The organism is Wolbachia endosymbiont (group A) of Aleiodes leptofemur (genome assembly GCF_964028465.1).
Classification (GTDB): domain Bacteria; phylum Pseudomonadota; class Alphaproteobacteria; order Rickettsiales; family Anaplasmataceae; genus Wolbachia; species Wolbachia pipientis.
On record NZ_OZ034782.1, the window covers coordinates 285,466 to 343,136 of the forward strand.

Below are 57,671 nucleotides of genomic sequence, written 5' to 3' on the forward strand. Positions count from 1 at the left end.
GTGATTGAGGGGGTGAATTCTTACCTTGCAAGTTTAAAAGCGCAAGGAGCAATTATCAGTGGAAAATGTTATGCAACTCCCGAACTCAATACACCGGCAAATATTGCAAGCGGAAAAGTGTCTTTTGATTTTGAGTTTACACCGCCATATCCAGCTGAGCAAATAATATTCAGATCCCATCTTGTAAATAATAGTGTAATAAGTTAGGAGAAAGCGAAGTGTTACCCAAAATACTGAGAAATTTTAACGTATTTGTAGATGGTCGTGGTTATGCAGGAAAAATAGATGAAATAACCTTGCCGAAGCTTACCATAAAAACCGAAGAGTACAGAGCTGGTGGTATGGATATTCCAATAAATATTGACATGGGCATGGAAAAGCTTGAAGCAGACTTTACTTTTGCTGAGTATGATTCAGAACTATTTAGACTTTTTGGCTTGATAGATGGAAACTCAGTATCTTTAACGCTCCGTGGAGGAATGCAAGGTAATGATATTGAAGCAGTAATAATCAATTTAAGAGGCATTTTTAAAGAGTTTGACTTTGGCAACTGGAAACCTGCTGAGAAAGCAACGCTGAAGTGTACTGTAGCTGCCCATTATTATAAACTTACTATAGGTGGTAATGAATTAATAGAGATCGATGCTGAAAATATGATTAGAAAGATAAATGGCGTTGATCAAATGGCCTTGCTACAAACGATTCTAGGGATCTAATATGGTTGACAAAATTACATAAAAATGTTAAAATATAAGAAGTTGTAGGTATATAGTTAATATGGATTCTAAAGCTCATACAAATTCCATAGAGCAGCTAACTGGTTTACTTGTTAGTGTAGCACAATCTCAAGACAAGTCCGTTTTAAAGTTATTAACTGAATTAATGGAAGAAGAAATTGAAGATATGGAATTATCTAAGATTGCTGACGAACGCTATAAAGAAAAGAGGGTTAAACATCAAGATGCCTTCTGGGATTAAGCCTTACAATATAGACTATTCAGAATCTGTTATAAAGAAAGACATTCCGGCTCTTCCAGCAAAAGTAAAGTTAATGATTAAGAAGGCAATAATGGAGCGTCTAACAGTTGATCCAATTGGACTTGGAAAGCCATTAAAGCATAACTTAAGTGGACAACGTAGTCTACGGGTGAGTACCTATCGTATACTTTATTATATAGATGTACCAGAACATACAGTAGTTATTACTTCAATTGAACACAGAAAAGATTCTTATCAAAGCTAATCCTATTTATAGCACCATACAAAGAAATTAGTTATGTAAAAGCCGATATAGACTTTTATTTAATTAACTTTTTAAGGAGGAACATGCAAGCTATAACACTTAATAACCCAATAACAGTTGATGGAATTTCTGTCTCAGAACTTACTGTTAGACGTCCAAAAGTTAGAGACTATCTTGCAATTGAACGCTTAAATGGTAGTGACCTTAGTAAAGAAGTAACTTTGACTGCCAATTTGACATCAGTTGCAAAAGAAGCAATTGAAGAGTTAGATATTGCTGATTATGTGAAAATTCAAGAGGTATTAAAGGATTTTTTTTCACCGATTATCCAAAAAACTTGAGATTAGAAGTATTAATGTTCAGCTCTGTTGTAGGAGGCGGGGTTGAACAAATACTTGATATGGAGATTAATGAATTTATCTTATGGCATAAAGCAGCGAGGAAGGTACAATGTCAACATTATCTATAAAAATCGGAGCAGTTTTAGATGGCAGTTTCAGTACTGTAATAAAAGGAAGTAGCAGTCAACTTACTCATCTTGGTGAGAATATAAGAAAGCTTGACTCATCTTTAAAATCAGTATCAAAGTTTAAGCAGTTAGGTCATGATGTTTTGACTAGCAAGAGGTCATGGAAAGGCTTTGAAGATCAAGTAAAATCTTTAGCTAAACAAATGAAGGCAATAGAGAAACCGAGCAAAACTTTAAAAGCAGAATTTGACAAGGCCAAAACCTCTGCAATAAAAGCAAAAGAAGCATATTTGAAAAAGAGAGATGCTTTGCATTCATTTAATGAAGAAGTAAGAAAAAGTGGAAGAAATATTAAGTACTTAGTAAGTGACCAACATAAACTTGGCTCTTCTATTGAAGTATTAAAAGGTAAGTATGGTAAGCTTGGATCTGCAATACGTAGTCACCAAAGTTTTTTAGCAAGCAAAGCACATTTTAAGTCACAAATTATAGAGACTATTGGGCTAGGGCTAACGCTTGCAGCTCCAGTTAAAGTTGCAATTGACTTTGAAAGTGCTATGGCTGATGTTACAAAAGTGGTAGATTTTAAAAAAGGAACGGATGAAGCAACTATAGCCTTTCTTATAATAGTCCGAATGCGATAAGATATGTGTTTATGGCTATAGCAGGCCAGTAGCATATTACGGTCTGTTCGGATTATTGTAAAAAGAGCTATAAATTTGCAAAGAAGTTAAAAGAGATGTCACGTACTATACCATTATCAGCCGCAGAACTGGCACAAATAGCTGCAAGTGGTGGTCAACTTGGTATCAAGAAAGAAGATCTTTTTATGTTTACAGAAACAGTGGCAAAAATGTCTACAGCATTTGATATGTCTGCAGAGCAAGCAGGTGATTCTATAGCTAAACTCTCTAACGTTTATGGAATTGATGTTAGTAAAATGGAATACGTTGGTAATGTAATCAATCACTTATCAGATAACACTGCTGCCAAAGCAAAAGATATGGTTGAAGCTCTAGCAATAGTTGGTGGTACTGCAAAACAATTTGGTCTTGACATCAAGGAAACAAGTAGTTTAGTAAATGCCTTCGTTAGTTTAGGTAAACAACCAGCAAAAGCTGCAACTGCTATAAATGCTCTACTTAGTAAACTTCAGACTGCTGAAGAACAAGGAGGGGATTTTAAAGCAGCATTAGAGCAAATGGGCATAACTGCAGAAGAAATAGTACAAAGAATAAGCGAAAACGGCGAAGAAGCATTACTCTACTTTTTTCAAGCTCTAAAGAAAATGGATAACCAGGAACGTTCTACAATCCTTATGAAACTTTTCGGTCAGGAATATCAAGATGATATTGCATTATTAGCTGGAAGTTTTAACAAATACGAAGATGCTATAAGGTTACTATCTGACACAGAAGAGTACAAGAGCTCGTTGCAGAAAGAATTTCAAAACCGTGTAGACACCACAGCCAGTAAATTACGACTTCTTCGCAACGCAATAGCTGAAGTTGGTATGAACCTGGGTTCAGTGATGCTGCCTACTTTAAAATCTATAGCTGAATTTTTACAAGAAAAAACTAGAAGCATAGCGTTATTTGCAGAAAAATATCCAACTTTAACCAAAGCAATCATGGGTACTGTAGCAGCCTTGATAAGTTTAAAAGTTGTAGCAGTGGGACTAGGATACGGATTTACATTGCTAGGAAGTACGATTTTTAGTCTGAAAGCAAACCTACTTGGAGTATTTTCATTTTTATCAGCTACAGTTTTTCCTGCAGTAGTAACAGGACTAAGAGCAGTAACACTCGCTATAATGAGTAACCCTATAGGACTTTTAATTACTGGACTTGTCACTGGCGCAGCACTTGTTATAACTAACTGGCAAAAGGTAAAAGACTTTTTCTCTAGCTTTTGGAAATCGATAATAAAACCCATAGAAGAAGCTTTTTCATGGATAGGTGAAAGTATATTTGGAAAAGTATTGGGAAATAGCCCACTGAAAGAGTTTGAAAAAAGAAAAACTGAAGTAAAAGCAGTGCACACTCCCCTAAAAAGTAATATTCTCAACAGTGGAAATCCTGTGCTAGGTAACAGTATAATTAAAGAATTTTCAAAGAGAAATAAAAATAGCTTCAGAGTCAAAAGCCTTATTGAGGAGAAAAAGTTTACAGAGAGCGATAAGATATTTGCAAGGAGTAAGTTTGAAAATAAAGAACAAAATAAAACTCAGAACATCACTAATAATTACACTATCAGCATTAAAGCAGAACCTAACCAAGATGTTCGTAGTCTTGCAGATGAAGTAATAAAAAGGATAAGAGAAAAGTCACGTGATGTTTTATTTGATACGGTAGAGACATTTTATTGATGCTATCTCTTGGTCCGTATAAGTTTGCTCCCACAAGTTTAAAGTATAGCAGAGAAAATCGTTGGAGCACGATTGAGTGTATTGAAAATATGCCACTATTACAAAATATCGGTCAAGGTGTAGAAAATATAGATTTAGAAGGAATGATTTATCTGCATAATCTCAACGTGCTAAATCAATTAAAGAGTGTGAAAGAAACTGAAAAACCACATATTTTAGTAGATAGTTTAGGTAATATTTTAGGACAATTCGTAATTACTAGGTTAGAAGAAAAGCAGATGTATTTTTTACCTAATGGACTACCGAGAAAAATTGAATTTAGTTTGAGTTTAAAAAGCTATAGATGACTATATACTATGTGAGTAAAGAAAATGAGATGTTAGATCTGATTTGCTGGAAACATTACGGATTTACTGATGGAGTAGTGGAATTAGTATAGCCTTTCTTATAATAGTCCGAATGCGATAAGATATGTGTTTATGGCTATAGCAGGCCAGTAGCATATTACGGTCTGTTCGGATTATTGTAAAAAGAGCTATACTAGCAGAGAACTTGGGTTTGGCAGAATACGGAAGCTTTTTGCCCGCAGGATTAAAGATAAAGCTTCCTACTATTAAGAAAATAGTACAAAAGTCAAAATTAAAGGTCTGGGAATAAATGCAGCCAGATTTTATAATAGATAAATGTGAATCAATTAAAGATAGAGTTATATCATTGCACCTTACAGATGAATCAGGAATAATAGATGATGTAGTTGAAGTGTGTGTTGATTACAGGGATGAAGACATAGATATTCCGAATGAATTGAACATAGCACTAGGTTATAAGGAATTTGGAATCTTTCCAATGGGTATATATACAGTCAACGAAGTGACTATACAGGGTCCACCTAAGACTCTACTAATCAAAGCTCATGCAACAAATTTAAGAATATCTTTGAAGGCAAAAGTATCAAAAGAATGGCGCCAAATTACCATAGAAAACTTAGTAAAAGAAATAGCCCAAAAACATGGATATGGATACAAAGTCGCTGAGGAATTTAAGGATGTATTGATACCCCATATTAATCAGGCAGATGAAAGTGATATAAGTCTGTTAACAAAGATCGCAACAGAGCGTGAAGCAATGGCAAAATTAGCTGGTGGGTATATATTATTTATTTCAAAAAACATGGCAAAATCAGCCACAGGAAAAGCTTTAGGAACAACGACTATTAGACCTCAAGATACAATTAACTGGAAAGTGCATTTTACCGTACGTGATAAGTATAATTCAGTAGTGGCAAAGTGGCATAGCTATGAAAAGGGCGAAACTATTAAAGAAACAGTTGGTAGCGGTGAGCCAAGTTATATTATGCTGGAACTTTACTCAAATGCAGAGTCAGCACTAAGTGCAGCAAATGCCAAGTTGAAACAATTGAAGCGTAACAATGAAACTTTAGATGTAACTATGCCTGGTAATCCTCAAATTTTTGCAGAAGCTAAACTTAATCTTCTAGGTTTTAATCAAGCGTTAGATGGTGAATGGATAATTAATAGAGCGGAGCATACTTTAAATAGCTCGGGTTACCTTACTATGTTGTCAGCATCTTTGAGTAAGTAATGTTAAGAAAAAAATGAGTAATGATCTATTTAATATTAAGAAACTGTGTGCCAAATATGAAAAAAATAAAGTATAATGAAAGAGATAAACTACATTTCGTATGGTTCATACTATTAATAGTATGCGTTGTTATTACTTATTGCTATCAAAAATCTAAAGCTACAGATAATTATAACAAAACATTACAAGTGGCTACTAGTAATTGCAACTTAGGAATAGTAAAACTTTTAGTAAAGGATATGGCTCCAAACTTGAGTGGAACAACGTTACATTGTGCAGCAAGAAAAGGATGTTTAGACATTATCAGATTTTTAATAGAAGAGGAAAAAGTAAATATAAACGCACTTGATAGAAATGCATTTAAAAGAATAGCTTTACATCACGCTGCAGGTGAAGGACACCTAGAAGTTATTAAGTTTTTATTGGAGAAAGGCGCAAATCCTAATATTAGAGATATAGATGGAAAAAACCCAAGAGATGTAGCTGTGCTAAGATCACGGCACAATAAAGATAAACCATACGATGAAATTATACACTTGCTCTATAATGCTGAAAAAGAACATGAATCTGAGCAGTAATATTTCGTAACCGGAAACAAGAAGTAGTTGAAAGATTACACAGTTAGGAGAAACATGCAAAATCAAAAAATCCCAATTACAGTAATTATCACGTTATTAATACAAACAGTAGCATTTATATGGTGGTTATCCAAGCTAGACTCAAGGGTACAATTTCACGATAAACTTATTGAATATGGTTTAAGAGGTTGTCCGGAAACTAGTAAATTCAAGCATATTCCCTCTTTAACATAACCCTACTCATAGCTAGGTATATGAAATTCTCAGTGGATGTTGTGAGTAAATCATACTCCTTCGATAGCCTTCTATTCCTATTAACCCAAGCAAAAGTCCTTTCTACAACCCATCTTCTTGGCTGTACTTTAAACCCTTGTTCTCTTGTTGGTAGTAGCTCAGGTGGAGTATCTTTGTGCACCCAAAATCTACATGGAGGCCTTTTAACAATTTCAATATCTATGTCATATTCTTCCTTTATGTGATTCTTTAAATTTCTTCCTTGGTATCCCATTTCAGCCCACATTTTTTTAACTTTAGTATATTTTGTTCTCATATTGTTTAATGCTATTTTAATACCATCTCTATCATTTTCGTTAGCAGCGCCTACGTAACAACCTAGTATAAAACCCTGAGTGTCTGTAATTATATGCCTTTTTCTACCCTTTACTTTTTTACTTCCATCATAGCCTTTGATCCCCCCTTTTCTGTAGTCTTTACAGATTGACTATCTACTATACAGGCACTCGGCTGCTCATTCATTCCTATTTTTCTTCTACTATATTTTGTAATTTCATAATTCATTTTCTCAAAAATTCCCTGCTTCTTCCATTGCCTGAACTGCTCATACACAGTCTTCCATAGCGGAAAATCATTTGGTAAATACCGCCATTGACACCCTGTACGCAATACATAGAAAATTGCTTCTAATATTTCTTTTTTGCTATACTTTGGCGGCCTTCCTCCTTTCTTGTATGATACTCTGAAGTGTTTTTCTATTCTTGCCCATTCCCTTTCGCTTAGATCTGTTGGATACTTTTTTCTCATCTTTACCCCGTACTAAAATTTCAGATATTATAGCCTTTTACTTGTTTCCGGACAACCTCTTATGGCTCTTTCGAAATTTCTTGATGCACGCAATGATTATGCTTTTAAAAGAATATTTGGCACTGAAAAGAATAAAGATATCCTCATTCATTTCTTGAACGATATTTTAGGCTTTACTGGTTTAGCTGCTATTCACGATGTTGAATTCTTAGCTACCATTTTGGACCCTGAAATTGCCGCTAAAAAGCAGAGTATTGTTGATGTTCTTTGTAAAGACTCTCAAGGTTCAAGATACATCATAGAAATGGTGCGACCTGAAAGTCTTCGGTCATATTGTTTAAAAGGAGAGGAATTCATTCAGAAAGAAACTGAAAGGATTCTAAAACTTATTAAACCAGATGTTTTGCCGTCTGAGTCTACGCATCAGTGCGAATCGGGCAACCGGTTGGTGCCAAGCGATGCGGACAATGAACCTCCTCTTGAAAAAGAAGATGCTCAATCGTGAGAGGGGCATAAACTGCAAGCATCATGTGGTTGGAGGGCTAGGCTAGTGGTATGGTGAACGTAAGTGAAGCTTTATAAGTACCGATACGATGAAAGAGCTAAAGATGCTGATAAGCTCTGACCAAAAGGTAATGTGGATAAGTTACATTTTTCATTTCTAGATGTACGCAAATAATAACTCCACCGGTATAGAGAAGCCACCTAACCCACTATTGTATGAATGGAGAAACAGGGTAAGCCTGTATTTTCGCCTACATGGCAAGCAAACCGCAAGGAATGCTGATGGAAGTGCAGGTAAAGGAGAATGGAGAAAGCGAATGCCATTTTGTAACGAAATGGATAGAATTTGTAACATTAATTCGCGTGAAAACGAGCAGACTTCCGTTTGGTCCCTCGTGACAAGAAACTTTGTTAACCACTTAAGGTAGGAAAGCAGATGATTACAAGTAAACCTGTAAGTGCATCTACCAAAAGCTTTGAAGCATGGAAGCAGTTGCCATGGAAGAAATGCCAGAAAGTTATTGTGAGGCTACAAAGATGTATTGTTAAGGCTGTCCAAGAAGGAAGATGGGGTAAGGTAAAAACTTTACAACATCTTCTCACACGCTCTTTTAGCGGAAAAGCTTTGGCTGTTAAGAGAGTAACTGAAAACCAAGGAAAAAACACAGCGGGTGTAGATCGTCAACTATGGTCAACTTGCAATGCTAAATTTCAAGGAATAAAGCAGTTAAAGCAAAGAGGATATAAACCTTCTCCGCTAAAACGGATTTATATCAGTAAATCTAATGGCAAAAGAAGACCTCTTGGAATACCCACGATAAAAGATAGAGCCATGCAAGCATTATATCTGTTTGCTCTGGAACCGATAGCTGAAACGATCAGTGATCGTCACTCCTATGGCTTTAGACCTAAAAGATCCTGTGCAGATGCTACAGTAGCTTGTCATTTGTTACTGGCAAGTCGTAATCAACTACAATGGATACTTGAAGGTGATATCAAAGGATGCTTTGACAACATTAATCATGAATGGCTTATGAAGCATATTCCTATGGAGAAAAAAATTCTGCATAGTTGGTTAAAAGCTGGCTTCCTAGAATCAAAAACTCTGTATCCCACAACTGCAGGTACCCCGCAAGGTGGTATAATTTCTCCAATACTAGACAATTTAGCCTTAAACGGACTTGAAAAGTTATTGGAAAGTCGATTTGGTAAACTCGGCAGTAGAAAAAGAAACAAAATCAGAAGTGGAGTGAATGTAATCAGATACGCAGACGACTTTATTATTTCAGGTTTCACACATGAAGTACTGGAAAAGGAAGTTAAGCCTTTAGTATCATCTTTTCTTCATGAGCGAGGTTTAATTCTGTCAGAAGAGAAGACAAAGATTACATCTATCACAACAGGGTTTGACTTTCTTGGTTGTAATGTACGTAGATATAATAAGAAGTTAATTATTAAACCTTCGAAAGAAAGTATTAAAAGACTTCTTAATAAAGCACGTACATTGATAAAAGCAAATATAGCGAACACTCAGGCTATAGTAATTAAGTCACTCAACTCTCTACTGAGAGGATGGGGAAATTACTATCACCATGTGTGTGCTAAAAAAGCGTTTAGAAAGATCGACAATGAAATTTGGCATAGTTTATGGAAATGGGCAAAGAAAGGACATCCTCGTAAAGGATTACGTTGGATAAAGAATCGTTACTTCAAAGTAATGGGTCAACGCCAATGGGTTTTTGCTGCACCCCTATGCAAGAACAAACCAAAAGAGATACGGTATTTAAGACTGCTTAAGCTGATTGATATACCTATCAGACGACATGTTAAAATCAGAGCGGATGCAAATCCCCTTGACTTAAAATGGAAAAAGTATTTTGATGAGAGAGTGAAACGAACAAGAATGTTAGCAAGCTCTTTCTCAAGAGAAGGTTCTCTACTGTTGGTGTCACCATTAAGAATGATGTTTCCTGAGGAATCATGAAGGACAAGCCGGTTCTAGAAAAGAAGAACTTAGATAAGGGGCTCAAGCGTAGTGTTGGGAAACCTGCATGCTGCGTTTCTAAGGGAGGGGGTAGTAGTAATACTGCTTCCTTACCTGACCAGCTCGCTAGAGACAAGGGCTTCGAAAAACGCGCTCAATTATATGCCGCTAAAGCCTACTCAAGACAATTAGATAAATCTGGCAACTACATTGATTTAAAGAAAGTCTTCTTTATTGCTATATCAAATTGTAACTTACTTCCTGAAGAAGTTGATTATATTTCTACTCACAATATACGTGATATAAAAACTAACGGCCATTACTTAAAAGATTTTCAGTTTGTCTTTATTGAGTTGCCTAAATTCGCAAAAAATAAAGTAGAGCAGTTAGAAAGTATAGTAGAAAGGTGGTGTTTCTTTTTTAAATACGCAGAAGAAACAACAGAAGAGGACTTAAAAGAGATAGCAGAAAAAGCGCCAATAATAAAGCTAGCATATGATGAATTAGACAAGTTTCGTTGGAACGAAAAAGATTTAGTAGCTTACGAAGAAAGGATAATGGATCTACGGAAAGAAGAAGCCATTCTTGAATACAGACTTGATCTTGCTACTGAAAAAGGCAAAAAAATTGGTAAAGAGGAAGGGAAAATTGAAGTCGCAAAAGCAATGCTGGCTAATAATGTTGATGTCAACACTATTGTCAAGTTTACTGGCCTTTCTATTAGTGAGATTGAAGAATTAAGTGTGAACGGTTACGTTTATTTTTTATCCTTATCATCAAGTGTAAATAAGGTTATTGTAGAGATTAAGCCTATTATAACTATTATTAACGAAAATGGGGCAGCTTCTCTATAGCGCTCATCGCTTACAAGTTCATATATTCTAGTTGATATAGTTTCAAAATTAAATGGTCTTATAATAAGTGTTGCTGTGAGCTCTTTGATAGTATCCATAAATACGAGCAAAAATCCCGATAATATACTCTTCTTGATGAGAGGGATATGAACATTCAAACATGTGGAAATAGGTCCATGACCCATAGTATATGCAGTCCACTCAATTTCATTTGGTGTTTTTTTGAGCCCTGACTCTACCGCCTTGAAAGATATAGCAAAAAAACGAAATAAATATGAGTAAACTAATGCGCCAATAGTTCCTACCAAGCTAATTTCCACAATATATTGAGTAATGAAAGAGGATATTCTGCTTAAAAATATTATTATGCTAATTGCGATAATTGCATTTGGAATTGCGTAGCCTAAAGAAATGAGACGTGCTACATTATTGATTACCTTATTTTTACGCGCCGTATATCCAATCATTATTGCAATGCTAATTGAGATTAGTGCGGTAATAACTGATAAACTAATGCTATTTGCTATTATGTTATAGAATCTTGCTTCGTATATGAACAACCCCTTCTCTATGCTCCAATATATAAGTGGGATCACTGGCAAAGCAAAACCTATCAATATTGGTAATGCACACATAATATAAGTGCAAATTAACGGTATAGCACCACTTACACCCCGTTTGTTGTGATAATCTGCATTAGTGTTGATTGAAGAGTAAGATATTCCTTTTTTTTGTAGTTTTTTTTCGATAGCTATTAGTGTTACAACGAAAATCAATTCTGCAACTGCTAAAACAGTAGTTGAATATTTGTCATGCAGTAAAAACCAGGTGCGATATATTCCTGTTGTGAAAGTATCGATAGCAAGAAACTGTGGTGTGCCGAAATCTGTAATTACTTCCATTAGTACCAAAGACAACCCAGCTATAATTGATGGGCGTATGGAGGGTATGATGACAGAAAACAGGCTCTTCAATGAGGAGAACCCAAGTGTTGACGCAATAGTGACTGAGTTACTAACATTCTTTAGACTTGAGCGGACTAACATATAAACGTATGGATATAGGCTGAATCCCATTACTAATATTCCACCACCTAGGGATTTTATTTCAGGAAACCAATAGTCACCTTTGCTCCAATCTAAAATGTCTCTTAATAAGCTCTGCACCGGACCTGAAAACTCTAGCGTATTTACATAGACGAACGCTACTATATATCCAGGAATCGATATCGGAAAGAACAAAGCAATCTCAAAAATTTTACTTCCAGGAAATGAAAAAAATGTGGTGAGCCAAGCCGGAATTACTCCAAATATGAAAGATATTCCCCCTACTCCTACCATCAAAATTAACGTACTCAGTATATATTCAGGGAAAAGTGTGCTGATTACCCATCCGGAATTTGCTGTATCTGTAAATAGAATTGATATTAATGATAATATTGGACAGACGAATAATATACTTACTAGAAATAAGAATATATTTTTAAATACTCTTAAAAACATTAATTTGAATCTATATTTTATATTAAAATGTTATATGTAAAAACTGAAGATATCCAGTAATTAACAGCCGTACTATTGAATATCTTTATAATTTTGTATATCATGTTTTTAGTTGATAAGTGAATAATCATGAGCTTCGTCATTGCAACTTTCTATCATTTTGTAGAACTTTCTAATTATTATGACATGAAAGACGAAATAAAAGCTACATGCAACAACGTTGAGTTAAAGGGCACTATACTCCTTGCAGAAGAGGGTGTTAATGCAACAATATCTGGTGAAAGAAACGCAATTGATAAAATATTCGATTTTCTACGTTCTGATTATAGGCTAAGGGACCTTACATGGAAAGAGAGTGCAGCAGAATATCAACCATTTAGCAAGATGAAGGTAAAATTAAAAAGAGAGATTGTGAATCTTGGTGTAAGCAATCTTGATATTTCCCTTAAGGGTAAATATGTTGATCCAGAGCATTGGGATGATTTTACTTCTCAACCTGACGTTTTAGTAATAGATGCACGAAATGAGTATGAAGTGAAATTAGGCAAGTTTAAAAATGCAATTAATCCACACACACAATGTTTTCGCGATTTTCCTGAGTGTGCAAAGTCTTTCTCAGAGAGTAAAGACCTGAAAGTGGCTATGTACTGCACTGGTGGGATTAGATGCGAAAAATCAACAGCGTACATGAAAAATCTTGGATTTAACGATGTGTACCACCTGAAAGGCGGCATTCTTTCTTACCTCGAAAAAACTCATAATAAAAATGATAATTGGGAGGGTGAGTGTTTTGTTTTTGATGATAGAATTGCTGTTGATAACTCACTTACTCCAAGCAACACAATAAAATGCATACTCTGCTCAAATCAAGTTTCAACTGATAAACTGAAATCAGTTCCACGTGGCCAAGTGGTTTGTTCTGATTGTAAACTTCAGTGTTATAGCTATAATAAATAAAACATCATACTGCTGCAGTTGTATGCACGTTGTGATTTGAGAGCAACCTCTACCAGAAAGGGTGTCATGCCAGTGCCCAGACACTGGCATCCAGGTTCTTTTTTTCTAGATTCCAGCGTCACACGCTGGAATGACAATAAAGAGCATATGGTTATGCAAGAAGTCTATTTCTTACCCTTAATCAACTCTAAAGCCTTCTCCAGATCTATACTCTCAATATCTGCACTCTTGCCCAAAGCAACGTTTGTTTTACCGCATTTTATATAGAATCCGTACCTACCGTTGCAGATAAAAACTTCTTTTCCCTTTTCATTAACCCCGAGAGATTTTAACTCTTTGCGTGGACTGTTTGCAATAATTTGTACAGCTTCGCTCAATTCTGTATTCAGCACCTCTTTGGAGCTTTTCTTAAGAGAAAAGTATTTACCATCATAGAAAATATAGTACCCAAATCGTCCAAGGCCTATTTTTACTTCCTTTCCGGTTTCAGGGTGTTCTCCGATTACTTTTGGCAAGGAAAGTAACTGAGTAGCGGTGCTCAGATCAATCTCATTAACATTTATATCTTTTGGTATGGAAACCGTTTTTTTCTTTTTTAACTCGTTATTAAACTCCAGATAAAGTCCAAAAGGACCCTTTTTGATCATCACTTCTTGGTTTGTTATATCATCTATACCTAAACTTTTTGGATATTCTGAATTGTCGTTACTGCCCGTAATTTCTTTTGTATGGTTGCATTCAGGATAGTTAGAACATCCAAGGAACACCCCGGCTTTTCCAAAGTTCAATTTCAATATGCCATCAGAGCAAGCAGGGCATTTTGTATTCACCTCTTTTTTTCCTTCTTCTGAACAAAACCAATCGATTACCAAATCGTGAATGCCGCTGAAAACTTCATCATGCGTCATTTGCTTGACAGAGTTTACATGACCAAAAAATGGCACCCAAAAGTGGCCTAATTCTTTTTTCCAATCTGCATGTCCATTTGAAATTAAATCAAGCTTCTCTTCCATTTGTGCTGTGAAATCATACTCTACACAACGCTGAAAAAAAGTTTCTAAAAATATAGTAACGATTTTACCGCGGCTGCTTGGAATAAACCTTTTGCTATCCAATGAAACGTACTCACGATCTTGTAATACCGAAATAATTGTTGCATAAGTTGATGGTCGACCTATACCGATTTCTTCCATTTTTTTTACGATACTTGCTTCACTATAACGAGGTGGCGGTTGAGTGAAATGTTGTTTTGGCTCAACTGAAATCAGCTTACACGCTTCCCCTTCCTTCATGGCAGGTAGCAGGCCTTCATTTTCGGCTTCTATGTTATCTTGGTAGACTCTATAAAAACCATCAAAGAATATACTTGATCCACTTGCTCGCAGAATTACTTTCTGGTCAGTAGAACTAATTTCGACTACCACTTGATCAAGAATCGCCGACTCCATTTGACTTGCAATGGTCCTTTTCCAGATTAAATCATACAATTTAAATTGCTCTGGCGTTAAGTAATCCTTAATACTACCCGGCGTTCTATTGATATCAGTTGGACGAATTGCTTCATGTGCTTCTTGAGCATTTTTGACCTTTTTTACATATTTACGAGGAGACTGCGGTAAATATTTATCACCATATAATGACTTAATTGACCCTCTAATTGAGTTTATAGCCTCATCTGCAATATGAAACCCATCTGTACGCATGTAAGTTATCAACCCTACAGTTTCACCACCAATATCGATACCTTCATATAAATTTTGCGCTATGCGCATAACACTTTTCACATTAAAATACAGTTTATTCACTGCATCTTGCTGAAGACTTGAAGTAATAAACGGAGGAAGCGGGTTTCTCTTAACTTGCTTGCGTTCTACTGTGCTTACAGCATATTGCCTTGATTCAATCTCCCTGACTAAGTTCTTTGCTTCTTCTTCATTCTTAATATCAAATTTTTCTAGCTTTTTATTGTCATAGTGGCTTAGCATAGCAAAAAAAGCCTCATCTTTGCTATTTTGCATTTCTGCTTTTATGCTCCAATACTCCTGTGTTATAAATTTACTAATTTCATCTTCTCGTTCGCATATAATCTTTAATGCAACAGACTGCACTCGCCCTGCAGACTTGCTTCCCGACAATTTTGTCCACAGCAGTGGTGACAAACTAAATCCAACTAGATAATCCAAAGCTCTACGTGCTTGTTGTGCACGCACTAAATCCATATTAATTTCACGTGGATTTTTTATTGCTTCTTGTACTGCTCTTTTTGTTATCTCATTAAAGACTACTCTATAAATGTTGTTTTCATTACTGATTGCTTTCTTTTCTTTTAATGTCTCTATCACATGCCAAGCCATTGCTTCCCCTTCTCTGTCTGGGTCTGTTGCAAGATATATATCTGATGTTTTGCTTGCGGCTTTTACTAACTCTTTTATATACTTTTCTGCTTTTTCAATGGTTTCATACTTTATAGCAAAATCATTATCCGGATCGACAGAACCGTTTTTTGCTGGAAGATCTCTCACATGTCCAAAGGATGCAGCTACTTTGAACTCTTTACTCAAATATTTACCTATTGTCTTTGCTTTCGCAGGTGATTCAACTATTAATAATGCCATATTGTTAATTATTTTAGTACTTAAAGATAATATGTTGAGAAATATACAATGAAAAGTAAAAAAATATTTTAATGGTTCTTGTGAATTTTACGAACCGGGTTGTGGGACCTTTTCAGAAAACCCTTGGACGTTGCTATTTTTAAGTGACTTTGAAGGCTCATTACAATAGTATATGATCGCAGCAGCAACGAGAAGCTAGATTCCAGTGTCAGCTACTTGCATGACAAAAAAAGGAGCGCTGGGATGACATCCTCCCTTGTGGAAATTGCTCTCAAATCACAATGCTCGTATAGCTGCAACCCTGGAGGTACTGTTTCTCACCCACTGGAGATATTGCACGGTACTATCTACTTGATCATCATGTCGAGTTTCAGGAAACATTAAAATCTCATACTCAAAATCGTTCAGCCATACTGCTTGATGTGGCAGAAAAACCTTGCCAGACTCTATAATCGGAACAATTTGATGAAATCGAGTGAGCTTGTCATCATGTGGCACTATTTCAATAATCGGTAAATCACTGTTTGTCTTTAGCTCTTGCACCAATTGTTGACCACTTGTTTTTGCTTCGATTAAAATTGCGTGTGGCGTCCATCTTGCAGCTAGTGACAAAACCTGTTCTTTAAGCTTTGGATACTCAAGCTTTGCGCGATATACATCAAGTAAATAGAATTTATTATCTATTTTTGCCCAGGTGGTGCAGACACTAAAGTTGCTCATGTCGCTTGTTGAAACCGCAGTATCCCAACTTTGTGTTACATGCGAGAGATTATCAGGAACATTTTTATAGCGCTTTAGCCACTCTCGTTTGACTATACCACTTGAAAGCGGCAGAGGGTTTTGTTGATATTGCGCAGCAAAAGCATAACTCCCAAGTTCAACTTTTATCGTCTCAACTTCTTCTTTTCCTCCATCGAGGGGATATAGCAACTGACCTTCTTCTCTTGAATATAATATCCTTACAGGTGACGCTGGTTTATTATATAATCGCCTGGTCGCACAGTGCTGAGCTACTCGGATGATAGGAACGGGAGGCATTGGCTTTTTGATTGAATAAATAACCTGCTTATTTTCAGAAATCATTGGCAAACAAATATGATGCCATATGTTTTTTGGCTTGGAGAGAAGGTGTCCAGTTAAGTCCTCCTGGTGTAGCCTGTGCATTACAAGAACGATGACTCCTTTTTTTCTATCGTTCAGCCTGGTTACTAAAGTCTGATCAAACCAGTTTGTGGCACGCTTTCTAAGCGTTTCACTCAAAGCTTGAGCAGAACTGAGCGGATCGTCCACAATGATAAAATCACCACCTTCACCAGTTAGTGTTCCACCAACTGATGTTGCGATTCTGTATCCTCTCTGCACTGTTTGAAATTTATATTTGGTATTCTGGTCTTTGGATAGTTCTATCTCTGGAAATAGCGCTCTATACCAACTAGACTGCATCACGCACCTGGTGTCGAGCGAGTGCTTTTCGCTGAGCCGCTGAGAATAACTTGCAACTATTATTCTCGCAGTTGGTTGGTTTCCCAGTATCCATGCGGGCCACGCAACGCTTATGCACATGGACTTCATCGAGCGCGGAGGCATATTGAATATTATTCGTTTCACTTCACCAGCGCTCGCTGCTTCCAGCCTGTCTGCTATGACTTTTATAGCTCTTTCCACAGAAGTCCGGATATGATAAGATTAAGGATAGATGGCGATAAGGAGGTTGGATGCCGGCAGCATATAGTTATGATTTAAGAAAAAAAGCAATGGAAGCACTAGACGAAGGGGAAAGCAGAGAAGCAGTGGCAGCAAGATTTAAAATTGGACGAACTACTTTGTGGGAGTGGAAGCAAAGAAAAAAAGAAACAGGCGACTTTCAGTCAAAAAACTCGGTAATGGAGGTTACAATCAGAAAATTATCGACTGGAATAAGTTTATCGAATTTGCTAAAAAACACGGTAGAAAAACTCTGTCGGAAATGGCTAAACTTTGGGGCAACGTTAGTATCGAAACGATCCACCGAGCTCTCAGAAAAATTGGATTTACGCGCAAAAAAAGACATATGGATACAAGGAAAGGAACGAAGAAAAACGTGCTGAATTCTTAAAAATTATAGCAACAAAAGAACCAGAAAACTTAGTGTATATAGATGAGTCTGGGATTGATAACACGGAGGACTATCCATATGGGTATTGCCAGAAAGGACAGCGATTTTATGCCCTAAAATCTGGAAAAAAAACTCAACGAATCAGCATGGTTGCAGCCTTAAGTAGAAGAAAGATAGTTGCTCCATTAACATTTGAAGGCCACTGTAATATGGATATTTTTAATGGATGGTTTGAGCAATTTTTGGCACCGATCTTAGAACCTGGACAAACTGTCATTCTTGATAATGCTACTTTTCATAAGTCTGATAAGCTTATCAAGCTCGCTAAAGGAGTCGGTGCAGAAATTTTGTATCTGCCGCCTTATTCTCCAGATTTTAACAAAATTGAGCATCATTGGTTTGCTATAAAAAACAGAGCCAGGAAAAACATTCCTCTATTCGAATCCTTTCGTCGTGCTGTTGATTCTGCCTTCCTATGACCTATTCGGACTATTATGAGAAATGCTATATTATTCATAAAAAAGTTGATTTACCAAAAATCAAGCCTTATGTAGTGGAATATCAATGGCTGTTGTCGGAGATGCGGAAAAAAAGAAGTAGCAAGTTACCAAAAGGTGTTATGCCAGATACATTTGGTCCAAGAGTTGTTTTGTGAAGTTGACAGAGTCAAGGAGAATGAAAGTTTTAAAAAATAGCATATTTTTTAATTATAAAAATTTGATATTAACTGTTGTTGGTTGATTGAGTAAAAACCAGTGAATGGTCACGTTAAAACATATTTTTAAATTTCTGCCAAAATCCTGGTTTATTATCATTAACCTTTGTAAATGTTATATTTAAACTGTATTTCGGATCATTTGGCACGTCGTATTTTATGCTAAATGTTGAAACTTTATCGTTATTGTAAATATGTACATCATCATATGATAGCTTTGTTGTGTAACACTTTACATACTTTTGCTTATCATGCACTAAATCACCTGACTCCCTTTCTAGTTCCACAAATTTCGTTTTTTTCTGACATTCCTTCATTTTTATTAAATCCTTATCTAGTGATATTGAAACTGGCAACGTATTTCCAGCATATTCTTTAGCTAAAAGTTCACTTTGAGGATACATTTTTATTTCCCTGCCAAAATGTGAGTCTATGAAATTATTACTCCAAAATTTATCGCCAGAATGCACGTACTCATCAGTAGCATACGGCACCCCACCATAATTGCATTGAACTTTGTAATCTCCAACACCGTTGTTTTGAAAAAAATCATGAATAGCAGTGTAGCTACCGGCAGCATCATTTATATAATCCATTACTTTATTCCTTAAATTTTTAGTTCATTATATCATAATCATTATGCCAATCAATCAAAAAAGCTCTCCCTTGCTGTTTTTAAAACTGATTTTGAGCAAGCGCTCTCGATTAGTTGGGAGCGTATTTGTAAGATTGTGACATTCGTGCCTCCCAGTTTTTCACATACTGCTGAATCAATTCAGGATAATCTGTAATAATTAATAAATTTTCAGCATTTCCTTTTTTAGCTGTCTTACTAAGGTTAAATGACCCTGTGATGACTTTTTGATTGTCAGCAATCATTATCTTATTATGAGCAATCTTTGGCTTATCATCGATCCAAATTGGTACTCCACCTGAAAATAATTCATTTATAACACTATATTTTGAGTAGAGTTGCGATTTATCTAAGATGACTTTAACATCAACACCGCGTTCTTTAGCATTAATCAAAGATTTTGCAACTGTTCCAAGAGTAAATGTATATTCTTGAACTAAGATAGATTTTTTAGACTGATCTATTACGTTGATTATCGGTACAGCACAATCTTCTCCAGGTGAAAAGCAAACCGTAGCTTTTGGGCAGGGCGAAAATATAAAACCCGCATAGTATAGCATTTCTCATAATAGTCCGAATAGGTCATAGGAAGGCAGAATCAACAGCACGACGAAAGGATTCGAATAGAGGAATGTTTTTCCTGGCTCTGTTTTTTATAGCAAACCAATGATGCTCAATTTTGTTAAAATCTGGAGAATAAGGCGGCAGATACAAAATTTCTGCACCGACTCCTTTAGCGAGCTTGATAAGCTTATCAGACTTATGAAAAGTAGCATTATCAAGAATGACAGTTTGTCCAGGTTCTAAGATCGGTGCCAAAAATTGCTCAAACCATCCATTAAAAATATCCATATTACAGTGGCCTTCAAATGTTAATGGAGCAACTATCTTTCTTCTACTTAAGGCTGCAACCATGCTGATTCGTTGAGTTTTTTTTCCAGATTTTAGGGCATAAAATCGCTGTCCTTTCTGGCAATACCCATATGGATAGTCCTCCGTGTTATCAATCCCAGACTCATCTATATACACTAAGTTTTCTGGTTCTTTTGTTGCTATAATTTTTAAGAATTCAGCACGTTTTTCTTCGTTCCTTTCCTTGTATCCATATGTCTTTTTTTGCGCGTAAATCCAATTTTTCTGAGAGCTCGGTGGATCGTTTCGATACTAACGTTGCCCCAAAGTTTAGCCATTTCCGACAGAGTTTTTCTACCGTGTTTTTTAGCAAATTCGATAAACTTATTCCAGTCGATAATTTTCTGATTGTAACCTCCATTACCGAGTTTTTTGACTGAAAGTCGCCTGTTTCTTTTTTTCTTTGCTTCCACTCCCACAAAGTAGTTCGTCCAATTTTAAATCTTGCTGCCACTGCTTCTCTGCTTTCCCCTTCGTCTAGTGCTTCCATTGCTTTTTTTCTTAAATCATAACTATATGCTGCCGGCATCCAACCTCCTTATCGCCATCTATCCTTAATCTTATCATATCCGGACTTCTGTGGAAAGAGCTATATAAAGAAAGCTGGATCCCAGTGTCAAGCACTGGGATGACAAGGTATAAACCTTATCGTCATGCCGCCGCGAACCGTCATACCGCGATTCATTCGCGGTATCTCAGCCGCTAACAAGAGATCCCGCTAACAAGCAGCGGGATGACGATTGTCGTTTAGCCATAAATATTAAGAAATTTACCAAATGAAAAAAAGGCAAAAGAAGCCCCGTGGTTATTATCCGCTTTAAAATATTGGCGTTTTTTATGTTTTAAACGCTTGACAAGCGAAATTCAGCTGCTTTTAATTGCAACTAACTTACGCTGCAAACGTTTAAGAAATTTACTAAGCAGAAAAAAAGACAAAGAATCCCCGAGTTAGCTAGTCTTTTACTATCTCTGTCGAGTATTGGCATTTTTTGATGTCTTGTAACGCTTTATAAGCGCGTTCAGCTTATTTAGATAAAAATCTAGATGTAGATGAAGTTTTGTAAAGACATACAGTATCTATATACTGCAAAAAATTGAACATAAGACGCCGATACATTAAGTAATCCTTACCTTTTAATCTGCAGATTGGCGAAAGCAAATACAATAGCTTCAGTTTCATGATAAGGGGGCTAGCGGAGTTTGTCAAGGAATTCTTATTAAAACTAAAGAGCTCAAATGAAAGGAGGTAAACTCTAAAGTATACATTTAGTAGCGCTTTCTATGAGAGAAATCGTATTACCTATTCCGTAAAGCTTTATGAAAGATCCCATTCTTGGACCGGTTTTTTGGCCAAGTAACGTTTCATATAATAGCTGAAACCAGTCACGTAAGTTGGTGTAATCATATTTTTTTCCAATAGAAAATACCTGAGATTGAATTTCTTCAGCAGTAGCAGTTGTAGATAGAGAATGTAAAGTGTCCTTCAAATCTAGTAACGCTGCTTTTTCTTTTTCATTTGGAGTTTTATATGATTTTGTTGGCTTGATAAAATCGTGATAATACTTTACTGCAAAGTCTGAAAGTCTATCAAGCATTTTATTATTTTCTGGTGTAACGTTTGGTGCATAAGAGGATATAAAACCCCATAGGATCTCTTTGTTTTTAGCATTACAAGCTGCTGCTAGGTTTAAAAGTAGTGAGAAATTTATGCCTGAAGTTTCTATACTGGGAACATTGCCCTGGTGAATGTGCCAAGCAGGATTATTTATATCCTTTTCTTTGTTCTCATGATAACGCTTTACAAATTCTAAATATTCATCAGTTGATTTTGGTATCACATCAAAATATAAACGTTTAGCTTTTTTAGGACTCTGAAAAATGTACAATGCTAAGCTCTCTGTTGGTGCGTAAGTTAGCCACTCTTCAATTGAAATGCCATTTCCTTTTGATTTTGATATTTTCTTTCCTTCTTTATCAAGAAAAAGCTCGTAGCAAAACAGAAGTGGTGGCTTTTCTCCAAGTATTTCACATATTTGACTTGAAAGCACAGCAGATGGAGTTAAATCTTTTCCGTGAGCTTCGTAATTTACTCCAAATGCGGCCCACCTCATTCCCCAATCAGGTTTCCATTGCAGTTTACATTTTCCTTTTGTCACTGGAACTTCTATTTTTTCCCCGTTTGGGTCTTCATATGTGATTGTTCCTTTCTCTGTATTTGTTTCAATTACTGGAACTTGTAAAACTTGAGAAGTTTTTGGGCATATTGGCAAGAATGGACTATAAGTCTGCTGTCTTTCTTCCCGAAATGATGGAAGCATTACGTCCATCACTTTATCATAATTTTTCAGTAAGAGTAAAAGTTTTTCATCGTAAACGCCAGATTTATAACACTCTGTTGCACTCCTGAACTCGTATTCAAATTCAAACATATCAAGAAATTTACACAACAATGAATTCATATGATGACCATAACTCTGACGAGTGCCAAATGGATCAGGTATCATAGTCAATGGTTTATTTAAGTGCTCTCTTAGCATCTCTTGATTTGGCACATTATCTGGTATTTTTCGCAAACCATCCATATCATCTGAAACTGCAATGATTTTGGTTTTTATACCAGGAGCTATTTTTTTTAATGCATTTACAATAACTGTAGTGCGGAAAACCTCTCCAAAGGTTCCTATGTGGGGTAAACCAGAGGGTCCATAACCAGTTTCAAATATTATTTCTTTTTTATTAGGAAACTCTTGCAATATTTTTTCTGCTTCTTGAAATGGCCAATTTGTCATTATCGGGATTAAATAATGTATCTTAACTTAAAGTGCTACTAGTTTCAATGGATTTTTAATATAATGATATAGTATTAGTGTTAGAGCTATTATTAGAAGGTTAAAGATATGTCCACAGGTAGTATACAAACAGATCAATTATTTAAAGGTCTTACAAGACCTGCAATGCTCTTTGGTGTGAGTTATATGTTTGCAATATTAAACGTCCTGATTTGCATGCTAATTTTCATTAATTCAAATGATTTAAGAGTGATTCTCTTAATGTTACCAGGTATACATGGACTTGGTTATATAGCTTCTGCAAAAGAACCGTTGTTTATTGAATTATTTATGGTAAAATTGGGAAAGTGCTCGAAATGTTTAAATCGTTTTTACCATGGAGCCAATTCTTATGATATTGCTTAACGTTGTGTGATGCTGAGGTTTAGGGCTATTCAATCAAAGAATAAATCTACTCTGAACAGGGAAGTTCACGCTGCTGAATTTATTCCTTATTCTTGCTATTGGAATAGCACAACCTTGATGACAAAAGAAAATTGGTTGGTTAAGGTTATAAAATTAAGTGGTTTTGCATTTGAAACTGCCGATGACGAGGATTTAGTCATACAGAACAACATCAGGAATCAGATGCTAAGAAGCATTTCATCTCCGGCATTTAGTTTGTATTTTCATACTATCAGACGTAAGAAAAATATTTTTTCTGATGAATTTGCAAGTCAAGGTTTGCCGAATTTTTTCGCTAATCACGTAAATCTAAAATGGAGAGAAAAACACGCAACAAGGCAATCATTTATTAATGACCTATACATTACGATTATCCGTAGAGCGGACACAAAAGGAGTAGAATTTTTGTCACATCTACTAAAAAAATTCGGACATGTAACTTCAAAACATGCTTGGGAAAGTGATATACGTGCCACGTATGAAGATTTAGAGGAAACGACAAATCGTGTAGTGACAAGCCTTAGAAATTATTCGCCTAAAATTCTTGGAGTAAAAGAAACTCCAGATGGTTTGTTCTGCGAAATAATGGAGTTTCTATCTAGAATCGTAAATTGTGGCTTCGTTACAAATACGCTTTTTCCGCTAAGAACTGAAATATCAAGGTACTTACCAGTACATAGGTTATTCTTTGGCCGTAAGATGATACAGGTTGTGACTCATAATGAGAGTAAATATGCTGGAATAATTAGTATCAAAGAATATGGAAATCATACTTCTGCAGGAATGCTTGATTCGTTTTTACAACTTCCTTACGAGTTTATAATTACGCAATCTTTTCAATTTATAAACAGGCAAATGGCGATTGGAAAAATGCAGATACAGCAAAATCGAATGATACAGTCTGCAGATAAAGCTATTTCTCAAATAGCAGAAATTTCTCAAGCGCTTGATGATGCAATGAGTGGTAAGATTGCGTTTGGTCAACATCACCTGACTATTTTATGTATAGAAAAAAGTCCTAAATCATTGGATAACGCTCTGTCGTTGGTAGAATCAGAGCTTTCTAATTGCGGTGTTTACCCTATACGTGAGAGAGTTAACCTTGAACCAGCATTTTGGGCGCAAATTCCTGGTAATTTCGATTATATAGTGAGACAAGCTACAATAAGTAGTCTTAATTTGGCTGGATTTGCATCTCAACATAATTATCCTACTGGTAATAAATTCAATAACCACTGGGGAGATGCCGTTACAGTTTTTGACACGACATCTGGTACTCCATTTTTTTTCAACTTTCATATAAGGGATGTTGGACACACTATGATAATTGGCCCAACTGGTGCTGGTAAAACTGTTTTAATGAATTTCCTGTGTGCCCAAGCGATGAAGTTTTCTCCAAGGATATTCTTTTTTGATAAAGATCGCGGTGCAGAGATTTTCTTAAGAGCACTTAGTGGTATCTATACTGTAATAGAACCAAGAACTAAAACAAATTTTAATCCTTTACAACTTGATGATACCTCTGATAATAGAACATTTTTAATGGAGTGGATAAAGTCTTTAATTTCGGTATATAATGATAAATTTACTTCAGAAGATATTGCACGAATTAATGATGCAATTGAAGGAAATTTTAAATTAAGAAAAGAAGACAGATTCTTGAGAAACCTCGTACCGTTTTTAGGGCTTGCAGGTCCTGATACTCTAGCTGGGGCAATATCTATGTGGCATGATAATGGTTCTCATGCTGCAATATTTGACAATAAAGAAGATTTGCTAGATTTTTCACGAGCAAGAGTATTTGGTTTTGAGATGGCTAGCTTGCTCAAAGATCCTGTTGCTCTTGGACCGGTCTTGATTTATTTATTTCATAGGATTAGTATATCTCTTGATGGCACTCCATCTATTATCGTTCTTGATGAGGCATGGGCGTTAATAGATAATCCAGTTTTTGCACCCAAGATAAAAGACTGGTTGAAGGTACTGAGAAAACTAAATGCTTTTGTGATTTTTGCTACTCAGAGTGTTGAGGATGCAAGTAAAAGTACTATTAGCGATACGCTTGTACAACAAACAGCGACACAGATTTTTTTACCAAATCTGAAAGCTACTAGTGTCTATCGGGATGTTTTTATGTTAACTGAACGTGAATATATATTAATTAAGCACACAGATCCGAGTACTAGATTCTTTTTGGTGAAACAAGGAGTCAATTCTGTAGTAGCTAGAATAGACTTAAAAGGCCTGGATGATATAATCAACGTATTATCCGGACGTGCAGAAAGTGTTCTATTGTTACACGATATATTAAATGAAGTTGGGGACAACCCAAAAGTATGGTTGCCTATATTTTATCAGAAGGTAAAAAATGTTTAAGACTAAGCTGTCATTGCTATTAATTGCGATATTTTTACTAAATATAGACTTTTTACTCTCATATCCAGTGCTTGCAGATGGAGTAAGTGGTACTGACAAGACAGAATTTGTTAGCAGATTTAATTCCACTGGCAGTTTTAGTCGTGCCTCTAATCCTGATTGTGGAGCGTTTAAAACAGCTGCAGCACTTGCTGGAATAGCGATTGCTGTTGGCGCAATATTTACTGGCATTGTTTTGATCGTTTCTTCTGCTGGTTTGTTTACCGCTCTTGTTATTGTTGGAATGATAGCTGCAATTGTTGGAGTCTGGAAAGCGATAGGAGGGCTTGTTGTTTGTGAACATAGTTTTGTTAAACACCCAGTTGCACGTGATCATGATGGAAAATACAAAAATTTTAAATTAGAAGACACAGGTTATAGTGGCTGCACCAATGAAAATTACCAAACAGAAGAGGAATATTTTTCTTGTTTGCAAAATAAAGCTCGGGAAGACGTGAACAAAAAAGATTATGACGGGAAAAGAGCAGAAAAAGAAGCCTTAAATTCTAACGTTCAGGAGAGTACAGAGAGTTATTACTGGCCAAAAAATGGTGTGCAATACAGTGAATATATAGAAGTATGTCATCGAAACCCTTTAACTTTTGGTAATCTTTTTAATAAGGTAGACTTTAATTCCAGAGGAAAACCTGGATACATAGACTTTGATGTCAGGGAGAAAGACACTGGATACGTAGATGGGTCATGGTCCTCGAAGGTTGATGGTGGTCTGGAATGTAGAGTTCTCAAAGCAGGACAGAGCGAACCCATACATGGAGCTACATTCAAAGCAGTGAGAAAAACGGGCAGATTATGTGTGGAGTTAGCCAGTGTTAGCATGCTTGGTATCGAAATGACTCCTTGGCCGCAAGGGGTTGATATGGGGTGCACGGAATTGCCACCTGACCCACTTGCTCCTATGTGTGAAAAATCTGTGATGATATTCAAAAATAAAGATGGTACAGGAGAGGAAAAAGTTCCTATTGGTAATAATGATGACTATAAAACTATTATCAGATCTAAAGAAAAAAGACTCAACGGACAAGGGGGGAAAATTTTTGTAGGTTATGATAATGCTGGCTGTTTTAGCTCGTATGTTTCTGAAGCTTGTTATAACCAGGCAGGGAGTAAATCATTAGCTCCTATTCCCGTAACTTCTATGATAGTGCAATGCATTAAGGAATCGTTAGATAATTTAGTTGCAGGTAAAGGTGCACCAAATGGTGAGAGTTTTATATCTGTAGCACAGAAAAGGCTGAAAAACACTGTAACTGCTGTTTTAGTTTTAGCTTTAATACTGTTCTCTATAAAAGCCATGTCTGGTGGAGTTCAGAGGCCTCAAGAAATGTATATGTTGATCATAAAATTCGCTTTAGTGATTTACTTCACAACAGGCAGTACCATGTCTCATTATTATGGAGAATTAACTCGTCTCTCAAATGGTTTGTCAGAGATAGTGCTAAAAGCATCATCTGAAAGTAAAGGCATATGTAATTATAAAGCAGGTACAGATTATGAATATACTCGTGCAGGAAAGAGGGTATCTTACAGTTATCTTGCACCTTGGGATAGGCTTGATTGTAGAATTTTATTTTATTTAGGTGCCCCTTTAGATGGAATTGGTGGCAAAATTGGTACTGGAGGTGTTGCAACGTTAGCAGTCTTGCTTGGTGCTGCTCCTGTCTTATTAGTTGCAGGTTCGGTAATCGGTATTATTTTTGCTGGTGGACAAATTTTAGTAGCTCTTGTCTGTATATTTATGGCCGTTCTGATGATGATGGTTATTTTGTGGCTGTGCTATGTATTTATTTTATCTCTAGTTGCTTTAAGTGTAATCATCATTTTATCACCTTTGTTCATTCCTATGGTTTTATTCCAACACACCAAAGGATATTTTGAAGGCTGGGTGAAAGAGTTGATTACCTATAGCTTATACCCGGTTATCCTTTTTGCGTTTTTGTCCTTTATGTTCATAGCATGTGATAAAATCTATTTTAAAAATTTAAATTTTGAACTGGACGAGTCATATAAAAATGAACAACCGGACAAGTCATATGAAAAGAAACAAGCAGAAATCTCATATAGTAAGAAAAAACAGTGGTTTAAATTGAAAGATGGGGAATGTGATAAAAATGAAACTACTCTTGCATGTATGATGCAAAATTATAGCTTTAAAAAGAGCAGCATACTTGGTCTATTCGACTTTACATACATGGAGTTTGGCAGCTCTCTCATCGGAGAATTATTAAAATTGTGTTTAGTATTATTCCTCTTTTACCACTTTTTAAACATTCTTCCTGGCATGGCTGCTGAACTTGCTGGTAACCATAGAGCAGCACTTGGCTCAGGTCAGACACCTGGACAAATGGTGGGCAAAGCTTTATCTGCTGCCAAAGCTGCTGCTGGGGGTGTTGCTGGAGTTGCTGGTGCTGCTGCTAAGAAGTTGAGTGGTGGAGACAAGAGTAAATCTCGAGGTTCTGGTTCTAGTAGCTCCGAGAGTGTTAACAAAAGCACTGAATGAGTTGGATTTATGCTAAAATTTTTGCTGATAATACCGTTTTTTTTTCTGTCAGGCTGCGGGGAACATCACTGTATTAAGCCAGAAAATTTATCAGGTTTGCGTGAAAAACTAGATATAGTGTCAACAGAGCAGAAATGGGTTGATTCTGGTGTTAATATCTCAGATAGAATAAGAGTAACAGAGATTGATATAGTGCCTAGTAAGGTTAATTTTTGTCCTAAGCAGTATGCAGATTTTGCAATTGGGCCTGGGAGAAATGACGTTGCATTACCATTTGCACTTAAAAAAGGCGATACGATAAGCTTTAGTGTGATTGGAAGTAAAGTGTGTAAAGATAAAGAGAGTGAGACAAAAATCAGGTATTTGAAAATCGACGAAAAGTGTAGCGAGCAAGAAACGGAACATTTTGCACATGTTTTAAATCAAGAGAAATGCCAAGGTGGCAAGGATGGGATATGTCCTAATAAATATATAATAGGCGATGCGCAATGGTTGAGTGGAAGAGAGTACTGGTTTTCGAAGTTAGATCAAGATGAAAGAAAAAAGGAAATTGAAAATATTATTAACTCTATAAAACAAGGAGAGAATATAGATTGCAGTAAGCTTTCAGAGAGCAGTGCAAGTAAGATAGATACGCACATTTTAAATTCACTCTGTAGACGTATATGTAAATTTTCTTCTGGTCGTAGAGGCGAGGATTGCGTGTATATTGAATATAATAATATAGAAATTGAGCTATTCAATGCTTTAAATTCTAGTGGTGAATCTGTTGTTGCTGAAATTATTAGTAACGTATTAAAGGGAAAACAGGTAAAAACTGACATTACATTTCTAAAAGTTGGTATGGATAATGAAACTCTTGAACACATTCCAGGTGGTGGTTTATGTACTAGTTGTGATCATAAGATGGAGAATGACCATCAAATACCAAGTTTAACTTTTAGTCTATGTAGCAGAAATGACAAGAGCTGCTACAATACAAATGACAAAGGCGGGTTCAACATAAGAGTAACGAAGAACCATAGTCTGGAAAATAGCTTGTATATAAGTGTTTCCGATAAATTCCCTGAGCATAAGCCTGGTGAAAATCAAGCGGATATATCTGTAGATATCAGCAAAGTTCATGACATGGAAAACTTGAAAGGAAAATTAAAAGACAAAACAGGCACCATATATTACGGAATAAGAGACCATGGCTGCGATTACAAAAATGAAGGTCAATTTAGTATTAACCTAACAACTAAAGAGCCACCTACAAAAACTTTTAGTGCAATATATAATTTCTTTGATGAAAAAGTGAAAACTGCATTTTTCGGCTCTAATTATAAAGACCCTAACGCAATTCACTCTGATACTAGTCCTGTAAAGTCTCTTTACGAAAGTTTTATAAAATCAAGCAGAACAAATACCATTAGATCTACTATAATATCACTATTAGTACTATATATAATCTTATATACTCTTTATTACTTTTTTGGATTAACTCATATTTCTATATATGAGTTTTTAATTATATGCGTAAAGATAGGAATCATCGCCCAGCTATTGCAGGATAATAGCTGGGACTTTTTTTATAACAACGCATTCTCTATATTTATTAACACTCCAAAACAACTAATAGAAATAGCAAATTTTAGAGGCACTACTTCAAATGTTTTTGAGTTTCTTGATTTGCCGCTCAATAGGTTCTTGTCATCGCATTCAGTATTGTTAATAGTATCTCTTATATTTTCTGGCCCTTTGGGCATTGTATCTTTTTGCTTGGTGATTTGGGGTTTAATCACAGTGAGCTTATCTATTTTTAATGCCTTATTTTCTTTTATTACATCTATAGCAATAGTTGCGTTATTGCTTTCTTTAGCACCTATTTTTATTCTTTGTCTTTTATTTGCGTATACTAGGCAGATGTTTCACAACTGGGTTAAAAATTTAGCAAGATTTGCGATTCATCCAGTAGTGCTTTTAATTTTTATATCACTGATAAGCCAGGTTATGGATTATATTGTGTATTCAGTATTTGATTTTGAGGTCTGCTCTACATGTATACTTAATATTAACTTAAAGATTTTTAACCCTTGTATTTTTTATGGTTATGCTTCCAAATATACACCTAATATTACCGCTATGATGGCTTTTGTTATTTTGGGACACGCTATGAAAGCTTTAGTTGAAGCTTCTTCGACAATATCTGACTCGTTGTTTGGTGCTTATGTAGCAAGCGAACCTGGAAGACAGTATCAACAAAGCTTAATGGGAACAGTAGGGTTAGATGAACAAAGCGTTCAAAGAAGAGAAAGAGGAGGTGCTTCTCAACAGTCAGGTACGTCAAGACCTCAAATACCACAAGGGACTCAAAGGTCAACGCCTCAGATACCACCACCAGGAAGACAGCAATGATAAGTAAAAGATCACTATTGTTGATACTGTGTCTTGCAATCACTGGTTGTAACATGGATTGTGTCGAACCTGGGTTGCAGAGCAGAAACACTAGTGTTAACGTGGATGTTCCAGTTCATAAAGCTGGTGAAGAAGTTAAAATTCATTGGGTTGATTCTGGTCAAGTAATTAGTAAGGGTGAGGAAATCAAATTCACCCTCGATGGATCAGTAAATTTTTGCCCTTTTAAAGAAGACAAAAATCCAAGGAAAGTACTTGTGCCAGCTAGCTTTTGTGCTGATGGCTCAGAACCAAATTATAGTAAAGCTGCAAATATTAACGATGTGCCTAATAATTATGGCGTTGATGAAAAAGGCGTAAATAAAAACGAATTGTGCGGTGGTAAAGGATTTGGCAGCAATAGACGTTATGTAGACACTGGAATTAAAGTAAATCCTGGTGATAAGTTAAGCTTTAGCTTAGTTCCCAGAAAAATAACAATTGATTATGACAATCCAGGAGGGAAAGGTATCAGCTTTGATGACAATTGTTATAGAGCTGAAGAAGGAGGTGAAAAAGTGTCAGCAAGTGAAATATTGAATGTTAGCAAGCAAGAGGGAGAGGAATTTTTTTGTGAGGGCAAGGATGGAAAGAGAAATAAAATAAAATTTTTACCTCTTGATAAAACAAAAGCAAAGGAAAGCAAAGTGCTAGTTGGCAATGGGTACACTCCATATGATAATAAGGTACATTTTAATAAAGGTTATGTTAAAAACAACGAACCATGGATACATGGCTCGCTGTTCGATTTACGCCGAGCTAAAATAGGATTGAATGAGTTATGTGATGGAAAAAACTGTAGTTTGGATGAGAAAAAAAAGTACAGTTCTTATGAGCTTAATTGTTACTATCAGAATATATGCTATACTAGAAAAGGTATATGGAGCTATGATTCAGGTCGAGCAGGAGAACGGAACTGTGTCTCCTCTATAAGGTATAAGAAGTACGATAAAGGAAATAAATGTGATATGTATTCTTATCTAGAAAAAATGGAAGGGAATGTTAAAGCAGGTAGTTTTACTGAAGATGATAAATCTTGGGCTGAGGCTCTTGTTGCAAAAATTGGTGATCTTGGTGATCAAGATACTGATAAAGGTATGCAATGTCTTCCAGATAATGAAGTAGGTGCAAGAAAGGATAATGTGTGTTCGCAAATTAGTGACAATTTCGAGGATTTTTCTCTGAAATTAAATAGTGACTATGCAGTAAATGACAATGTAAAATATGGTAGTAGTGTGATGCTTGCTATAGCAGATTATGGTTACTATGGAGCTAATAGGGGCGGGTACTATGTTAAAGTGACTAGATCGTGTGAATATATCAATGGTGAAAAACTGTATGTGTATTTGGGTGATAACCCGCCAGGGGATCCATCTGCTCCAAAGACTAATGATTTCAAAAAAGTAGAGCACTTAGATAAAACAAAGGATAAGGTATATTATATAATAGATGGAGGTCTTTTAACAGATGAATGCAAAGACAAAAAACCTATAACAGATGAATGCAAACCTAAGAAGATATATTTCGGCATCAATGTAAGCAACGTAGAGAAAGATGACATTACGGACAAAAATGGCAAATATTACGAAAACAATAAGTATAGTGTAACTTTATTTGTCAAAAGAAAAATTAATGATTTTATTTCATCGAATGTAAACGGGGTATTTAAATTTATAAAAGAAGAAGTAATTGGGGACAGCGTTAAAGATTCATACAAAGGATATGCAAGAGGTCTTCTTCAGGGGGTAAGAGCTTTACTTACTCTATACGTTATATTTACTGTCATTGGCTATATGCTTGGAACAATACAGCTAAGTAAATTTGATTTCATTGTAAGGATGTTCAAGATAGCATTTATAGCTTTTGCCTTTAGCGATAGAAGCTGGGAACTCTTTGGTACAACTTTATCCAGACTTTTTGTAGGTGGTAGCACTTATTTAGTTGATAGCTTTTCTGGCTATATAGGGGAAGGGGGGAGAAAATTTGCATTCTTAGACTTGACAGCAGGAGTATTATTCACAACAGAAACTTGGCTAAAGTTTTTATCGTTGATGCTCTCTGGTCCTTTTGGCTTTATTGCATTTTTGGCAATACTCTATGCTACTTTTATGTTCTTAAAATGCATTATTAGCGCTACGTTTAAATATGTAATATCTACTGTTCTAGTGGCGTTTTTACTGTCATTAACACCTTTATTTATCGTATTTATTCTATTTCAAAAGACTAAACCCTTGTTTGATAATTGGATAAAAACGTTGGCTCATGTTTCATTAGAACCAGTCATTTTATTTTCATTTTTATCTCTTTTAAATCAGTTGATGTATTCAGTTTTATATAACCTCACAAATTTTTCTGCATGCTATCAATGTTTAATTAGCGTAAATTTCTTATCGTATGATCTGTGCTTGATGAAATCAATACTGCCTCTTGGATACAGTCCTGGCACTAGCGTTGATGTTGCACTCAGTACCGGAGAAAGGGCTGGTGGACACTTTGCAGCATTACCTATAGACCTAATCCAGGCGTTTATATACCTCATTATTGCCGGTGCAATGGAAGCTTTTGTTTCTATATCGGAAACTATGGTACAAACACTATTTAGCTCTGGTTATGGAGTTACTGGCGGTGTTGGTACAGTTGCTAAGAGCGCATCGCAAGCTATGCTGTCAACCGTTGGCCTTGATGATAAGACCCAAAGTATGATACAGAGTATCAAGCAGAAAATGAGTGAAGATCGGGGAAAAATTGAGGCTAAATTACCTAACACACCAAAGCAACCAGACAAAAAAGAAGATTCTAAAGGAAGTTCTGATAAAACAACGAGTGATAGACCTAAAACATTAAAACAATCAGATCAGCAAAAAAATTCTGATGAAACAATAAGAAGTGATCCTAGTGCTAAAGCTAAAAACAAGGAAGAAAATGGAGAGGAGTAAGATATAAATGATATTATGGAGTAACTAATTAAAAAGATATTTTAAGTAAAGTTTTAGAAATTTATTCTGTATTTGGAAAAAGTTTAGATATGCAATCACGTTTAGGCAAATGTTGGTTTAGGGTATTACTTCTTGCAGCTTATGTGCTGATCACAGGTTGTAGTAAAAACGATATGCCTTTTCCAAGGTGTATATCTGCTGACTATTTTGGTCCTAAACCTATTGCAGTAAGCGCTCATTTTTCAAGCGACCACGATGCGTTTATTCCAGGAGATGGAGAAGTTATTGATCCTGAAACTGGCGAAATTAATTATGGTTTTCACCATAACCAAGTGGTGAAGTGGGAGGATACCGGACTCGAAACCAATGGAGATAGTTTAAAAGTGCGAGTTAATGGTGCATGGACATCTTGGAGTAATAATAACAAGAAGGAATCTAAAAAAGGCAGTTATACCTTACAAAGCTTGGAGCAGTTAAAATATGCAACTAAATTTGAAGGTAAACAAAGTGGTAATAGTTTACCTAATTTTCACTTAGTTTGTAATGATTATAAACCTAGCATACAAAAATTTTCAAGTAAGTCTGATACAAGTTGCACTGTAAATTGCAAGTGCATTAATGAAGATGATAGCGCAAATACAGTATCACGTGGTGCTCCATGTTGGTTTACCAATGGTCATGGTGCTTATCTTTTGTTTCAAACGGGGAAAGATGATCCTAACGAAAATCTAAAGTTAATGCGCGATCCTCAATATCCTACTGTACATCTAGGTTATAACTCCACAGCAGAAGGCGACAATGGATTTTTTACTTTAGACAGAGATAACACTAAATTAAAGGACAGAAATTGTAATGAGTTGAAGTTAAAAAAGGGATGGAAAATATATGTAAAAATATTAGATAGATATTACTTAGATAATGTAGGTGGCTACTCTTTTGAGTTCTTAAGTGGAGTGCAGCAGCCAAGTAGTTTTGGGTTTTTTGATTACATTTATAACTATCTAAAATGTGTATTATTGATTAACGAAAATTGCAAAGAACATTTTAATAGCAATGATCCTGCAGTTGCACAAGCTATGTTCGAAAATATAGCTGAAAAAAGTACGAGCTTTCACAATTTTGTTCTTTCCTTGCTTGTTCTATTTGTAATGATTTCATCGCTTCTTTATCTTTTTGGCATGATACGAGAAACTAAGCATGATATGCTCATCAGAATGATGAAAATCACTCTAGTAATAGTGCTTATATCTCCTGGAAGTTTTAGATTTTTCTATGATCATTTTCTTGTTTTATTCGTTAAAGGTCTTGAACAATTGATAATTGTAATTACTAACTTTGCTCTCAACATGAACACCGGAAGTATTGCTCAAGGAGATGAAGCTAAGTTGTTTAGCTTCATGGAGGACATGTTCAATAAATTTTTTGCTTATTCTGTTTGGAAAAAGTTTGCAGCGTTTTTACATTACCAAATGTGGGCAAGCCTTCTTATGATACCGGCAATTTTCATAGGGATTGTACTATACTTCTTGTTGTGCTTGTATGCTTACATAATATTTCTCTCTGGCTTTATGGGTATAGCTTTTCTTATAGCTATCATGCCACTGTTTCTAATTTCTATTTTATTTTCACCGCTGAAAAGTCTATTTGAAGGTTGGATAAAATTCTGCATCAGTTTTTGTTTACAATCGATTATGATATTTACTCTCTTGTCATTGTTGGCTTCAATGATAATGAACACCTTTTATAGACAACTAGGTTTTACTGTATGCTACAATAAATGGTTCGAGGTAAAGTTATGTGCTCCAAAATGGGTGTTTGGCGGTTTTTGTATCGTTGATAAGCAGTACTTTGGTTGGACCCCAGGGCAAATTTTTGTACCTTACACTCTTGGAGAAGCTTCTTCTCTTAACACAGATAAAAGTATAGAAGGTATAGAAAAGATAAGCAGAGAAGGTGGTACAATAAAATTTACTGGTGGTGCTGGATATATCCCGCTTCCACCAGATTACCCTAAAGATAAAAATGGTGAACATATAAAAGGGTTTCGTTATATAGATTATCCTTTCTTTAATCCAATTCCTGGAACTAAAGATAATCCAGCAGACCACTATATTGCAGAAAGTGATATGGTAGTTAGTAATGGCTGTAGTGAAAAAGATCTAGTGCGCTTAACAAATAGTTTATCTCATGCATCAGAGAGGGCTGACATTATATTACTGATCAACAATATAGAGAAAAGGATAGGTGATGTTAGTGAAATAATAAAACGCTACTGTCAAGATATAAATAAATGCAATAGTTATAGGGAAATAATTAATGAAATAAGATCTTTAGTGCGGAGTGCGGTAGAAAAACAAGGTTGTAGAATACTGAAACTTCATGATTTATATAAGGATCCCAACAGTGAATACTGTCAGAAATGTAAAGATTGTGAGGATTGCAAAAATTATCAAGAAAATAGCGATTACCAAAGGGTGCAAGACATACAGAGAGGTTATTTAATCAATGCAGGGGAAATCTTTATACTATTCTTGCTTTCATTTTTAATGTTCTCCTTACGCACGTTCGTACAACAAATGGGCTCAAGTATCGCTGGTGGTGGATTCAGCGTTTACAATATATCTAGTATGTATCAGGCATCGCCTTTGACTGGCATAATGGAAGGATTCAAACAGCAGTGGCAAAATTTTGCTGGTAGAGGACTTGAGTCTTTAGGCAGTTGGGCTACTCATTTACCGGATAGATTAGCCGGAGGTGCAGCTAATCTGCTGGGGAGAGTACCAAGAGTTGGAGGAGTGCTGAAATACGCTATTGATGTGCCACGTAAATTTGTAGGTGCTACTATTGAAGCAACGAAGTTTGCAACATCGCCTGAAAATGATGTTGATAAGCTCGAGGAAAAAATTTACAGGGCATTTGGAGTTGATAAGGAAGATATTACACACAGAAGGATCGGTAAATATTTAGATTATTATAAAGGATACGTAGGATCACATTTGGGCTATACAATAGAAGATGCTATGAAGTTTACTTGGGAGCATGGTCTTGACTCTATAGGAAAGCATGGCTATGATCATAACCTACTCTATAGAGCAAAAGAATATAGGCGAGATTTCTTAGAGAAGCTTCATGATTACACTATCGGCCGTAAGAGAGAACCAGAAAAAGACAATCCTGATCAATCAAATAAGGTAGAACGAGAGTTAGGCACGGAACTAGTAAGAGATAACCATGATCAGCCACTAGAAGAAGGCGACCCTCTTCGACTACGAGGGGGAGGTCAGCCAGATAAGGTAGTACGAGAACTAAGCACAGAACAAGAAGACAAGCCTAATCAACTACAGCATGATCAGCCAACAGAAGAAGATAAGCCTGATCAATCAAATGAAGTGACACGAAATTTAGGCACGGAACCAAAAGGTTCAGATGAAATTGATGATTTTGGATCTGCTTTTGAAGGTATGGAAAAACGTGCTGAAAGAGAAGGCAGAAGAAATCAAGATAAAGTTTACAACCTCTCACCACTTTTTGAAATGAACACTCCAGAAGCTGTAGAAAAACGTGCTGAAAGAGCTAGAAGAAAAGAAGAAAGAGATCGAAAAGACGAAGTTTATAATCTTAAGCCTTTATTTAAAGAACCAAAAAATCCAGAAGAGTACGTTAAGGCACTTTTTGAAATGAATACCCAGGAAGCTATAAAAAAACGTGCTGAAAGAGAGGAAAAAAGAAATCGAGAAGACAGTAAAAGGAAATTACCGGAACCAATGAGGAAACCAGATGCAAAAGGAGATGAGAAGAGGATTGAAGATGAAGACTAATAAAAATTTCAAAGGCCTTGATTATTATAAATTGCAGCAAGACAAAGATGGCAACATAAAGTTAAATGACTACGACGACATTTTAAATGCGCGTAGGGCAAGGGTAGACTTGTTGCGGGATAACACATCACTTGACAAGGATGTCAATTTTGCTAAATTGAATAAAGCTTTGAGTGAGAAATTTGTAGATAATCATAGTTTATTGTCTGAATTTGATAAGGAAGACAAAGAGATTGTACAAGAAAGGATTAAGGTGTTTAGTATTTTAGAAAGTCTTGAAGACCTTAAAAGCGTGAAAAGTGAAGATCTGTTAGAGGTTAGCTTACTGCTGTCAGATCTTAGCTTCATAGAGAGAAATGTTGTACTAAATACCGATCAGAATTCTGATCTAGCAGGATTTAAAAACCTATTTATTGAAAAAAAAGCATCTGGTGAAGAGTATAGTGAAGAAGAATGTAGAGGCTTTCTTGATAATATAGATAAAATCAATACTATAATTAAGTTAGAGTTAGAAAGCAGAATTGAAGGGCTAAATCATGATGAAAAAAATGATCATGATGATTTACAAGATGAGATTGGTCAAGCAATTAATGCAGCAGGCAAATCAGAAAAAGATAACTGATGAGTCTTGTGTTTGTGTTTTTCTTACAAGCGACTCGATAGCTTCTCTCTATTAAACTGCTAAAGCCATATTGACATTAATCATATAGTATAAATAATTAATTATTTTGGAGCTTATTTAATATGCTACGCATCATTGCAGGCAAATATCGCGGAAGAAAAATAACTACAGGTAAGCATTTAGCTGCACGGCCAACTATGAGTATTGTCCGAGAAGCAATATTTAATATGCTTTCCTCAAGAAAACCTATTTATAACTTGAATGTACTTGATTTATTCTGTGGTAGTGGTTCTTTTTCATTTGAAGCGCTTTCTCGCGGCGCTAAACATGCATTCATGGTGGATTCAGATTATTACAATTTGCAACTGCCTAAAAAAACAGCAGAAGATTTTGGAATTACGAACAATGTCACGCTAATTTGTTGTAGTGCTAACAAATTGCCACAACCTATTTCAAAGTGCGATGTAGTTTTTATAGACCCACCTTACAATAGCAATCTAGTTGAATCAACGTTGAATGGACTAGCTCACTCAGGCTGGTTAAGTGATGATGCATTGATAATTCTAGAGATTAGGAAAAACGAAGATTTTGAGTGCAATAAAAACTTCAGTATAATCTTGGAACGCACCTACGGTATAGCGAGAATAATTTTTCTTTCTCTATTATAGCTCTTTTTACAATAATCCGAACAGACCGTAATATGCTACTGGCCTGCTATAGCCATAAACACATATCTTATCGCATTCGGACTATTATAAGAAAGGCTATAACTTGAACTTGCATATACTTTTCATTGATGAGTTCCAGTTCTATTTTCGTCAAGTTTCCGGAGAAATTACTTATTCTGTACTGCCCTAGATCAAAATTTTTATTAAATTCAGAGTCTATTAAATATTCATGTGCTTCTTCAATAAATTTATTTTCTTTTTCTTCGTAACTGGTGTATTTTGTTGTACCATTATTATCCTCACGATAAACTAAATGTTCTTTATGATCAGCATGAATATTTTTATTTTCACAAACCTTTTCAGGATCGTGCTCAAGTACTTTTCTACCAACAATCAATAGCTTATAAGAAATTTTCTATGATTCCTTTTAAGCGAGTTTTGAATTTTTGAAATGTCATGACATTGTTGATACGGTTATCAAGAAACGATAAAGTATCCACAAAATCTTCTGAATAATCATTGATAAAAAAAAGTATCGTACTTAAGTACACTCCAGCTAATATTGCTCTTTTTGTATAGTAGTTAAAATCTGTTGATTGGTCATGAATGCCATACCAAATCGCACTAATAGTTCTGTATAAAAGTTTACTAGAAAAATATGTATTTTTTGGTGATACGGAGAATGATAAAACATTTTTTAAAAGTTCTCTATAATTCGGTAGCTTAGCATAGTTTGAAAGGTGTATTTGAATAGCTAACTTTACTCGCTCTCGCACTTTCATATCTTCTAAATTAGAATTTCTTAATTCAGCTTCCATTGAGCTATTTAAGTCCTCTGCTATGTGCTCCAAAGCGCTATATATTCCATTCTGAAATTTGCAAAAGCTATTAGCTAGATTAAGGTCAGTGCACACCTTTAATAGGGTTTCATCGCTTATCCCTTCAAATGGAATAACCCTAATTAGCTTATCTATTATTAACTTTTGTTCCACGCAACATCATACTAAACAGCATGTGTGATTGTACCTGAGATTTTCAAACATTCTACAAAATGCTTCACCACGTTCCTCGAAATTTTTCCATTGATCAAAAGAAGCACACGCGGGAGAAAGTAATATTGTTACTTCTTCTGCGCTATTTAAGGCCTCTTCAAAAGCCAATCTGAATGCATCTTCTAGATTGCAACATTTAACATAATCTACTTTATTCTCCATAACATTTGCAAAAGCTTCGGTTGATTCTCCAATAAGAAAAGCTTTTCTAACCCTTGTAAAATGCTTGCTTAATGATTCTATTCCACCTTTTTTGCTTCTTCCACCAGCGATCCAATTTATGTTTTCATAAGATAAGATCGCCTTTTCGCTCGATTTTGCATTAGTTGCTTTGCTATCGTTCACGAAAAACACATTTCTTATTTTGCCAAGCAGTTCATTCCTATGCCTCAGTCCTGAAAAGGACTTGATTCCATTGATAATAGTGTTGCTATCTACTCCAAGTACCTTACATACGGCATATGTGGCTGCTATGTTTTCTGCGTTGGATATTAGGTTTATTTTCACGTCGCTTACTGATAAGCTATGATTCTCTAGTTTTAACGAGATCTTCTGGATCCCAGTGCCCCTTTTGTCATCCAAGTAGCTGACACTGGGATCCAGATAATTTCGATCTATACCAGTAATCTGTTCACTATAATCAAGCAAATTGTTACCTGCCAATGATATTAGATCTCTTGCACCACTCTCTGTCATCTGAGTAGTTGGCAATGGTTTTTCTTTTCTGGATTCCAGCGTCACGCGCTGGAATGACATCGGGGAATATGTTACTGAGATTGGAATTTTGTCTCCAGTGAATTTGTTGAATATATCAGCAGTAATCTCATTGTCACATCCTATTACGGCAACCTCACTACCGTTTATCAGTTTTAATTTAGTTGCTATGTAGTTCTCCATACTTCCATGCCTATCTATGTGATCTGGTGTAATATTGAGCAGTGCTGAAATGTCCACGTTAATTTCATTCATCAACTCCAATTGAAAAGAGGAGAGTTCGATTACATAAATTTCTGCATCTCTTTCTAGATCCAAAACAGGAACGCCTAAATTTCCACCAATAGCTACTTTTTTCCCTGTAGATTTTAATATGTGCCCTATTAGTGATGTAGTGGTTGATTTACCATTTGTTCCTGTGACGCCTATTACCTTCTGGTTCGTAGTTTTAGCTTCAAGAAATAGCTCAATGTCTGATTTTATTTTGCAATCAAATCTCCTTGCAAGTTTTACTATCCAATGTGGCTCTGTTGGCACTCCAGGGCTTAAAACCAATGCACTGATCTCATGCCAATTGTATTCCTTGGGATGAATAAAATTACATTTTTTATACATCATTTTTGCATTTGCTATTTGCTCTTCATGATCATCCCATGCATATATTCTTGCACCACTCTTTGTTAGAGCGTTAATGGCGGATAAACCAGTTTTACCAAGACCAAAAACCGCAACGTTTTGATTTTTGTATTTGTTTAGTTGCACTGCTAGATAACTTATGCGAACCATTTTATAAGGATATCGTACAAATTACAACAGACTTCTTTCGTAGGTTACAACTGTCATTCAATAGAAACGAAAAAACTTACTTGACACCCTCTGCCAGTCCCCTTATCATGAAACTGAAGCTATTGTATTTGCTTTCGCCAATCTGCAGATTAAAAGGTAAGGATTACTTAATGTATCGGCGTCTTATGTTCAATTTTTTGCAGTATATAGATACTGTATGTCTTTACAAAACTTCATCTACATCTAGATTTTTATCTAAATAAGCTGAACGCGCTTATAAAGCGTTACAAGACATCAAAAAATGCCAATACTCGACAGAGATAGTAAAAGACTAGCTAACTCGGGGGTTCTTTGTCTTTTTTTCTGCTTGGTAAATTTCTTAAACATTTGCAGCGTAGGTTAGTTGCAATTAAAAGCAGCTGAATTTCGCTTATCAAGCGTTTAAAACATAAAAAACGCCAATATTTTAAAGCAGATAATAACCACGGGGCTTCTTTTGCCTTTTTTTCATTTGGTAAATTTCTTAATATTTATGGCTAAACGACAATCGTCATCCCGCTGCTTGTTAGCGGGATCTCTTGTTAGCGGCTGAGATACCGCGAATGAATCGCGGTATGACGGTTCGCGGCGGTATGACGGTTCGCGACGGCGTGACGATAAGCTCGTTATCCCGCTGCTTGTTAGCGGCTAAGAGATACCGCGGCAGTATGACGGTTAAGTGGGGTGTCATCCCAGTGTCAGCTACTCGGATGACAGGAGAAGGAGGCTACTTGCATGACACCATTCTTTTTTCTGGATCCAAGTAATCAGGGCACTGGGATGACAAGAAGAGGGCACTGCCGTCATAAAGGAACCAGTTTCAGCTACTCGGATGACAACAAAGAGCTACTTGGATAACAAGAAATATAGGTACTGGAATTGTAAAGAGTTTGCAAATATTAGTTATTACCTGTAGGATATAAAGAAATTAGTAAGGATTTTAATAGGAATAATATGCCATCTGTTACTTTTATTTTACCTGATGGGAGTAAGAAAAGCTATGAAGCTGCAGAGGGAGAAACTCTGCTCAATTTAGCCCACAGAAGTGATCCAGATCTGCTTGAAGGTGCATGTGAAGGTTCTCTTGCTTGCTCTACATGCCATGTAATTGTTGATCCAAAGTTTTATAATGCTGTAGAAATACATAACCCTATATCTGATGAGGAAAATGATATGTTAGACCTAGCTTTCGGCTTAACAGAGACGTCGAGGCTTGGATGCCAAATAAAAATCACAAAAGATATCGACGGCTTGTGTGTAACCATACCAAGGGGTACAAGAAACATATCATTAGATAAACAGGGGAATCATGCGTAAGATTTTTATCTATATTATCATCTCTTTACTTTTGTTTATTCCTGTAGCGTATAGTGGTTTTTGGTATTTTTCTGCATGTAAGGTAAAAAATCTTTTAGCTGAAACAATACTATACATTAACGACGAAAAATTTGATATTTCACATGATTTTAGTGGATTTCCTTCTAACCTAATTTTTCGTGTGACAAACCCAAAATTTTCCAATGAGCAATTAACCATCTCATCTGATGCTTTATTGATAAAAAATAGATTGTTTGATAAATCAGTATATATCTACATACCAAGCAATGAAGTCAACATTGCTGTTCATGATGATGAGAAAAAGAATATAAAATGCCACACAAACGATAGCAGCCACTTTGTTGTTAGACTAAACGATTTACCATCTTCATTGCGATTCAACAAAAATAGTACCGTGATAGACTATATAGATACACTTCGTTACGAAGATTATGGATTAAAATGTGATGTTTTAGAAAATCAGCAAAGTGTTATAACTGAAGTGAATGATAAAAGCAATTACATTCAATTTCACCTCGATAAAGAACCAAGTGGAAATACTAAACTAGGATTTGATTTTTATACTTATCGGTATAAAAATACTGCAAGTCCTGAAAGTTACCTTAGTATCGACACTAAATTTGATTACGAATTTGTAAACCACATCTCAGCTTCCAGAATTAATTTCAACATAGAGAAATTTTTAATTCAAAGTAATAATTTTTCTCTTGCTGCAGATGGTGGAGTGCGAAATTATAATTTGGTTACGTCTTCATTTAAAGACAAAATCAACGTGGCTATATCAAATTATAAAGAATTAATCTCGTTTATGATTGGTGACTCAAAAACTTCAGATGCGTTTGAAAAGTTAATGTCTTCCTTATCAGAAAAAACAACTGATGATGGCATTCAATTTTCAATAAAGTACGATGATGATGTAGGGTCAAGCTTTATTGGAAAGTTATCCACCACTGATTTTATGAACCAGCTCAGTAAAATAACCCAATTAATCAAGGATGAGAGCAGTAGTTAGTTTACTTTTCATATTGATATTCCACTCAGGCGTAAACGCTTTTACTCTGGATAATAAACTCAGAGATAAAAGCATGGAAAAACGAGCAACAAGTTTATTTGAAATAATAAGGTGTCCAATATGTTCTGGCGAATCATTGTCTGAATCTGGATCTCAGATCGCGTATGATATGCGAGAAGCAATTCGTAAAAAAATCAATGATGGATACACAGATGAAGAGATAATCTCAGAGTTAAAAAATTCTTACGGCAATTCAATTATAATCGTACCACCTATAAAATCTAGCACTTACATTTTGTGGTTTATTCCACTTACAACTCTGCTTATTGGGTGTTTTTTAATACAAAGATACATCAATACAACCACTTAAACCTTTTATATATAGCTAAAGTGACTTATAGCTCTTTTTACAATAATCCGAACAGACCGTAATATGCTACTGGCCTGCTATAGCCATAAACACATATCTTATCGCATTCGGACTATTATAAGAAAGGCTATAGGTTCTCTAATTGCACATAAGTCAACAATAATTTTCACACAAATCAAAACAGCATATCTTCTCCATAATCCTTGGTAATTTTACATAAGTTAAAAGTAGCATATGGTTCTCTCCGCGGTCTGAGATGACAATAAATTTGTCAAGCCGCATTATACTTGTTAGGCGGAAGTGGACGGCAACATATTTACCACGAAGTCTAACTAAGTTCTTGCTTGTCCCTTCCATCGGCATTGCTATCTTTATTTTCAATAAAATTATTGTCCTATGCTCTTTTGATGTTTATTGATAATAAAATTCTGTTTTATCAACCAACATCCTATGCATAATTACAGCTAATTTTCTTGCTACTGCTACAATTACTTTTTTCATTCCTTTTTTCTTCGCAACCCCAGTTTTTTAATTTAAATGTCCTCTTGGTAACTGTAAGCATTGTTTGTGCAGCTTCATATAACATACTTCTACATTCCGCTGGTCCCATCTTTGATATGCTGCCATGCCGATCAACTTCTCCAGAAGAATATTGCCTTGGTGTCAACCCTATATACCCCAGTTGCGGATTAGCCAACGAAGTAAAGCTTAGAAATGCAGCGGCTGCATGGAATATGAAACAAGCGTAGAAAAAATGTGTACCAAAAAATTTATCGGTGATCTATGGCGAGTATGCTCAATCTCAAATTTGTTTTTCAGAGAGCCAAAAACTGTCTCAATAATCGATCTTTTTCTTAACAAAATCTTCTCATTTAGCGCCATTAATGAGTTTTTCATACCCTTTTTTATACTGGTTACAAGCTTTAACCCTCTATCGAATAATTCGTGAAAAAGATCTTTTTTGATATATCCTTTATCTCCAAACAATAATCCAGTCAATTTCTTAGTTAAATTTGGCACAGGTATCAACGTTGCCTTTTATCACCGTAACCCCTTGAATTTCGCCAGTTTCATTGATTACTAGATGTACCGAAAAACCACCCATAAGTAGTCTTTCCAATCTTTGCCAACCCTTTGAAAACTTTGTTTCTCGAGGTCCTTTTTGGATGGCAAACAGCGATAGATGTTGCATCTATGTACGAAATCCCTGTCACTTTTGACTGTTCGCAAAACCATTGCATTAAGAGCGCTAAATACCATAAAACCCGCGATTTTAACCTGATAAACCTACTATAGGATGGCAATTTTGGAAACGCTGATTCGTATAATAATTTCAAATAATGCACATAGAAAATTTTAAAATTGTCGCACTTGATATAGCAATATTATGGTAAAAATCTCTGAATGCGTAATCTCTGGCGTCCTGGTTGGTTTTTTGCCACTTGGTAGAAGTTTTTCTGCAAAATTTTCATCGACTGTATTGCAAAAATCATCGACTATACAAAAGATTTCTGTTACTTTTTCTTTCATTGGTAACCTCCTATTTTAGGAATGAATATCAAATACCTCGGAGTTTACCCTATTTCCTTACCTTTTCTATTTTTTCTAATTTACAACTGGGGTTAGCAGTGCTGTGAGAATGGTTGAAAGCGCAAAAGAAAACCTCTCGGAAGTTAAAAATATACTGGTCGATGCAGGTTATACAGGAGAAAATTTTGCAACTCAAATAAAAACGATTATTGGAGCAACTGTAGAAGTAATAAAACGAAGTGAATTACATTCCTTTGCTGTATTGCCACAAAGATGGGTTGTAGAGCGATCTTTCGCTTGGTTAGAAAAATGCAGACGATTGTGGAAAAATTGCGAGCGAAAACTTAACACTAGCCTACAAATGGTCGTTCTTTCCTTCATTTCTCTTCTATTGAGAAGATTTTAAACAGGTTCTAAATCTTTATTTTAAAAATGTCATATTGACCACCGGTACCTGAAAATACTATTCCAATTGATCAGAGCTATCCATTTCCTTAATTTTTGTAACGTTGTCATAGGAGTACTATAACTTTAGTATCAACTATGTTTTATTGTTTTTGCATCTAAAAAAATTTAGCTTATTCAAGCAGCATTTTGCCTTTTTTTGGATGTAGGGATTTTTTAGGAATTGTCTTCTTGAATTCTATGGTATTTTGTTTAACATTGAAACAAGATTCCAGTGTCAGCTACTTGCATGACATTGTTGGTTAATGTTTTATGGCTTTACGATAGCTATACAACTTATCTTAAAAGCAATATAGTGTTTACTATACAATGATCAAAGATAGTAAGTAAAGTCTATGGAATTTCAAATCGCTACACATTTTCAACCGGCTGGGGATCAACCACAGGCAATCGATAGCTTAATTGCAGGGCTAAATAGCAATAAAAGAGATCAGGTTTTGCTTGGAGTTACTGGTTCTGGGAAAACTTTTACTATGGCAAATGTTATTGCAAGGACAAACAGGCCTGCATTAATTATGGCACACAATAAAACTTTAGCAGCACAGCTTTATGAGGAAATGAAAGGATTGTTTCCCCATAATGCTGTTGAATACTTCATTTCTTATTATGATTATTATCAACCTGAAGCCTATTTACCACAAACTGATACTTATATCGAAAAAGATTCTGCAATTAACGAAAGAATTGAGATGCTGCGTTATTCCACCGTCTGCTCCCTTTTGGAGCGCAGGGATACGATCGTAGTTGCCAGTGTTTCCTGCATATACGGTCTTGGTTCGCCTGAGAGCTACCGCAGCATGATCATACCGCTTAGTGTTGGAAATAAAATTCGTATTAATGATTTCCTGAGCAACTTAACTGATCTTCAATACAAGCGCTCTGATGCCAGGTTTGAGAGAGGATATTTCAGAGTGCGCGGCGATATTGTTGATATATTTCCTTCCCATTATGAAAATAAAGCTTGGCGTTTATCGTTATTTGGCGATGAAATAGAAGAAATTTCTGAAGTTGATGCTATAACGGGCAATGTTACCAAAGGCGTAAATAAAATCACCATTTTTCCAAATAGCTATTACATAACCCCACGTGAGGCTTTGTTGCAGGCAATTGAACTAGTCAAAAAAGAGCTGCATGAACGCTTGGATTATTACTACTCGCAAAACAAGATTGTTGAAGCAAAGCGCCTCGAGCAACGCACTAATTTTGATATCGAAATGATGAGAACAACAGGAATATGTAAAGGTATTGAAAATTATTCGCGTTATCTCTATGGAATGGAAGCTGGGGATCCACCGCCTACTTTGTTTGAATATTTACCCAAAGACGTAATTTTATTTGTTGATGAGAGTCATGTCACCGTTCCTCAGGTTGGTGCGATGTACAGTGGTAATGAGGCGCGTAAAAAGAAATTGATCGACTATGGCTTCAGGCTCCCTTCCGCTTTTGATAATCGTCCATTAAAATTTGAAGAGTGGGAGGGAGTTAGGCCGCAGACTATTTACATTTCAGCTACTCCCGGAAAGTATGAGTTAGCACAAACCAATAACGTATTTATAGAGCAAGTTATTCGTCCAACAGGGCTTACAGACCCAATCTGCATTGTAAAACCAATAGAGAGTCAAATTGATGATGTAATTCATGAGGCACAAGTGACAATAGGGAAGGGATTTTGTGTTTTAATCACTACATTGACGAAAAAAATGGCTGAAAATTTAGCTGAATATATGAGTGAATTGAATATGAGAGTGGGTTATTTGCATTCTGATATTGCTGCGCTGGAGAGAATAGAAATTATATACAAATTGAGATCTAAAGAAATCGATGTTTTAGTAGGTGTTAACTTGCTGAGGGAAGGTCTTGATATTCCAGAGTGTGGGTTGGTTGCAATTTTGGATGCTGATAAAGAAGGATTTTTGCGATCGGAAACTTCATTAATTCAAACGATTGGTCGTGCTGCGCGTAATGCTGAAGGTAGAGTAATTTTGTATGCAGATAAAATCACTGGTTCTCTGGATCGTGCGTTAAAAGAGACCGAAAGAAGAAGAAAAAAACAAGAAGAACATAATATATTGCACAATATTATCCCGAAGACTATAATAAAACCTATATCAAACACCTTACAGGAGAGGGCAATAGCAGAACCGAAAGTAAATACTAATAAGGATGATTTGAGAAAGCAAATGATAGAGCATGCTGAAAATTTAGAGTTCGAAGAAGCAGCAAGAATAAAAAAATTATTGCAAGGCTAAGTAATATATGATGCTATGTGCATAGTATAAAAATGTAAATAATTTTATTAATATCCTTATATTAATACTTTTTAAATATTTAGTACCGCGCAATATCTGCAATGGACAAGAAAAACTAACACCAGTGCTTTCAGGGTCAGGGATTTTGGCTCCAACCCTAATAAAACACTTGGGTGGATATCTAAAAACCTAAATTTCTTTCCCCAAAGCTTCTGACGTATGCTTTACCTGTTGCGGATGTTTAAGCTCTGAAGAGACACTTCCCTTATGTTGCGCAGCAGGAGAACCCGTAGAACAAAAACCACTATCTCTATCAACTGCTGTTTTAGAACTAGAGTTATCAGATCTATACTCTACAGGTAGTACCTCCCCTTTCCCCGAAATAGTACCTTGTGACGGGCCTGGATCACCATCTAGAGAACTTACAGGAGAAGTCACTTTTGAGGATGGATTACTTTTTGCTTTTATTCTAGTTGGGAATGAAAAAAATCGCTTAGACACAGATGATTTTTCAGTTACATGATACACAAGATCACTTTTACTTGAACACATCGTATCACGCTCTACGCTACGTCGCTTAAGAGGTGAGGACTTTGCTAGCGGCCCTTCTTTACAGAACAAACCACCCCCATGTTTCTTCGGAGATTTACTATCTTGTGAATTTGCTTCAGAATACTCATCACTACTTTTTCGATCACTTTTATCAGTAACTTGCTGTTTTTCAGGTTCCTCATTACAAATGTTCTCCGTATCTTTTAGAGAATCTTCAGAAACCCCAAGATTTATTGAATCATTCCATGCTGTAGGATAACTCATCTGCGTCGATGCTTTACTCGTTCCAGCTAAATTTACTGGATTATACAGCAGCTCTTCTTTTTCTGTTTCCGTTCCTGACCATTGCCTAGGAGAATCCTTTAATGCTCCATCGGGACTCCGCGTGGGAGACTCTAATTTCATATCTAACAGTTCAGTCGATGGTGATCGCGACAATGCTCGAAAACGAAGCTCAGGGTCAATGGACAATTCATGGTCTTTGTTGATTACAGAGTTTTTTATTATTTTGGTTATCACACAGTGAGAAATGTATGGATTGGAAAAGTCTATGCCATATACCTCACTGCTTCCATTCGTTGATAATTTTGCTTGAGTTCTACCACTAATATCATCAAGTACAGCATTATTAAATGCACGATTTATAGCACGTACCTCTTCTTTTGTTAACAATTTAATCCCCTTACCATTTTGTGTAATAGGTGTAAGAATTGAAACTACTCTCTCATTTAAAGGAGGAGCAAGTATAAAACCATCTATCATCACTTTTGTCACCGAATAAGTAGATCTTATTATCATATTTTTAAATGACTTCACACTATGATCAACATCATTGCCAACTCCAAGGTCCATACCTGTAAGCCATGCCTTATACCGTGTTACACTATCAATAAAACGAGCGTCATCAAAAACATCTTTGATATATACACTATTGTCTTTAACCTTAACCTCTAAAGGCTTCTTAGGAACATTTTCATATCTTTCTCTCATCCTTGATAAAAACTTACTCTTAAATTGCTGACTTAATTCTTCATTATCAAATTTAGAACAACACAAATATTTTCCCTTATTAAATGGTACAGTTGTGCTGCTAATTTGCATATCTTCTAGAACATCCTTTTTAAGTGAAGAAGCCAAATGAGACTTTAGATTGAAAATTACGCCATCATCTACAGGCGTTACAAACTTAATACTACCTTGTTTATCTACGAACCAATCTCCTTTATAGTTCTTAAGTGGAAAAGATTCAACATCTTTATAGTTTTCAAACGGAAAAGAATTAACATCAAAAATTAGCTTAGCTGTATCCAATATTTCTGCTTTATTACCTTTTTCAATGCCGTAGAATTCACGTATTATCTCCCTTTTTATACTGTCCAGATATCTTCTACACTTATACGTATCCATACTCTTATCAAATGAGACTACAATATAGTCCTTCTTGCCCCTGCTTTGCAGCGTAAAATTAGTTTCAACTGTATTACGAGCATAATTATGTACATTAAAAGCACTAACCAATGCGCTTACTGTTTCTCTTGTATTAGGCATAACACCCTCCCTATTTTTTTATTACGACAACTATCTTTTATTACTGCTACCAACCCCACTAGAGCTTGATCCACTAATAGAACTGCTAGGCTGATTAGACTGACGTAGCTTCTCTCGCACGTCCTTAAGTGCATCACGATGATCATCAATCCTTGCTCCTTTAACATGCGTCACTATTCCACCACCTGGCCCCTTGTTCCGGAGATCCCACTCTTTTTCTCCCTTAAAACTTTCCTTACCATTATCATTTGGCATATTGCCCTCCAGTAAAAATATTATGTAACTAACATACTAAAAATAAAATTAAATGCAAGCACTTTTTTATATTTTTTTTCAAAAAAATTTATTCACTCTTTTTCATAAAACACAAATTTCAAGATTCCAGCGTCACGCGCTGGAATGACAAGTCATTGGCAACCCTAAGTTCCCTACGTCATACCGCGATTCATTCGCGGTATCTCAAGCATAGATTCCGCTAACACGTAGCGGAATGACGAACTGTCGACATCTATCTATATGCCCCTGGATTCCAGTACTGGAATGACACCCTTTTTTGTCATCTAAGTATTAGCTATCCCCACTATGGTGTCTTTCCTACTGACTGACCTTCTGCACATTTCTCAACTTTTACATCATTAGTCAATTCTTTTGGTGGTTGAGCATTACTCACAGAACCTTCATTCTCAGGACCATTCCAAAAACCAACTGTAAGATGATATTCACAATCAGCAACAGGATTTTTAACAAATTGCTCTGAAGCCTTTCTGTCAGACATAGATTTTGGGATAGGTTGGTTCGAAGCTTTTTCGTTAGGAACAGAGCCTTGAGTAGGTTGGTTTGGAGCTTGCTTATTATTATTTTCATCGTGGTTTTTCCTTCTGTCCCACCTACTATCGCATCCATAAACCTCTTTTCTCCCCTGCTCCGTCGTACCCATTGCACCTTGAGCAGTTGTACGTCTATCTTTCTCCGGCTTCGCTTTTTTCTCTTCATTCACTTTTTCTGGTTTTTGTGAATTTTCATGAGATTTTCTTTCAAGCTCAGTAAGACGCAATAGATGTTTCAAAGGATCTGACGCAATTTCAAGTTCTGGTTTGCTCAGAACAACCGGTCTTACAAATCCTGGTGAAACTTCAAAAAGGAAAACTGGCACTTTAGGTTTTTCTCTTTCGTCTACCTTGATTTCTACGTCTTTACGAACTTCTTTAGTTGCTTCTAATGATGTTTTTTCTGCTTTTTTATCTTCTTTTTCTGTAGATGCCTCTACCGCAGCCGCCAACTCAACTCCAAACATCTCTGCGAACATTGTAACAATCCATCCGACAACGGCCATTTGTAACCTGAGTTTCAGATCTTGCAATGCAGTTAATCTTTCTAACGCCCTTGCAAACTCTTCTTCTGATAACTCACCACTGCCTAATTTCTCCTGCAATTCTTTTATCTCTTTGTCCAACCTCTGATTGAAACTTAAATCGCGTGCAAAAATCTTCTTGATTAACTCCTTAAGCTTATCACGCAAAAACTTAATTATCGAAAGAAGCCAATTTTTTTCTTTCTTCTCCTTGAGCATTTGGTAGATTTTCGGATCATCTACATCTACTTCAAAAAGGTTGAAGAGAGATTCAAAGAAATTCCAGAAATCTCCGAGTACTCTTCCTTTTTCACCAGTGAAGTAATCCTCATCACCTCCTTCGGTATGTAGTTCTGCTTGAGATGATATTTCATCGATACAACTAGAAGCCTGACGCTCACACTCGAGCCTCCTGAGCAAATCTTGTCTGGTGAGCTCCTCTATGGATGCTTTTAGTTCATTTAACTTCTGCTCTGCAGAGAAATCTTGCTCCCTGATTTTTCCTTGGAAGATTGAGCTACCGTTTCCGTTATTATCTGAAAAATTTTCCATTATTTTTGCCTCCTCAATAAAATTACTGCCTTTGTTGTTACCTGAAAAGCTTTCCACCATTTTTACTTCCTTAATAAAACTTAATAATTTAATTCTACGGTACTAAATATTTAAGAACTATTAATGTAAAGATGTCAATAAAATTATTTACATTTTTACACTATATATATATTATATTATGTGCTATTTAACCTTTCAATAATATTTTTTATTTTTACTGCTTCTTCAAACTCTAGCATGCGCTTTTCTTAAATTATCCTTATTAGTATTTGCTTTTGCCTCTATCACCACTTTTTCTTGTAAAGTATTTGATATAGATTTTATTATACTCTTTGGCATAACATTTGCAACATACTTTATCTATAAATGGAAATTATTATACTTGCAGCTAGACACAATTTGAAATAATTTACACTATAAAGTTAAGGAATGAGATCCCAGATACAAGTGTCTGGGCACTGGGATGACAGGAGGGGGGGTTGGAATGACACCAGTATGGTTATTAATTGAATAAATAACCTCCTTATTTTCAGAAATCATTGGCAAACAAATGTGATGCCATATGTTTTTTGGCTTAGATAAGAGGTGCCCAGTTAAGTCTTCCAGGTGGAGCCTATGCATCACAAGCACAATTACTCCTTTTTTTCTATCGTTGAGTCTCGTTACTAAAGTCTGATCGAACCAGTTTGTGGCACGTTTTCTAAATGTTTCACTCAAAGCTTGAGCAGGGTTAAGCGGATCATCCACAATAATAAAGTCACCACCTTCACCGGTTAATGTTCCTCCAACTGATGTTGCGATTCTAAATCCTCTCTGCACTGTTTGGAATTTATATTTAGTGTTCTGGTCTTTGGATAGTTCTACCTCTGGAAATAGTTCTTTATACCAATCAGATTGCATTATGCACCTGGTATCGAGCGAATGTTTTTCACTAAGCAACTTAGAATAACTTGCAACTATTATTCTTGCAGTTGGCTGATTTCCCAGTATCCATGCGGGCCACGCAACACTCATACATATGGACTTCATTGAACGCGGAGGCATATTGAATATTATGCGCCTTACTTCGCCAGCATTCGCTGCTTCCAGCCTGTCTGCTATGACTTTTATGTACTGATAATCATTATACTCACATCCCGGCACCACTGTTTGAAAGCACAGTTCAATGAATTTTAGAAAGTTCATGTTAGACCTCCTATAGTATCACCCAAGTAACCCCTATGGTGTTATCCAAGTGGCCGACACTGGTTCCTTTATGACGGCGTCATGCAAGTAGCTGACACTGGAATGACATCCTTTGATTTTTTATATGGTTATGCAAGAAATCTAGTGTAGATTTTTATTTATTTTATAAGATTGAAGTGTTACAGTAGCGAGCTTACAACACTACTGTTTTGTAAATTTAGTGAATAAAATTACTTCTTTAATTTTATTGAAGCGAAAAATTGATTTCCATTGCGGTAAATGAGCAACATTATTGAATCTTTACCGTTTTTCTTTACTGCTAAATCAACTTGTTTTTGAAAATCGTTAGTATTTTCTATATCAGTTCCATCCAATTGGATAATGATGTCCCCTTTTTTAATACCACGCAGCGTGGCATTACTGTTACTATCTACATTGGTAACTATCACACCTTTTGTAGGTACATTATTTTTACTTTCTTTTGATTCTTTTGGCAGATTTGAAACAGTTAAACCGGTTACATAATCAGATGTTGATTTATTTTCTTCTTGATTGTTATCTTGGCCATCATTTGTAGATTCTCCGATCACAACTTTAATATTAACCTCTTTGCTCTTTCTAAGTAACTTAACTTGCACTTTTTTCTCAGGTCCAGCTCTTGAAACCATTTGAGGTAATTGTGTCATTCTATCGATTTTTTTATCGTCAAATTCTAATAATATATCACCTACTTTAATCCCACCTTTTTCTGCAGGACTATCCTTTACTATACTTGCAACCAATGCGCCTTTTATATCTTTTAAACCCAAGGACTCAGCAAATTCTTTCGTTATAGGCTGAACTTGCACACCAAGCCAACCATGTTTTATTTTTTTGCCACTTTTTAATGTGTCAATAATTGACATAGCTAAATTAGATGGTATGGCAAAACCTATACCCACGTTGCCGCCAGACTCAGATGGAGAATAGATAGCAGTATTAATACCTATAACTTTTCCATTTAAATCAAATAACGGTCCTCCAGAGTTACCCCTATTAATTGCAGCATCAGTTTGAATAAATTCATTCATAGTGCCAATACTAATGTCCCTGGACCTTGCAGATATAATTCCTGTGCTTACAGAGCCACCCAAACCAAATGGGTTACCTATTGCCATAACCGTATCACCAACCCTTGCTTTATCAGAATCACCAAATGCAACAGAAGAAAGATCTTTATCAGAATTAATCTTAAGCACAGCAAGATCAGTTCTTGCATCATAGCCTAAAACTTCTGCTTTGAAATAAGTATTATCGTTCATAGTAACTGTGATATCTTGGGCGTTTTTAATAACGTGATAATTTGTTACTATGATTCCACCTTTATCTATAATAAACCCAGAGCCAAGCAACACCACCTCTTTGTTAACACTAGGGCCCCTATCCATAAAAAACTGATCAAAATGCTCAAAAAACTCTCTAAAATCATCAAAAAAATTATTTCCTGGCATAGATGGAACTCTAGTTCTGCTGTTATTTTCTTGTTTGATGATTTGTTCGCTTGAAATATTTACAACCGCAGGAATGAGTTCTTCCACTAAATCGGCAAGTCCTTGATTACAGTTGCATGCAGTAGTGCTAGCATCAACGACCTTTTTTGCATTCCAATCAAACATATTAGCATACGAAGAAAACGCAATTAGAAAATATGCAAATATAGATAAAATAAATGCCTTACTTTTCATAAATTATTTCCATCCTTTATTTAAAATATCTAAAAAGTTATTGTTTGGTGAAAGTACAAATTTAGTATTATTTTCGGCAAATGATTTACTGTAAGCGCTCATAGAGCGATAAAAGTTAAAGAACTCTTCATCAACCTTAAATGCCTCATTATAAATTCTAGTTGCTTCAGCATAACCACGGCCCCTTATTTCGTACGATTCTTTTACTGCACTGGAGATAATTTCCCTTTTTAATTTATCAGCTTTTGATCTAACTTCCTGCCCCGCTTGCTCTCCTTCTGCTCTAATTTCTTTTGCTTCTTTTTCCCTTTCAGTTTGCATACGGCGAAATATTGCAGAACTATTTTCTTCTGGTAAATCTGCTCTCTTAATTCTTACATCTATTATTTCTATGCCAAATTTTTCAGCTTCAGAATAAACTCCACGCTGAATCAATTGCATAACCTCTGATCTTTTTTCATTCAACAAACTAATCAACGAGAATCTGCCTATATTTTCTCTTATGTGTGCTTCTATAACTGGATACAATCTTCTAACCAGCCCTGATTCATTCCTCACAGCCTGGTAAAAAGTAACAGGATTTGTTATTTTATATTTTGCATACGCATCTACTATAATACGTTTTTGATCCGCTGTTATCACTTCCCTTGGGATCTTATCAGGACTTAAATCTAAAACTCTTTTATCAAGAAACTCTACACTATTTATGAATGGCAACTTAAAATATAAGCCACTTTCCCTAACATCCCTTACAACTTTACCGAGTTGTATAACTATCGCTTGCTTTGTTTCTTGCACAACAAATATTGAATTAGATAAAGCAATCAATAAAACAACAAATACAGAAACAAAAACAATTTTAATATTACTACTCATGGTTATTTTCCTAAATTTGTAAGAGGTAAATAAGAAAACATACCTTTCAGATCATCAGTTACAACAACTTTGTCTACCTTACTGAAAATATTTTCCATAGTTTCAAGATAAATACGATTCTTAACGAGAGAAGGATTCTGTCTATATTCCTCATAAAGAGATAAAAAGCGATTTGCATTACCTTTTGCTTCATTTATTATTTCATTTTCATATGCTTGTGCATCTAATTTTATCTTTATCGCTTCACCCTTTGCTCGAGGTATAATATCATTATTATAAGCATATGCTTCGTTTATAGTACGCTCTTTGTCTGCACGAGCACTTTGTACATCTCTAAACGAACTGATTACTTTTTCTGGTGGATCAATTTTTTTCATTTGAACAGATAAAATCTCTATACCCATTTGGTATCCATCAAGAATCTGCTGCAATAGAATTCTAGTATCTCTAGAAATTTCTGGTCTGCCTTGACCAAGTGCAAAAGAGATCGTATTTTTACCTATTATTTCTCTCATGGCACTTTCAGCAGCATTTTTAACACTGAAACCGGGTTTGTAATCCCGCACTTTGAATAAATAGTCCTTAGCATCTCTAACGCGCCATTGAACCTCGAAGTTAACGTTGACTATATTTTCATCTCCAGTTAGCATCACGCCTTCACCGCGATCTGTATCTCGCCCATAAGAACTACTTACCCCAATTTCTTCACGATTTACTTCCTTAACGTTCACTTTAAAAACCTTGCCAATAGGGTAGGGGAAGTGATAACGCAAACCAGGTGTTTCTGTATTAGAATATTTACCAAAGGTAAGTTCTATACTTTCTTCACTAGGATGGACAATATAAAAGCCAGTGCAAGCATAGAACAGCAAAATAATGAAAATGATGAAATAAGGTTTTTTGCCCCTGTTTCTGGTTAATCCATTAAGAAAGAACCTTATATCAGATACAGCTTTACTTAAAATATCTTCATTATTAGGAGTTTTGTTCCCTACCGGTTTCTTTCCCAGATTCCAAGGATTATTATCATCAAACATAATGATTGATTCTATAATTAATACGCTAATATTACTTCTTTAATAAGAAAATGCAAACATAAATTGCTATTTTATTTACAAATTAATCATCAGGATGGAAAACATGATCGTACACTTCCTTTTCTCTATGTAATATGGTCGACTCTATGGAATTTTCTGGCTTTTTTTTGAATTCTTTGTTGTCACTCTTTAAGTGCACTACGTCTTTGTGAAAATGGGAATTATACCTAAATAGTAAAGCTATTATTATTAAAGTTATAACAGCCAAAAAGATGAGTATTCTTTTTCTATACTTCATAAATGCTGCAGCTTCTTGACCTAATTTTCTATGTTACCACAAAACACGTCAAGCGAAATTATTTGAAGACAAATAAATACTGGCAATCAATTTAACACTAACTTAAGAATCAAGGAATACAATTATAATATATTTAATTAATAGTGAGGTTTAAAATGTTACATAATGAAAAAAATTCAAATTCTGTTGGAACTCAACAAAACCAACCAGAAGATAGTTTTGATTTGAATAAAACGATGCAAAATCTACCAAATTCAGATATTGCTAATGATCC

47 protein-coding genes and 7 pseudogenes (2 of these 54 only partly in view) are annotated in these 57,671 nt (G+C 35.6%); 34 read left to right on the plus strand and 20 right to left on the minus strand.

Features of this window, described 5'->3' with window-relative positions; all coding sequences use genetic code 11:
* The 12 genes from ABWU67_RS01650 to ABWU67_RS01705 form a co-directional block, all read left to right on the plus strand.
* A protein-coding gene (locus ABWU67_RS01650) for a phage tail sheath subtilisin-like domain-containing protein (RefSeq protein WP_353282222.1) crosses the window boundary here: on the plus strand, positions 1-207 show its final stretch. Its footprint begins 981 nt before the window's first position; the window shows 207 of its 1,188 coding nt (coding positions 982-1,188); its start codon lies off the left edge, out of view; it ends in the stop codon at positions 205-207.
* 11 nt (positions 208-218) lie between these two features.
* Positions 219-716 carry a phage major tail tube protein gene (locus ABWU67_RS01655; RefSeq protein WP_010082216.1) on the plus strand — a complete coding sequence of 166 codons (498 nt, stop codon included), beginning with the start codon at positions 219-221 and terminating at the stop codon, positions 714-716.
* Positions 717-777: 61 nt separating this feature from the next.
* The gene (locus ABWU67_RS01660; RefSeq protein WP_007303020.1) at positions 778-978 is read left to right on the plus strand and encodes a hypothetical protein; all 201 of its coding nucleotides are present in this window, start codon (positions 778-780) and stop codon (positions 976-978) included.
* On the plus strand, positions 962-1,243 hold the full coding sequence (locus ABWU67_RS01665; protein ID WP_010082215.1) for a type II toxin-antitoxin system RelE family toxin: 282 nt from the start codon (positions 962-964) through the stop codon (positions 1,241-1,243). Before ABWU67_RS01660 ends, ABWU67_RS01665 begins: the two co-directional genes overlap by 17 nt.
* An 83-nt stretch (positions 1,244-1,326) precedes the next feature.
* A complete protein-coding gene (locus ABWU67_RS01670) occupies positions 1,327-1,584 on the plus strand; it encodes a phage tail assembly protein (protein WP_010405430.1) in 258 nt (85 codons plus the stop codon).
* Between the two features lie 109 nt (positions 1,585-1,693).
* Positions 1,694-2,356 (plus strand): hypothetical protein, encoded by a 663-nt coding sequence (locus tag ABWU67_RS01675; protein ID WP_410541766.1) that lies wholly within the window; start codon positions 1,694-1,696, stop codon positions 2,354-2,356.
* A gap of 95 nt (positions 2,357-2,451) precedes the next feature.
* Positions 2,452-4,080, plus strand: coding sequence for a phage tail tape measure protein (locus tag ABWU67_RS01680; protein WP_353282096.1), 1,629 nt, complete (start codon positions 2,452-2,454; stop codon positions 4,078-4,080).
* Complete coding sequence (locus ABWU67_RS01685; RefSeq protein ID WP_022626303.1) at positions 4,080-4,427, plus strand: phage tail protein; 348 nt, start codon at positions 4,080-4,082, stop codon at positions 4,425-4,427. The genes ABWU67_RS01680 and ABWU67_RS01685 overlap by 1 nt, the downstream gene beginning before the upstream one ends.
* A gap of 29 nt (positions 4,428-4,456) precedes the next feature.
* A complete protein-coding gene (locus ABWU67_RS07230; protein WP_410541770.1) occupies positions 4,457-4,519 on the plus strand; it encodes a tail protein X in 63 nt (20 codons plus the stop codon).
* Between the two features lie 119 nt (positions 4,520-4,638).
* A complete protein-coding gene (locus ABWU67_RS01695) occupies positions 4,639-4,737 on the plus strand; it encodes a hypothetical protein (protein WP_410541771.1) in 99 nt (32 codons plus the stop codon).
* Positions 4,738-5,682, plus strand: coding sequence for a contractile injection system protein, VgrG/Pvc8 family (locus tag ABWU67_RS01700; RefSeq protein WP_095742647.1), 945 nt, complete (start codon positions 4,738-4,740; stop codon positions 5,680-5,682). It abuts the gene before it with no gap.
* A 56-nt stretch (positions 5,683-5,738) separates the two neighbouring features.
* Positions 5,739-6,260, plus strand: a complete 522-nt coding sequence (locus ABWU67_RS01705; RefSeq protein WP_010962680.1) for an ankyrin repeat domain-containing protein — start codon at positions 5,739-5,741, stop codon at positions 6,258-6,260.
* Between the two features lie 208 nt (positions 6,261-6,468).
* Here the strand turns inward: ABWU67_RS01705 and ABWU67_RS01710 are convergent.
* Positions 6,469-7,301 (minus strand): IS5-like element ISWpi1 family transposase gene (locus tag ABWU67_RS01710; RefSeq protein ID WP_353281801.1). Its coding sequence is split into 2 segments (ribosomal slippage): positions 6,469-6,932 and positions 6,932-7,301, totalling 834 coding nucleotides; the frame shifts between segments, so codons are not numbered across the junction.
* A 61-nt stretch (positions 7,302-7,362) separates the two neighbouring features.
* Here ABWU67_RS01710 and ABWU67_RS01715 point away from each other — a divergent pair.
* The 3 genes and pseudogenes from ABWU67_RS01715 to ABWU67_RS01725 form a co-directional block, all read left to right on the plus strand.
* Positions 7,363-7,608, plus strand: a pseudogene (locus ABWU67_RS01715) (PD-(D/E)XK nuclease family transposase); the annotation flags it as partial.
* 633 nt (positions 7,609-8,241) lie between these two features.
* Complete coding sequence (gene ltrA / locus ABWU67_RS01720; RefSeq protein WP_353281921.1) at positions 8,242-9,789, plus strand: group II intron reverse transcriptase/maturase; 1,548 nt, start codon at positions 8,242-8,244, stop codon at positions 9,787-9,789.
* On the plus strand, positions 9,786-10,643 hold the full coding sequence (locus ABWU67_RS01725; protein WP_353282097.1) for an Rpn family recombination-promoting nuclease/putative transposase: 858 nt from the start codon (positions 9,786-9,788) through the stop codon (positions 10,641-10,643). Before ltrA ends, ABWU67_RS01725 begins: the two co-directional genes overlap by 4 nt.
* On the opposite strand, the gene ABWU67_RS01730 is transcribed toward ABWU67_RS01725, so the two are convergent.
* Complete coding sequence (locus ABWU67_RS01730) at positions 10,547-12,145, minus strand: ABC transporter permease (RefSeq protein ID WP_341821899.1); 1,599 nt, start codon at positions 12,143-12,145, stop codon at positions 10,547-10,549. The genes ABWU67_RS01725 and ABWU67_RS01730 overlap by 97 nt on opposite strands.
* 129 nt (positions 12,146-12,274) lie before the next feature.
* Between ABWU67_RS01730 and ABWU67_RS01735 the strand changes: the two genes are divergently transcribed.
* On the plus strand, positions 12,275-13,102 hold the full coding sequence (locus tag ABWU67_RS01735) for a rhodanese-related sulfurtransferase (RefSeq protein WP_353282098.1): 828 nt from the start codon (positions 12,275-12,277) through the stop codon (positions 13,100-13,102).
* 164 nt (positions 13,103-13,266) lie between these two features.
* Here ABWU67_RS01735 and topA read toward each other — a convergent pair whose 3' ends face one another.
* Both topA and terL read right to left on the minus strand, forming a co-directional pair.
* Positions 13,267-15,717: a type I DNA topoisomerase gene (gene topA / locus ABWU67_RS01740; RefSeq protein WP_341821901.1), complete on the minus strand. Its 2,451-nt coding sequence runs from the start codon at positions 15,715-15,717 to the stop codon at positions 13,267-13,269.
* Positions 15,718-15,993: 276 nt separating this feature from the next.
* Complete coding sequence (gene terL, locus ABWU67_RS01745; RefSeq protein ID WP_410541767.1) at positions 15,994-17,382, minus strand: phage terminase large subunit; 1,389 nt, start codon at positions 17,380-17,382, stop codon at positions 15,994-15,996.
* A gap of 50 nt (positions 17,383-17,432) precedes the next feature.
* On the opposite strand from terL, the pseudogene ABWU67_RS01750 reads away from it, so the two are divergent.
* A pseudogene (locus ABWU67_RS01750) lies at positions 17,433-18,291 on the plus strand (IS630 family transposase).
* A 17-nt stretch (positions 18,292-18,308) separates the two neighbouring features.
* Positions 18,309-18,458, plus strand: a pseudogene (locus ABWU67_RS01755) (IS66 family transposase); the annotation flags it as partial.
* 122 nt (positions 18,459-18,580) lie between these two features.
* Here the strand turns inward: ABWU67_RS01755 and ABWU67_RS01760 are convergent.
* The 4 genes and pseudogenes from ABWU67_RS01760 to ABWU67_RS01780 form a co-directional block, all read right to left on the minus strand.
* Positions 18,581-19,123 carry a hypothetical protein gene (locus tag ABWU67_RS01760; RefSeq protein WP_006279913.1) on the minus strand — a complete coding sequence of 181 codons (543 nt, stop codon included), beginning with the start codon at positions 19,121-19,123 and terminating at the stop codon, positions 18,581-18,583.
* A 109-nt stretch (positions 19,124-19,232) separates the two neighbouring features.
* Positions 19,233-19,721: a phospholipase D family protein gene (locus tag ABWU67_RS01765; protein WP_353282099.1), complete on the minus strand. Its 489-nt coding sequence runs from the start codon at positions 19,719-19,721 to the stop codon at positions 19,233-19,235.
* A 22-nt stretch (positions 19,722-19,743) separates the two neighbouring features.
* A pseudogene (locus tag ABWU67_RS01770) lies at positions 19,744-20,602 on the minus strand (IS630 family transposase).
* A gap of 724 nt (positions 20,603-21,326) precedes the next feature.
* Positions 21,327-22,862 (minus strand): lysine--tRNA ligase, encoded by a 1,536-nt coding sequence (locus ABWU67_RS01780; RefSeq protein WP_353282100.1) that lies wholly within the window; start codon positions 22,860-22,862, stop codon positions 21,327-21,329.
* Between the two features lie 108 nt (positions 22,863-22,970).
* On the opposite strand from ABWU67_RS01780, the gene ABWU67_RS01785 reads away from it, so the two are divergent.
* From ABWU67_RS01785 to rsmD, 8 genes are all read left to right on the plus strand, one after another.
* Positions 22,971-23,267, plus strand: coding sequence for a type IV secretion system protein VirB3 (locus ABWU67_RS01785; protein WP_007548615.1), 297 nt, complete (start codon positions 22,971-22,973; stop codon positions 23,265-23,267).
* A 9-nt stretch (positions 23,268-23,276) separates the two neighbouring features.
* Positions 23,277-25,682: a VirB4 family type IV secretion/conjugal transfer ATPase gene (locus ABWU67_RS01790; RefSeq protein ID WP_353282224.1), complete on the plus strand. Its 2,406-nt coding sequence runs from the start codon at positions 23,277-23,279 to the stop codon at positions 25,680-25,682.
* Positions 25,675-28,239 carry a type IV secretion system protein gene (locus tag ABWU67_RS01795; protein WP_213863603.1) on the plus strand — a complete coding sequence of 855 codons (2,565 nt, stop codon included), beginning with the start codon at positions 25,675-25,677 and terminating at the stop codon, positions 28,237-28,239. The genes ABWU67_RS01790 and ABWU67_RS01795 overlap by 8 nt, the downstream gene beginning before the upstream one ends.
* A 9-nt stretch (positions 28,240-28,248) precedes the next feature.
* Positions 28,249-30,636, plus strand: coding sequence for a type IV secretion system protein (locus ABWU67_RS01800; RefSeq protein ID WP_353282101.1), 2,388 nt, complete (start codon positions 28,249-28,251; stop codon positions 30,634-30,636).
* A complete protein-coding gene (locus tag ABWU67_RS01805; RefSeq protein WP_353282102.1) occupies positions 30,633-33,611 on the plus strand; it encodes a type IV secretion system protein in 2,979 nt (992 codons plus the stop codon). Before ABWU67_RS01800 ends, ABWU67_RS01805 begins: the two co-directional genes overlap by 4 nt.
* 89 nt (positions 33,612-33,700) lie before the next feature.
* Positions 33,701-37,429, plus strand: coding sequence for a type IV secretion system protein (locus ABWU67_RS01810; RefSeq protein ID WP_353282103.1), 3,729 nt, complete (start codon positions 33,701-33,703; stop codon positions 37,427-37,429).
* Complete coding sequence (locus ABWU67_RS01815) at positions 37,419-38,051, plus strand: hypothetical protein (protein WP_010082417.1); 633 nt, start codon at positions 37,419-37,421, stop codon at positions 38,049-38,051. Before ABWU67_RS01810 ends, ABWU67_RS01815 begins: the two co-directional genes overlap by 11 nt.
* A gap of 122 nt (positions 38,052-38,173) precedes the next feature.
* Positions 38,174-38,719: a 16S rRNA (guanine(966)-N(2))-methyltransferase RsmD gene (gene rsmD / locus ABWU67_RS01820; RefSeq protein WP_353282104.1), complete on the plus strand. Its 546-nt coding sequence runs from the start codon at positions 38,174-38,176 to the stop codon at positions 38,717-38,719.
* Positions 38,720-38,786: 67 nt separating this feature from the next.
* On the opposite strand, the gene ABWU67_RS01825 is transcribed toward rsmD, so the two are convergent.
* The 3 genes from ABWU67_RS01825 to ABWU67_RS01835 are packed head-to-tail and all read right to left on the minus strand — an operon-like array spanning position 38,787 to position 41,271.
* Positions 38,787-39,116 carry a hypothetical protein gene (locus ABWU67_RS01825; protein WP_353282105.1) on the minus strand — a complete coding sequence of 110 codons (330 nt, stop codon included), beginning with the start codon at positions 39,114-39,116 and terminating at the stop codon, positions 38,787-38,789.
* Positions 39,117-39,120: 4 nt separating this feature from the next.
* The gene (locus ABWU67_RS01830; protein WP_264373704.1) at positions 39,121-39,711 is read right to left on the minus strand and encodes a COQ9 family protein; all 591 of its coding nucleotides are present in this window, start codon (positions 39,709-39,711) and stop codon (positions 39,121-39,123) included.
* Between the two features lie 6 nt (positions 39,712-39,717).
* Positions 39,718-41,271 (minus strand): Mur ligase family protein, encoded by a 1,554-nt coding sequence (locus tag ABWU67_RS01835; protein WP_353282106.1) that lies wholly within the window; start codon positions 41,269-41,271, stop codon positions 39,718-39,720.
* Between the two features lie 774 nt (positions 41,272-42,045).
* Here ABWU67_RS01835 and ABWU67_RS01840 point away from each other — a divergent pair.
* The 5 genes from ABWU67_RS01840 to ABWU67_RS01860 all read left to right on the plus strand — a co-directional run bounded on the left by ABWU67_RS01840 (position 42,046) and on the right by ABWU67_RS01860 (position 44,240).
* The gene (locus tag ABWU67_RS01840; RefSeq protein ID WP_353282107.1) at positions 42,046-42,168 is read left to right on the plus strand and encodes a hypothetical protein; all 123 of its coding nucleotides are present in this window, start codon (positions 42,046-42,048) and stop codon (positions 42,166-42,168) included.
* Positions 42,169-42,264: 96 nt separating this feature from the next.
* Positions 42,265-42,627, plus strand: a complete 363-nt coding sequence (locus ABWU67_RS01845) for a ferredoxin family 2Fe-2S iron-sulfur cluster binding protein (RefSeq protein WP_077188202.1) — start codon at positions 42,265-42,267, stop codon at positions 42,625-42,627.
* Positions 42,620-43,660 (plus strand): hypothetical protein, encoded by a 1,041-nt coding sequence (locus ABWU67_RS01850; protein ID WP_213863054.1) that lies wholly within the window; start codon positions 42,620-42,622, stop codon positions 43,658-43,660. The genes ABWU67_RS01845 and ABWU67_RS01850 overlap by 8 nt, the downstream gene beginning before the upstream one ends.
* Entirely contained in the window at positions 43,644-44,030 is a 387-nt protein-coding gene (locus ABWU67_RS01855; RefSeq protein WP_015589263.1) for a cytochrome c-type biogenesis protein CcmH, read from the plus strand. Before ABWU67_RS01850 ends, ABWU67_RS01855 begins: the two co-directional genes overlap by 17 nt.
* A gap of 63 nt (positions 44,031-44,093) precedes the next feature.
* Positions 44,094-44,240, plus strand: coding sequence for a hypothetical protein (locus ABWU67_RS01860; RefSeq protein WP_353282108.1), 147 nt, complete (start codon positions 44,094-44,096; stop codon positions 44,238-44,240).
* A 238-nt stretch (positions 44,241-44,478) separates the two neighbouring features.
* Here ABWU67_RS01860 and ABWU67_RS01865 read toward each other — a convergent pair whose 3' ends face one another.
* Both ABWU67_RS01865 and ABWU67_RS01870 read right to left on the minus strand, forming a co-directional pair.
* Positions 44,479-44,697 (minus strand): transposase, encoded by a 219-nt coding sequence (locus tag ABWU67_RS01865; RefSeq protein ID WP_065095234.1) that lies wholly within the window; start codon positions 44,695-44,697, stop codon positions 44,479-44,481.
* Between the two features lie 41 nt (positions 44,698-44,738).
* Positions 44,739-45,560: pseudogene (locus ABWU67_RS01870) on the minus strand (IS982 family transposase).
* 133 nt (positions 45,561-45,693) lie between these two features.
* Here ABWU67_RS01870 and ABWU67_RS01875 point away from each other — a divergent pair.
* Together ABWU67_RS01875 and uvrB are read left to right on the plus strand one after the other, a co-directional pair.
* A pseudogene (locus ABWU67_RS01875) lies at positions 45,694-45,966 on the plus strand (transposase); the annotation flags it as partial.
* 394 nt (positions 45,967-46,360) lie between these two features.
* The gene (uvrB, locus tag ABWU67_RS01880; protein WP_353282109.1) at positions 46,361-48,274 is read left to right on the plus strand and encodes an excinuclease ABC subunit UvrB; all 1,914 of its coding nucleotides are present in this window, start codon (positions 46,361-46,363) and stop codon (positions 48,272-48,274) included.
* Positions 48,275-48,463: 189 nt separating this feature from the next.
* On the opposite strand, the gene ABWU67_RS01885 is transcribed toward uvrB, so the two are convergent.
* From ABWU67_RS01885 to hflK, 7 genes and pseudogenes are all read right to left on the minus strand, one after another.
* Positions 48,464-50,374, minus strand: a complete 1,911-nt coding sequence (locus ABWU67_RS01885; protein ID WP_353282110.1) for a hypothetical protein — start codon at positions 50,372-50,374, stop codon at positions 48,464-48,466.
* A 30-nt stretch (positions 50,375-50,404) separates the two neighbouring features.
* Positions 50,405-50,629, minus strand: coding sequence for a hypothetical protein (locus ABWU67_RS01890; RefSeq protein WP_341821827.1), 225 nt, complete (start codon positions 50,627-50,629; stop codon positions 50,405-50,407).
* Positions 50,630-50,954: 325 nt separating this feature from the next.
* Positions 50,955-52,337, minus strand: coding sequence for a hypothetical protein (locus tag ABWU67_RS01895; RefSeq protein WP_353282111.1), 1,383 nt, complete (start codon positions 52,335-52,337; stop codon positions 50,955-50,957).
* 396 nt (positions 52,338-52,733) lie between these two features.
* Positions 52,734-53,462, minus strand: a pseudogene (locus tag ABWU67_RS01900) (hypothetical protein); the annotation flags it as partial.
* 230 nt (positions 53,463-53,692) lie between these two features.
* The gene (locus ABWU67_RS01905) at positions 53,693-55,186 is read right to left on the minus strand and encodes a DegQ family serine endoprotease (RefSeq protein ID WP_353282112.1); all 1,494 of its coding nucleotides are present in this window, start codon (positions 55,184-55,186) and stop codon (positions 53,693-53,695) included.
* Between the two features lie 3 nt (positions 55,187-55,189).
* Positions 55,190-56,062: a protease modulator HflC gene (gene hflC, locus ABWU67_RS01910; RefSeq protein ID WP_155969359.1), complete on the minus strand. Its 873-nt coding sequence runs from the start codon at positions 56,060-56,062 to the stop codon at positions 55,190-55,192.
* 2 nt (positions 56,063-56,064) lie between these two features.
* Positions 56,065-57,099 carry an FtsH protease activity modulator HflK gene (gene hflK / locus ABWU67_RS01915; protein WP_010962866.1) on the minus strand — a complete coding sequence of 345 codons (1,035 nt, stop codon included), beginning with the start codon at positions 57,097-57,099 and terminating at the stop codon, positions 56,065-56,067.
* A 453-nt stretch (positions 57,100-57,552) separates the two neighbouring features.
* Here hflK and walE1 point away from each other — a divergent pair, with 453 nt between their 5' ends.
* Positions 57,553-57,671, plus strand: partial view of an actin bundler gene (walE1, locus tag ABWU67_RS01920; RefSeq protein ID WP_353282113.1) — the 5' end (the start) only. Its footprint extends 1,405 nt past the window's final position; 119 of the gene's 1,524 nt are visible here — the first part of the coding sequence; its start codon is at positions 57,553-57,555; its stop codon lies beyond the right edge, outside the window.

Coding starts and splice junctions, on each gene's coding strand:
- ABWU67_RS01660 (WP_007303020.1), top strand. CDS start 778: ATGGATTCTAAAGCTCATACAAATTCCATAGAGCAGCTAACTGGTTTA.
- ABWU67_RS01665 (WP_010082215.1), top strand. CDS start 962: ATGCCTTCTGGGATTAAGCCTTACAATATAGACTATTCAGAATCTGTT.
- ABWU67_RS01670 (WP_010405430.1), top strand. CDS start 1,327: ATGCAAGCTATAACACTTAATAACCCAATAACAGTTGATGGAATTTCT.
- ABWU67_RS01675 (WP_410541766.1), top strand. CDS start 1,694: ATGTCAACATTATCTATAAAAATCGGAGCAGTTTTAGATGGCAGTTTC.
- ABWU67_RS01680 (WP_353282096.1), top strand. CDS start 2,452: ATGTCACGTACTATACCATTATCAGCCGCAGAACTGGCACAAATAGCT.
- ABWU67_RS01685 (WP_022626303.1), top strand. CDS start 4,080: ATGCTATCTCTTGGTCCGTATAAGTTTGCTCCCACAAGTTTAAAGTAT.
- ABWU67_RS01700 (WP_095742647.1), top strand. CDS start 4,738: ATGCAGCCAGATTTTATAATAGATAAATGTGAATCAATTAAAGATAGA.
- ABWU67_RS01705 (WP_010962680.1), top strand. CDS start 5,739: ATGAAAAAAATAAAGTATAATGAAAGAGATAAACTACATTTCGTATGG.
- ltrA (WP_353281921.1), top strand. CDS start 8,242: ATGATTACAAGTAAACCTGTAAGTGCATCTACCAAAAGCTTTGAAGCA.
- ABWU67_RS01725 (WP_353282097.1), top strand. CDS start 9,786: ATGAAGGACAAGCCGGTTCTAGAAAAGAAGAACTTAGATAAGGGGCTC.
- ABWU67_RS01730 (WP_341821899.1), bottom strand. CDS start 12,145: ATGTTTTTAAGAGTATTTAAAAATATATTCTTATTTCTAGTAAGTATA.
- ABWU67_RS01735 (WP_353282098.1), top strand. CDS start 12,275: ATGAGCTTCGTCATTGCAACTTTCTATCATTTTGTAGAACTTTCTAAT.
- topA (WP_341821901.1), bottom strand. CDS start 15,717: ATGGCATTATTAATAGTTGAATCACCTGCGAAAGCAAAGACAATAGGT.
- ABWU67_RS01760 (WP_006279913.1), bottom strand. CDS start 19,123: ATGGATTATATAAATGATGCTGCCGGTAGCTACACTGCTATTCATGAT.
- ABWU67_RS01765 (WP_353282099.1), bottom strand. CDS start 19,721: ATGCTATACTATGCGGGTTTTATATTTTCGCCCTGCCCAAAAGCTACG.
- ABWU67_RS01780 (WP_353282100.1), bottom strand. CDS start 22,862: ATGACAAATTGGCCATTTCAAGAAGCAGAAAAAATATTGCAAGAGTTT.
- ABWU67_RS01785 (WP_007548615.1), top strand. CDS start 22,971: ATGTCCACAGGTAGTATACAAACAGATCAATTATTTAAAGGTCTTACA.
- ABWU67_RS01790 (WP_353282224.1), top strand. CDS start 23,277: ATGCTGAGGTTTAGGGCTATTCAATCAAAGAATAAATCTACTCTGAAC.
- ABWU67_RS01795 (WP_213863603.1), top strand. CDS start 25,675: ATGTTTAAGACTAAGCTGTCATTGCTATTAATTGCGATATTTTTACTA.
- ABWU67_RS01800 (WP_353282101.1), top strand. CDS start 28,249: ATGCTAAAATTTTTGCTGATAATACCGTTTTTTTTTCTGTCAGGCTGC.
- ABWU67_RS01805 (WP_353282102.1), top strand. CDS start 30,633: ATGATAAGTAAAAGATCACTATTGTTGATACTGTGTCTTGCAATCACT.
- ABWU67_RS01810 (WP_353282103.1), top strand. CDS start 33,701: ATGCAATCACGTTTAGGCAAATGTTGGTTTAGGGTATTACTTCTTGCA.
- ABWU67_RS01815 (WP_010082417.1), top strand. CDS start 37,419: ATGAAGACTAATAAAAATTTCAAAGGCCTTGATTATTATAAATTGCAG.
- rsmD (WP_353282104.1), top strand. CDS start 38,174: ATGCTACGCATCATTGCAGGCAAATATCGCGGAAGAAAAATAACTACA.
- ABWU67_RS01835 (WP_353282106.1), bottom strand. CDS start 41,271: ATGGTTCGCATAAGTTATCTAGCAGTGCAACTAAACAAATACAAAAAT.
- ABWU67_RS01840 (WP_353282107.1), top strand. CDS start 42,046: ATGACACCATTCTTTTTTCTGGATCCAAGTAATCAGGGCACTGGGATG.
- ABWU67_RS01845 (WP_077188202.1), top strand. CDS start 42,265: ATGCCATCTGTTACTTTTATTTTACCTGATGGGAGTAAGAAAAGCTAT.
- ABWU67_RS01850 (WP_213863054.1), top strand. CDS start 42,620: ATGCGTAAGATTTTTATCTATATTATCATCTCTTTACTTTTGTTTATT.
- ABWU67_RS01855 (WP_015589263.1), top strand. CDS start 43,644: ATGAGAGCAGTAGTTAGTTTACTTTTCATATTGATATTCCACTCAGGC.
- ABWU67_RS01860 (WP_353282108.1), top strand. CDS start 44,094: ATGCTACTGGCCTGCTATAGCCATAAACACATATCTTATCGCATTCGG.
- uvrB (WP_353282109.1), top strand. CDS start 46,361: ATGGAATTTCAAATCGCTACACATTTTCAACCGGCTGGGGATCAACCA.
- ABWU67_RS01885 (WP_353282110.1), bottom strand. CDS start 50,374: ATGCCTAATACAAGAGAAACAGTAAGCGCATTGGTTAGTGCTTTTAAT.
- ABWU67_RS01890 (WP_341821827.1), bottom strand. CDS start 50,629: ATGCCAAATGATAATGGTAAGGAAAGTTTTAAGGGAGAAAAAGAGTGG.
- ABWU67_RS01895 (WP_353282111.1), bottom strand. CDS start 52,337: ATGGTGGAAAGCTTTTCAGGTAACAACAAAGGCAGTAATTTTATTGAG.
- ABWU67_RS01905 (WP_353282112.1), bottom strand. CDS start 55,186: ATGAAAAGTAAGGCATTTATTTTATCTATATTTGCATATTTTCTAATT.
- hflC (WP_155969359.1), bottom strand. CDS start 56,062: ATGAGTAGTAATATTAAAATTGTTTTTGTTTCTGTATTTGTTGTTTTA.
- hflK (WP_010962866.1), bottom strand. CDS start 57,099: ATGTTTGATGATAATAATCCTTGGAATCTGGGAAAGAAACCGGTAGGG.